This is a genomic window from Dactylosporangium sp. NPDC051484 (genome assembly GCF_040689395.1).
Classification (GTDB): domain Bacteria; phylum Actinomycetota; class Actinomycetes; order Mycobacteriales; family Micromonosporaceae; genus Dactylosporangium.
The window spans coordinates 425,109-479,757 of the sequence record NZ_JBFAZX010000001.1; the positions used below are offsets into that span (position 1 = coordinate 425,109).

At 69.5% G+C, this 54,649-nt stretch carries 56 protein-coding genes, 4 tRNA genes and 3 pseudogenes (2 of these 63 only partly in view); 48 read left to right on the top strand and 15 right to left on the bottom strand.

Annotation, left to right across the window (positions count from 1 at the left end):
• Nucleotides 1-421, top strand: the final stretch of a protein-coding gene (gene moeZ / locus AB0367_RS02065; protein WP_366224298.1) for an adenylyltransferase/sulfurtransferase MoeZ. 758 nt of this gene lie to the left of the window's left edge; the window shows 421 of its 1,179 coding nt (coding positions 759-1,179); its start codon lies beyond the left edge, outside the window; it ends in the stop codon at nucleotides 419-421.
• A 41-nt stretch (nucleotides 422-462) separates the two neighbouring features.
• A complete protein-coding gene (locus AB0367_RS02070) occupies nucleotides 463-1,260 on the top strand; it encodes a squalene--hopene cyclase (RefSeq protein WP_366224299.1) in 798 nt (265 codons plus the stop codon).
• Nucleotides 1,261-1,363: 103 nt separating this feature from the next.
• On the opposite strand, the gene AB0367_RS02075 is transcribed toward AB0367_RS02070, so the two are convergent.
• Nucleotides 1,364-1,663, bottom strand: coding sequence for an MGMT family protein (locus tag AB0367_RS02075; protein WP_366224300.1), 300 nt, complete (start codon nucleotides 1,661-1,663; stop codon nucleotides 1,364-1,366).
• A 52-nt stretch (nucleotides 1,664-1,715) separates the two neighbouring features.
• On the opposite strand from AB0367_RS02075, the gene proB reads away from it, so the two are divergent.
• From proB to nuoH, 4 genes are all read left to right on the top strand, one after another.
• Nucleotides 1,716-2,816: a glutamate 5-kinase gene (proB, locus tag AB0367_RS02080; RefSeq protein WP_366224301.1), complete on the top strand. Its 1,101-nt coding sequence runs from the start codon at nucleotides 1,716-1,718 to the stop codon at nucleotides 2,814-2,816.
• Nucleotides 2,817-2,878: 62 nt separating this feature from the next.
• Nucleotides 2,879-3,388 (top strand): NADH-quinone oxidoreductase subunit B family protein, encoded by a 510-nt coding sequence (locus AB0367_RS02085; protein ID WP_366224302.1) that lies wholly within the window; start codon nucleotides 2,879-2,881, stop codon nucleotides 3,386-3,388.
• Complete coding sequence (locus tag AB0367_RS02090) at nucleotides 3,385-3,957, top strand: NADH-quinone oxidoreductase subunit C (protein ID WP_366224303.1); 573 nt, start codon at nucleotides 3,385-3,387, stop codon at nucleotides 3,955-3,957. The genes AB0367_RS02085 and AB0367_RS02090 overlap by 4 nt, the downstream gene beginning before the upstream one ends.
• The gene (gene nuoH / locus AB0367_RS02095; RefSeq protein ID WP_366224304.1) at nucleotides 3,957-4,928 is read left to right on the top strand and encodes an NADH-quinone oxidoreductase subunit NuoH; all 972 of its coding nucleotides are present in this window, start codon (nucleotides 3,957-3,959) and stop codon (nucleotides 4,926-4,928) included. The genes AB0367_RS02090 and nuoH overlap by 1 nt, the downstream gene beginning before the upstream one ends.
• Here the strand turns inward: nuoH and AB0367_RS02100 are convergent.
• Both AB0367_RS02100 and AB0367_RS02105 read right to left on the bottom strand, forming a co-directional pair.
• Complete coding sequence (locus AB0367_RS02100) at nucleotides 4,894-6,312, bottom strand: aminotransferase class V-fold PLP-dependent enzyme (protein ID WP_366224305.1); 1,419 nt, start codon at nucleotides 6,310-6,312, stop codon at nucleotides 4,894-4,896. The two genes, nuoH and AB0367_RS02100, sit on opposite strands and share 35 nt — an antisense overlap.
• Nucleotides 6,312-7,658, bottom strand: coding sequence for an MFS transporter (locus AB0367_RS02105; protein WP_366224306.1), 1,347 nt, complete (start codon nucleotides 7,656-7,658; stop codon nucleotides 6,312-6,314). Before AB0367_RS02105 ends, AB0367_RS02100 begins: the two co-directional genes overlap by 1 nt.
• Here AB0367_RS02105 and AB0367_RS02110 point away from each other — a divergent pair.
• On the top strand, nucleotides 7,657-9,099 hold the full coding sequence (locus tag AB0367_RS02110; RefSeq protein WP_366224307.1) for a gamma-glutamyltransferase: 1,443 nt from the start codon (nucleotides 7,657-7,659) through the stop codon (nucleotides 9,097-9,099). The genes AB0367_RS02105 and AB0367_RS02110 overlap by 2 nt on opposite strands.
• A 31-nt stretch (nucleotides 9,100-9,130) precedes the next feature.
• Here the strand turns inward: AB0367_RS02110 and AB0367_RS02115 are convergent, their stop codons facing one another.
• Nucleotides 9,131-9,586, bottom strand: coding sequence for a hypothetical protein (locus AB0367_RS02115; protein WP_366224308.1), 456 nt, complete (start codon nucleotides 9,584-9,586; stop codon nucleotides 9,131-9,133).
• Between the two features lie 153 nt (nucleotides 9,587-9,739).
• Between AB0367_RS02115 and AB0367_RS02120 the strand changes: the two genes are divergently transcribed.
• Nucleotides 9,740-10,555 carry an MBL fold metallo-hydrolase gene (locus tag AB0367_RS02120; RefSeq protein WP_366224309.1) on the top strand — a complete coding sequence of 272 codons (816 nt, stop codon included), beginning with the start codon at nucleotides 9,740-9,742 and terminating at the stop codon, nucleotides 10,553-10,555.
• Between the two features lie 141 nt (nucleotides 10,556-10,696).
• Nucleotides 10,697-11,257 carry a hypothetical protein gene (locus AB0367_RS02125; protein WP_366224310.1) on the top strand — a complete coding sequence of 187 codons (561 nt, stop codon included), beginning with the start codon at nucleotides 10,697-10,699 and terminating at the stop codon, nucleotides 11,255-11,257.
• An 848-nt stretch (nucleotides 11,258-12,105) separates the two neighbouring features.
• Here the strand turns inward: AB0367_RS02125 and AB0367_RS02130 are convergent.
• The 3 genes from AB0367_RS02130 to AB0367_RS02140 form a co-directional block, all read right to left on the bottom strand.
• A complete protein-coding gene (locus tag AB0367_RS02130; RefSeq protein WP_366224311.1) occupies nucleotides 12,106-12,636 on the bottom strand; it encodes a GNAT family N-acetyltransferase in 531 nt (176 codons plus the stop codon).
• A gap of 710 nt (nucleotides 12,637-13,346) precedes the next feature.
• Nucleotides 13,347-13,901, bottom strand: a complete 555-nt coding sequence (locus AB0367_RS02135; RefSeq protein WP_366224312.1) for a Uma2 family endonuclease — start codon at nucleotides 13,899-13,901, stop codon at nucleotides 13,347-13,349.
• A 201-nt stretch (nucleotides 13,902-14,102) separates the two neighbouring features.
• Nucleotides 14,103-14,183, bottom strand: a tRNA-Tyr gene (locus AB0367_RS02140).
• A gap of 102 nt (nucleotides 14,184-14,285) precedes the next feature.
• Between AB0367_RS02140 and AB0367_RS02145 the strand changes: the two genes are divergently transcribed.
• The 3 genes from AB0367_RS02145 (at nucleotide 14,286) to AB0367_RS02155 (ending at nucleotide 16,107) form a co-directional block, all read left to right on the top strand.
• Nucleotides 14,286-14,780, top strand: a complete 495-nt coding sequence (locus AB0367_RS02145; RefSeq protein ID WP_366224313.1) for a YajQ family cyclic di-GMP-binding protein — start codon at nucleotides 14,286-14,288, stop codon at nucleotides 14,778-14,780.
• A 315-nt stretch (nucleotides 14,781-15,095) separates the two neighbouring features.
• Nucleotides 15,096-15,620: a DUF3592 domain-containing protein gene (locus AB0367_RS02150; RefSeq protein WP_366224646.1), complete on the top strand. Its 525-nt coding sequence runs from the start codon at nucleotides 15,096-15,098 to the stop codon at nucleotides 15,618-15,620.
• 121 nt (nucleotides 15,621-15,741) lie between these two features.
• The gene (locus AB0367_RS02155) at nucleotides 15,742-16,107 is read left to right on the top strand and encodes a hypothetical protein (protein WP_366224314.1); all 366 of its coding nucleotides are present in this window, start codon (nucleotides 15,742-15,744) and stop codon (nucleotides 16,105-16,107) included.
• A gap of 237 nt (nucleotides 16,108-16,344) precedes the next feature.
• Here the strand turns inward: AB0367_RS02155 and AB0367_RS02160 are convergent, their stop codons facing one another.
• The 8 genes and pseudogenes from AB0367_RS02160 to AB0367_RS02195 all read right to left on the bottom strand — a co-directional run.
• Complete coding sequence (locus AB0367_RS02160; protein ID WP_366224315.1) at nucleotides 16,345-17,550, bottom strand: MFS transporter; 1,206 nt, start codon at nucleotides 17,548-17,550, stop codon at nucleotides 16,345-16,347.
• 70 nt (nucleotides 17,551-17,620) lie between these two features.
• Nucleotides 17,621-18,496, bottom strand: a complete 876-nt coding sequence (htpX, locus tag AB0367_RS02165; RefSeq protein ID WP_366224316.1) for a zinc metalloprotease HtpX — start codon at nucleotides 18,494-18,496, stop codon at nucleotides 17,621-17,623.
• A 65-nt stretch (nucleotides 18,497-18,561) separates the two neighbouring features.
• Nucleotides 18,562-20,082 carry a proton-conducting transporter membrane subunit gene (locus AB0367_RS02170; RefSeq protein WP_366224317.1) on the bottom strand — a complete coding sequence of 507 codons (1,521 nt, stop codon included), beginning with the start codon at nucleotides 20,080-20,082 and terminating at the stop codon, nucleotides 18,562-18,564.
• Nucleotides 20,079-21,593, bottom strand: coding sequence for an NADH-quinone oxidoreductase subunit M (locus AB0367_RS02175; RefSeq protein WP_366224318.1), 1,515 nt, complete (start codon nucleotides 21,591-21,593; stop codon nucleotides 20,079-20,081). The genes AB0367_RS02170 and AB0367_RS02175 overlap by 4 nt, the downstream gene beginning before the upstream one ends.
• Nucleotides 21,590-23,437 carry an NADH-quinone oxidoreductase subunit L gene (locus AB0367_RS02180; RefSeq protein WP_366224319.1) on the bottom strand — a complete coding sequence of 616 codons (1,848 nt, stop codon included), beginning with the start codon at nucleotides 23,435-23,437 and terminating at the stop codon, nucleotides 21,590-21,592. The genes AB0367_RS02175 and AB0367_RS02180 overlap by 4 nt, the downstream gene beginning before the upstream one ends.
• The gene (gene nuoK, locus AB0367_RS02185; protein ID WP_366224320.1) at nucleotides 23,434-23,829 is read right to left on the bottom strand and encodes an NADH-quinone oxidoreductase subunit NuoK; all 396 of its coding nucleotides are present in this window, start codon (nucleotides 23,827-23,829) and stop codon (nucleotides 23,434-23,436) included. The genes AB0367_RS02180 and nuoK overlap by 4 nt, the downstream gene beginning before the upstream one ends.
• Nucleotides 23,829-24,350 carry an NADH-quinone oxidoreductase subunit J gene (locus tag AB0367_RS02190; RefSeq protein WP_366224321.1) on the bottom strand — a complete coding sequence of 174 codons (522 nt, stop codon included), beginning with the start codon at nucleotides 24,348-24,350 and terminating at the stop codon, nucleotides 23,829-23,831. The genes nuoK and AB0367_RS02190 overlap by 1 nt, the downstream gene beginning before the upstream one ends.
• Nucleotides 24,351-24,488: 138 nt before the next feature.
• Nucleotides 24,489-25,010 (bottom strand): annotated as a pseudogene (locus AB0367_RS02195) (NADH-quinone oxidoreductase subunit I); the annotation flags it as partial.
• Nucleotides 25,011-25,074: 64 nt separating this feature from the next.
• Between AB0367_RS02195 and AB0367_RS02200 the strand changes: the two are divergent.
• From AB0367_RS02200 to rpsQ, 36 genes and pseudogenes are all read left to right on the top strand, one after another.
• Nucleotides 25,075-25,350, top strand: a complete 276-nt coding sequence (locus tag AB0367_RS02200) for a hypothetical protein (RefSeq protein ID WP_366224322.1) — start codon at nucleotides 25,075-25,077, stop codon at nucleotides 25,348-25,350.
• A gap of 157 nt (nucleotides 25,351-25,507) precedes the next feature.
• Nucleotides 25,508-25,738 carry a hypothetical protein gene (locus tag AB0367_RS02205; protein WP_366224323.1) on the top strand — a complete coding sequence of 77 codons (231 nt, stop codon included), beginning with the start codon at nucleotides 25,508-25,510 and terminating at the stop codon, nucleotides 25,736-25,738.
• A 73-nt stretch (nucleotides 25,739-25,811) separates the two neighbouring features.
• Nucleotides 25,812-28,349, top strand: coding sequence for a bifunctional diguanylate cyclase/phosphodiesterase (locus AB0367_RS02210; RefSeq protein ID WP_366224324.1), 2,538 nt, complete (start codon nucleotides 25,812-25,814; stop codon nucleotides 28,347-28,349).
• Between the two features lie 136 nt (nucleotides 28,350-28,485).
• A tRNA-Thr gene (locus tag AB0367_RS02215) sits at nucleotides 28,486-28,558 on the top strand.
• Between the two features lie 32 nt (nucleotides 28,559-28,590).
• Nucleotides 28,591-28,663: transfer RNA gene (locus AB0367_RS02220), tRNA-Met, on the top strand.
• A gap of 111 nt (nucleotides 28,664-28,774) precedes the next feature.
• Nucleotides 28,775-28,942: a 50S ribosomal protein L33 gene (rpmG, locus tag AB0367_RS02225; RefSeq protein ID WP_033357682.1), complete on the top strand. Its 168-nt coding sequence runs from the start codon at nucleotides 28,775-28,777 to the stop codon at nucleotides 28,940-28,942.
• Nucleotides 28,943-29,013: 71 nt separating this feature from the next.
• A complete protein-coding gene (locus AB0367_RS02230) occupies nucleotides 29,014-29,460 on the top strand; it encodes a MaoC family dehydratase N-terminal domain-containing protein (protein WP_366224325.1) in 447 nt (148 codons plus the stop codon).
• Nucleotide 29,461: 1 nt separating this feature from the next.
• Nucleotides 29,462-29,863, top strand: a complete 402-nt coding sequence (locus tag AB0367_RS02235; RefSeq protein WP_366224326.1) for a MaoC family dehydratase — start codon at nucleotides 29,462-29,464, stop codon at nucleotides 29,861-29,863.
• A gap of 84 nt (nucleotides 29,864-29,947) precedes the next feature.
• Nucleotides 29,948-30,020: transfer RNA gene (locus AB0367_RS02240), tRNA-Trp, on the top strand.
• A gap of 212 nt (nucleotides 30,021-30,232) precedes the next feature.
• Nucleotides 30,233-30,694: a preprotein translocase subunit SecE gene (gene secE / locus AB0367_RS02245; RefSeq protein ID WP_366224327.1), complete on the top strand. Its 462-nt coding sequence runs from the start codon at nucleotides 30,233-30,235 to the stop codon at nucleotides 30,692-30,694.
• Nucleotides 30,695-30,921: 227 nt separating this feature from the next.
• A pseudogene (gene nusG / locus AB0367_RS02250) lies at nucleotides 30,922-31,512 on the top strand (transcription termination/antitermination protein NusG); the annotation flags it as partial.
• Nucleotides 31,513-31,614: 102 nt separating this feature from the next.
• A complete protein-coding gene (rplK, locus tag AB0367_RS02255) occupies nucleotides 31,615-32,046 on the top strand; it encodes a 50S ribosomal protein L11 (RefSeq protein WP_366224328.1) in 432 nt (143 codons plus the stop codon).
• A gap of 68 nt (nucleotides 32,047-32,114) precedes the next feature.
• On the top strand, nucleotides 32,115-32,843 hold the full coding sequence (gene rplA, locus AB0367_RS02260) for a 50S ribosomal protein L1 (RefSeq protein WP_366224329.1): 729 nt from the start codon (nucleotides 32,115-32,117) through the stop codon (nucleotides 32,841-32,843).
• A gap of 232 nt (nucleotides 32,844-33,075) precedes the next feature.
• A complete protein-coding gene (locus AB0367_RS02265) occupies nucleotides 33,076-33,633 on the top strand; it encodes an ATP-binding cassette domain-containing protein (protein WP_366224330.1) in 558 nt (185 codons plus the stop codon).
• Nucleotides 33,630-34,319 (top strand): hypothetical protein, encoded by a 690-nt coding sequence (locus tag AB0367_RS02270; RefSeq protein ID WP_366224331.1) that lies wholly within the window; start codon nucleotides 33,630-33,632, stop codon nucleotides 34,317-34,319. Before AB0367_RS02265 ends, AB0367_RS02270 begins: the two co-directional genes overlap by 4 nt.
• A 237-nt stretch (nucleotides 34,320-34,556) precedes the next feature.
• Complete coding sequence (gene rplJ, locus AB0367_RS02275; protein WP_366224332.1) at nucleotides 34,557-35,105, top strand: 50S ribosomal protein L10; 549 nt, start codon at nucleotides 34,557-34,559, stop codon at nucleotides 35,103-35,105.
• 45 nt (nucleotides 35,106-35,150) lie between these two features.
• Nucleotides 35,151-35,531, top strand: a complete 381-nt coding sequence (gene rplL, locus AB0367_RS02280) for a 50S ribosomal protein L7/L12 (RefSeq protein WP_366224333.1) — start codon at nucleotides 35,151-35,153, stop codon at nucleotides 35,529-35,531.
• Between the two features lie 529 nt (nucleotides 35,532-36,060).
• Entirely contained in the window at nucleotides 36,061-39,486 is a 3,426-nt protein-coding gene (locus tag AB0367_RS02285; protein ID WP_366224334.1) for a DNA-directed RNA polymerase subunit beta, read from the top strand.
• Between the two features lie 83 nt (nucleotides 39,487-39,569).
• Nucleotides 39,570-43,457 (top strand): DNA-directed RNA polymerase subunit beta', encoded by a 3,888-nt coding sequence (locus AB0367_RS02290; protein WP_366224335.1) that lies wholly within the window; start codon nucleotides 39,570-39,572, stop codon nucleotides 43,455-43,457.
• Between the two features lie 78 nt (nucleotides 43,458-43,535).
• A complete protein-coding gene (locus AB0367_RS02295; RefSeq protein WP_366224336.1) occupies nucleotides 43,536-43,871 on the top strand; it encodes a hypothetical protein in 336 nt (111 codons plus the stop codon).
• Nucleotides 43,871-44,383, top strand: a complete 513-nt coding sequence (locus AB0367_RS02300; protein ID WP_366224337.1) for a hypothetical protein — start codon at nucleotides 43,871-43,873, stop codon at nucleotides 44,381-44,383. The genes AB0367_RS02295 and AB0367_RS02300 overlap by 1 nt, the downstream gene beginning before the upstream one ends.
• Before the next feature lie 356 nt (nucleotides 44,384-44,739).
• Complete coding sequence (gene rpsL / locus AB0367_RS02305) at nucleotides 44,740-45,114, top strand: 30S ribosomal protein S12 (RefSeq protein ID WP_366224338.1); 375 nt, start codon at nucleotides 44,740-44,742, stop codon at nucleotides 45,112-45,114.
• Nucleotide 45,115: 1 nt separating this feature from the next.
• Entirely contained in the window at nucleotides 45,116-45,586 is a 471-nt protein-coding gene (rpsG, locus tag AB0367_RS02310; protein ID WP_366224339.1) for a 30S ribosomal protein S7, read from the top strand.
• A gap of 55 nt (nucleotides 45,587-45,641) precedes the next feature.
• Complete coding sequence (fusA, locus tag AB0367_RS02315) at nucleotides 45,642-47,741, top strand: elongation factor G (RefSeq protein WP_366224340.1); 2,100 nt, start codon at nucleotides 45,642-45,644, stop codon at nucleotides 47,739-47,741.
• 131 nt (nucleotides 47,742-47,872) lie between these two features.
• Nucleotides 47,873-49,066, top strand: a complete 1,194-nt coding sequence (tuf, locus tag AB0367_RS02320; RefSeq protein ID WP_366224341.1) for an elongation factor Tu — start codon at nucleotides 47,873-47,875, stop codon at nucleotides 49,064-49,066.
• A 329-nt stretch (nucleotides 49,067-49,395) separates the two neighbouring features.
• A complete protein-coding gene (gene rpsJ / locus AB0367_RS02325) occupies nucleotides 49,396-49,704 on the top strand; it encodes a 30S ribosomal protein S10 (RefSeq protein WP_018347762.1) in 309 nt (102 codons plus the stop codon).
• A 12-nt stretch (nucleotides 49,705-49,716) separates the two neighbouring features.
• Nucleotides 49,717-50,388 (top strand): 50S ribosomal protein L3, encoded by a 672-nt coding sequence (gene rplC / locus AB0367_RS02330; protein ID WP_366224342.1) that lies wholly within the window; start codon nucleotides 49,717-49,719, stop codon nucleotides 50,386-50,388.
• A complete protein-coding gene (gene rplD, locus AB0367_RS02335) occupies nucleotides 50,385-51,056 on the top strand; it encodes a 50S ribosomal protein L4 (RefSeq protein WP_366224343.1) in 672 nt (223 codons plus the stop codon). Before rplC ends, rplD begins: the two co-directional genes overlap by 4 nt.
• A 3-nt stretch (nucleotides 51,057-51,059) precedes the next feature.
• Nucleotides 51,060-51,362 (top strand): 50S ribosomal protein L23, encoded by a 303-nt coding sequence (gene rplW, locus AB0367_RS02340; protein ID WP_033357665.1) that lies wholly within the window; start codon nucleotides 51,060-51,062, stop codon nucleotides 51,360-51,362.
• 12 nt (nucleotides 51,363-51,374) lie between these two features.
• A complete protein-coding gene (rplB, locus tag AB0367_RS02345) occupies nucleotides 51,375-52,214 on the top strand; it encodes a 50S ribosomal protein L2 (RefSeq protein WP_366224344.1) in 840 nt (279 codons plus the stop codon).
• A 12-nt stretch (nucleotides 52,215-52,226) separates the two neighbouring features.
• Nucleotides 52,227-52,508 carry a 30S ribosomal protein S19 gene (rpsS, locus tag AB0367_RS02350; RefSeq protein ID WP_190249384.1) on the top strand — a complete coding sequence of 94 codons (282 nt, stop codon included), beginning with the start codon at nucleotides 52,227-52,229 and terminating at the stop codon, nucleotides 52,506-52,508.
• 31 nt (nucleotides 52,509-52,539) lie between these two features.
• Nucleotides 52,540-52,905, top strand: a pseudogene (gene rplV, locus AB0367_RS02355) (50S ribosomal protein L22); the annotation flags it as partial.
• A 188-nt stretch (nucleotides 52,906-53,093) separates the two neighbouring features.
• Nucleotides 53,094-53,945, top strand: coding sequence for a 30S ribosomal protein S3 (gene rpsC / locus AB0367_RS02360; RefSeq protein ID WP_366224345.1), 852 nt, complete (start codon nucleotides 53,094-53,096; stop codon nucleotides 53,943-53,945).
• Between the two features lie 3 nt (nucleotides 53,946-53,948).
• Nucleotides 53,949-54,374, top strand: coding sequence for a 50S ribosomal protein L16 (gene rplP, locus AB0367_RS02365; RefSeq protein WP_350543396.1), 426 nt, complete (start codon nucleotides 53,949-53,951; stop codon nucleotides 54,372-54,374).
• Entirely contained in the window at nucleotides 54,374-54,613 is a 240-nt protein-coding gene (gene rpmC, locus AB0367_RS02370) for a 50S ribosomal protein L29 (protein WP_366224346.1), read from the top strand. The genes rplP and rpmC overlap by 1 nt, the downstream gene beginning before the upstream one ends.
• A gap of 2 nt (nucleotides 54,614-54,615) precedes the next feature.
• Nucleotides 54,616-54,649, top strand: the 5' portion of a protein-coding gene (gene rpsQ / locus AB0367_RS02375; protein WP_366224347.1) for a 30S ribosomal protein S17. It continues 251 nt past the right edge of the window; the window shows 34 of its 285 coding nt (coding positions 1-34); it begins with the start codon at nucleotides 54,616-54,618; its stop codon lies off the right edge, out of view.

Sequence of the window (54,649 nt, forward strand, 5' to 3'; positions counted from 1 at the left end):
CTGCGCGATCTGCGGTGAGAACCCGACCGTCACCGGCCTCATCGACTACGACGACTTCTGCGGCGCCGTGTCAGACGAGGCCCAGGCCGCGACCATCGGCTCGACGATCACCGCGGCCGAGCTCAAGGAGTGGCAGGACTCGGGCAAGCCGATCGAGCTCATCGACGTGCGCGAGCCGGCCGAGTGGGAGATCGTCCGGGTGCCCGGCGCGCGGCTCGTGCCGAAGGGCGAGTTCCTCAACGGCAACGCGCTGGCCGAGCTGCCTCAGGACAAGCAGATCGTTCTGTACTGCAAGAGCGGCGTCCGCTCCGCGGAGGCCCTCGCCGCCGTCAAGGCGGCCGGCTTCAAGGATGCCGTACACGTGCAGGGTGGCGTGGTCTCCTGGGTGAAGACCGTCGATCCGTCGCTGCCGGTGTACTAACGGAGCACGAGGGGAGGCGGGCGCGCGGTAGCGTACGGCCCATGGTGGACCTTGATGCCGCGATCGGCTACGTCGTCGCTCACGGCGACGCCGTGGACCGCGCCCGCCTCGCCTGGCTGCGCACCGGTCAGGCACCCCCGGCCGACGTGCTGGAGAAGGCCGAGACGGGCCAGGCGTCCAGCGGCGGCTGGCCCGCCTACTGGGGCGCGCCCGTGGCCTCGGTCGACGCGACCTGCTTCCGCCTCGCCGAGCTCGACGACCTCGGCGCGATCGACCGCCCCGCGGCCCGCGAGGCCCTGCGCTGGCTGGGCCGCAGCCAGCGCCCTGACGGCATGTGGGAAGAGGACGAGTCGCTGGCCGGCATCGCCCCGCCGTGGGCCCAGCCCGGCGACGACGAGGCCCGCCTCTACCTGACCACGAGCGCGGCCTTCTGGCTGATCGTCGGCGGCTCGGCCCCCGGCGACGAGGAGGAGCACGCCGCCCGCATCGCCCGCGCAGCCGAGGCGTTCCGCGCCTCGCTGCGCCCCGACGGCAGCTGGCCGTCCTTTCTGGTCACCGGCTGGCTGGGCTGCGCCGTGCTCTACCACTTGGGCTGGTTCTACGAGTCGGCACGGATCCAGGTGGCGCTGGCCGACCGTGTCCCCAGCATGTCCGCCGCGGACACAGCCCTGCTGTTCGCCTCCCTGCGCCGCGTCGGCATGTCGACGGAGGACTGGCTGCTGACCGCGGCGCGCCGCCGCCTGTCCGAGACACAGCGCAGCGACGGCGGCTGGACCAGCGACGACGGCGACCGGTTCAACGTCCACACGACGCTGACCGCGATCCGCGCGCTGCGCTGAGCCACCCGTCGTCGCCTCGGGCATCCCCGTCTCGGACGAATCAGACCAGTCGTGATGAAGTCCGACAAGTCATGGCTCGTTCGCAGGCGGGGATCGGATCCCCCTACGACTCGTCCGGCCACCACGCGGCGCTGCGCATGTCGATCTTCTCACCGCGCAGCGGCGTCCCCTCGCTACGATGCCGGCGCAGCGCCTCCATCTCGTGCCCGGGAACCAGCCGCCCGTTGGAGGCCACCACACGGTGCCAAGGCACGCCCCCGCCGTAGTGGGCCATCACCGTCCCCACCTGCCGTGGTCCGCCGCGACCCAGGTATTCGGCGATCGCGCCATACGACATCACCCGGCCCGGCGGGATGCGCTCCACGAGGTCGAGGACCATCTCCGCGTACTCGTCGTCGGCCACGATATGGGAACCTACCGCGCCGCGCCACAGGGCACGCGGCAAGATAGGCGGCGTGCGCGAACAGGTCACCGAGGCTCGACGCATCGTCGTCAAGGTCGGGTCGTCGTCGCTGACCACCGCAACCGGGGGTCTCGACGAGGGCCGGGTCGAGGCATTGGTCGAGGCGTTGGTCAGCACGCCCGCCGAGGTGGTGCTGGTTTCGTCAGGCGCGATCGCCGCCGGGCTCGCCCCCCTTGGGCTACCGCGCCGGCCGCGCGACCTGGCGACCCAGCAGGCCGCCGCGAGCGTCGGCCAGGGGCTGCTGATGCGCGCGTACAACGACGCCTTCGCCCGGCACGGCCGCGTGGTCGGCCAGGTGCTGCTGACCGTGGACGACGTGACCCGCCGGGCGCACTACCGCAACGCGTATCGCACGCTGCGCCGCCTGCTGGACCTCAAGGCGATCCCGATCGTGAACGAGAACGACACGGTCGCGACCGAGGAGATCCGCTTCGGCGACAACGACCGGCTCGCCGCACTGGTCGCCGCGCTCGTGCACGCCGACCTGCTCGTTCTGCTGTCGGACGTCGCCGGCCTGTACACCGGCGACCCGTCCCTGCCGACCTCGCGCGCGATCAGCGACGTGCGCACGTTCGGCGATCTCGAGGGCGTCGACGTCCGCCGCCCCGGCAAGGCCGGCGTCGGCACCGGCGGCATGGTCACCAAGGTCGAGGCCGCGCGGATCGCCACCACCAACGGCATCCCGGTCGTGCTGGCCTCGGCCCCGCACGCCGCGGAGGTCCTCGGCGGCCAGCCGGTCGGCACGCTGTTCCACCGCCAGCGCGAGCGGCCTCAGGCCCGGCTGTTCTGGCTCGCGCACGCGACCACCGCCCGCGGCCGGCTCCACCTGGACGCGGGCGCGGTCCGCGCGGTCGTCGCCGGCCACGCGTCGCTGCTGCCCGCAGGGATCACCTCGGTCGACGGGCGGTTCGCCGCCGGCGACCCGGTCGACCTCGTCGACGTGGCCGGCGTGCCGATCGCCCGGGGCCTGGTCAACTACGACGCCGCCGAGCTCCCGCCGCTGCTGGGCCGCTCGACGGGCGACCTCGCCGCCGAGCTCGGCCCCGCATACGAGCGGGAGGTCGTACACCGCGACGACCTGGTCCTGCTGTAGGACCCACCGCACCGCCGTCGTCGCCCGGTACGGATGAAAGCTCAGGCGAGTAGGCTGACGACATGTCGGGAGTGCTGGGTGAGCCGATCAAGTTCGTGCTCAACTGGGGGCGGCGCTACTCGCTGTGGGTGTTCAACTTCGGGCTCGCCTGCTGCGCGATCGAGTTCATCGCCACCTCCATGGGGCGCCACGACTTCATGCGCCTCGGCGTCATCCCGTTCGCCCACGGGCCGCGGCAGGCCGACCTCATGGTCGTGTCCGGGACGGTCACCGACAAGATGGCGCCCGCGATCAAGCGGCTCTACGACCAGATGCCCGAGCCGAAGTACGTCATCAGCTTCGGGGCCTGCAGCAACTGCGGCGGGCCCTACTGGGACTCGTATTCGGTGACGAAGGGCGTCGACCAGATCATCCCCGTGGACGTGTACGTCCCGGGTTGCCCGCCGCGGCCGGAGGCGCTGCTGCACGGCATCATGCGGCTGCAGGAGAAGATCGCCGGGGAGCAGGCCGGGCTCGGCGGCACGCCCCGGCCCGACGTGCGGGCGCTGACCGCACCGCTGGTGAAGCCGTGAACCCGGCCGAGGTCGGCGAACGGCTGGTCGGGGCGCTCGGAGCCGGTGAGGCGTCGCTGAGTGGCGGCGGGCGGTTCGCCCGGGCGACCGTCGACGTGCCGGCGGAGCGCTGGGCCGAGGCGATCCGCACCGCCCGCGACGAGCTGGGCTGCGACTTCTTCGACTGGCTGTCCGCCGTCGACGAGCTGCCCGGCGGGTTCACGATCGTGGCGCACCTGTGGTCGACCGGTCAGCGGCACGGCCTGCTCGTGCGCACGGCGCTGCCGCGGGACGAGCCCGCGCTCGCGTCCGTCGTCGCGTTGTTCCCGGGCGCGGCCTGGCACGAGCGCGAGACCCACGAGATGTTCGGCATCGCGTTCGAAGGGCATCCCGGCCTCGCGGCGCTGCTGCTGCCCCCGGAGTTCGAGGGGCACCCGCTGCGCAAGGAGTTCGTGCTCGCCTCGCGCGTGGCCAAGCCCTGGCCGGGTGCCAAGGAGCCGGGCGAGAGCGAGCACACAGCGGGCAAGCGCGCGCCCATGCGCCCGCCCGGCGTGCCGGACCCCGACGAGTGGCCAGGAGGGCGCGGCTGATGCCGGTCTGGCTGGAGCTGGTGATCCGCGTCCTGGCGGTCGTCGTCGCGTTCCTCACCCTGCCGCTCATCGTCGGCCAGGCCGAACACAAGGTGATGGCGCACATGCAGGGGCGCCTCGGGCCGATGTACGCCGGCGCGTTCCACGGCTGGGCGCAGCTCGTCGCAGATGGCGTGAAGTTCTTGCAGAAGGAGGACATCACCCCGCGGGCGGCCGACCGGCCGGTGTTCCGGCTCGCCCCGGTGATCTCCCTCCTGCCGTACCTGGTCGTCCTGCTGGTCATCCCGCTCGGCCCGCACGGGCTGGTGGCCCAGTCGCTGGACATCGGGCTGTTCTTCGTGCTCGCCGTGGTCGGCGTCGGCGTGGTCGCGGTGCTCATGGCCGCGTGGGCCAGCGCGAACAAGTACGCGCTGCTCGGCGGCCTGCGCGCCGCGGCACAGCTGCTCGGCTACGAGCTGCCGTTCATCCTCGCCGCGCTCTCGGTCGCGATGGCGGCGGGCACGCTGTCGCTGTCCGGGATCGTCGAGGCGTGGCGGCCATGGTGGCTGATCTGGCAGCTGCCGGCGATGCTCGTGTTCTTCATCGCCGGGCTGGCCGAGATCCGCCGGCCGCCGTTCGACATGCCGATCGCCGACTCCGAGCTCGTGTTCGGCTACATGACCGAGTACACCGGCCTGCGCTTCGCGTTCTTCCTGCTCGCCGAGTATGTCGGCATCGTCGTCATCGCGGCGCTGACCACCGTGCTCTTCCTGGGCGGCTGGAAGGGGCCGTTCGGCCTCGACGAGCAGCTCGGCTGGGCCTGGACCCTGATCAAGGTCTTCGCCGTGTCGTTCGTGGTGATCTGGGTGCGGGTCTCCTACCCGCGGCTGCGCGAGGACCAGCTGCAGCGGCTGTGCTGGCTGGTCCTGGTGCCCGTCGCGCTGGGCCAGCTCGTGCTCACGGCCGCGGTGAAGGTCGCTGCAGGAGACTGAGAAAAGCCACAAGCAACTTTTCTCGTACCGCGGGATCCGCCGCGTCCAGCAGCGAGTTCACGACGGCCATGCGCTCCGGCAGCCCCCCGCCCGAGCCGAACCCCAGCGCGCCGGCCAGCTGCTCGACCGGGGCCGTCCCCAGCAGGTCGAGGATGCCCGGCGGCAGCTCGACCGGGCCGTGCTCGCGCGCCGCGGCCACCGACGCGGACAGGTCGGCCTCGAACTCCGCGACGCGGGGCGCCACGGCGGCGGTGACGGTCAGGTGCACGGAGGCCGGGATGTCGCCGTGCCGGAACTGGGGCTGGGTGTGCCAGCCGCGGGCGGCCAGCTCGTCGGCGAGCACGAAGAGGTTGATCGCCGAGGACATGAAGGCGACGACCGTCGACTCCCGCGGTACGACATGAAGGTCTTGGATCTTGGAAACGGCGTCGGCGATCGCCGCGGTGGCGTCGCGCGTCTTCGCCGCCAGCGCCAGGTAGCCGTCGTCGCCGATGTGGCGCAGCGTCGCCCACGCCGCCGCGATCGGGCCGCCCGAGCGGGTCGAGGAGATGACCGGGTTGACCATGGTGTACCCGGGCCAGTCGGCGTAGCCGAAGTACTGCGACGCGCGCAGCCGCTCGTCCCGGTGCAGCAGGACCGAGACGCCCTTGGGCGCGTACGCGTACTTGTGCAGGTCGACCGAGATGCTCGTGACCCCGGGGACGGACAGGTCGAACGGCGGGACGGGCTCGCCGAGGCGGCGCAGGTAGGGCAGCGTCCAGCCGCCGAAGCACGCGTCAACGTGGCAGCGCACGCCCGCGGCCGCGGCCGCCGCCGCGATCGGCTCGACCGGGTCGAGCAGCCCGTGGGCGTACGACGGCGCGGAGCAGGCGACGAGGACCGTATCCGGGGTGATCGCCGCGGCCACCGCAGCCGGGTCGACACGCAGCGTGACCGGGTCCACCGGGACGGTGTCGAGCGCCACACGCAGATACGCGGCGGCCTTGGCCAGCGCGGCGTGCGCGGTGACCGGCATGACCAGGCGCGGGGCGGCGACGTCCGGGCGGCCGTCGCGGGCCGCCTTCACCGCGAGGATGAGCGACTCGGTGCCCCCGCTCGTCACGCTGCCGACCGTGCGCTCGTCCCCGCCCAGGACCTGCGCGGCCGCGCCGACGAGATCGTTCTCCATCGCCAGCAGCGACGGGAATGCGGTCGGGTCGAGCCCGTTGACGTGCGCCGACATGGCGTGCGCCGCGGCGGCGAGCTCGTCGAGGCCGGCCAGGCCCGGGTCGTAGACGTAGGCGAACAGCCGGCCGCCGTGCGTCGGCAGGTCGCCGCCGCGCATGGCCCGCAGCTCCGCCAGGACCTCCTCGGCCGGCACACCGTGCTCCGGTAGCGCACCCATCAGACCTCCGTCGGCAGTCGCTCTTCGTCGCGGCGCAGTCGCGCCTCGTCCAGGTCGTAGCCCCGCAGCGTGAACAGCGCCAATGCCATGACGACGGCGGGCACGACGGTGAAGCCGAGCAGCACGCCGAGCCGCGCCGTGTCGGTCTGCGCGGCGGCGGTGCCCGAGTCGCTGGAGACGTATCCGAACGCGGCCAGGATCAGCGCGAAGATGCCCGGGCCGAGCGCGAGTCCGAACGTCTCGCCGGCCGTCCACAGCCCGGTGAACACGCCCGCCTGGCGCCGGCCCGTGCGCGCGGCGTCGTAGGCGATGCAGTCGGGCAGCATGGACAGGCCGAAGACCTGCTGGCCGGCGTAGCCGCAGCCGACCAGGCCGGTGATCACGTACGTCGCGACCGCGGGCAGGAACGGCGCCAGCGCGATGAGCGCGGCGGCCGCGGCGAAGAGGAGCGAGGCCAGGACATACGCGCGCAGCTTGCCGATCCGGGCGCCGACCCGCGACCACACCGGCATCACCAGCAGCGCCGGCCCGACGAAGCAGGCGAACAGCGCAGTGGCACCGGTGTCCGGGTCCCGCAGGATCTGGGTGGCGAAGTAGCTCACCCCGGCCAGCATCGTGGCGATGCCGGCCGCCTGGACGATGAAGCAGATCAGCAGCCGGGTGAACGCGCGGTTGTCCCGCGCCGTGCGCAGCTGCCGCCCGAGGCTGGACTCGCTCTCCAGGACCCGGCCCGTCGGGGCGCCGCGGGTGCCGAAGAAGGATCCGGCGGTACCGACGAGGATCAGGATCGCGACGAAGACACCCATCGCCCGGTAGCCGGGGACCCCGCCGCCGAACTGCTTGGTCACCATCGGGGCCAGGGCGCCGGAGACCAGGATCGCGACCGCGAGCAGCGCGACCCGCCAGGTCATGAGCCGGGTCCGCTCGGCGTAGTCGTCGGTCATCTCGGCCGGCATCGCCACATACGGAACCTGGTAGAACGCGAATGCGGTGGCGGTGGCGAGGAAGACCACGGCCACGTAGACGCCGCTGCGCACCGGCGCGGCGAAGATCGCGGCGAACAGCACGGCGACCGCGAGACCCCCGCCGAGCAGGAAAGGCCGCCGGGCGCCCCACCTGCTGCGAGTACGATCGGAAATCCGCCCGGCAACCGGGTTGATCAGCACATCCCACGCCTTCGGCGCCAGCACCAGCAGCCCGGCGATCCCGGCCGCGACGCCCAGGGTGTCGGTGAGATAGGGCAGGAGCAGCAGACCGGGCACGGTGCCGAAGGCTCCCGTGACCAGCGAGCCGAGCGCGTATCCGGCCCGAACGCGACCGGGCAGTGACTCCGACGGGTGATCCATGGTTCACGGATGCTACCGCGAGTTTTCTTCATGGAAAGGCCCTGATCCGAAGATCCCGGCGGGCGTCGCCGCGGGCCATCCCGCCACCGCCGAGGTAGGCCTGCGCACCCTCGAGGCCGGCGGCTCCGCCGCGGACGCTGGTGTGGCCGCCATGCTGGCCGCGTGCGTCGCCGAGAGCGTGCTGTCCGGCATCGCCGGCGGCGGTTTCGCGACGTACCACGAAGCCGCGACCGGCACCACGACGTGCCTGGACTTCTTCTGCGCGGTGCCGGGCCTGGACGCCACCCGCCCCGCCGCCCCCATGGAGCCCATCGCGGTCACCTTCGGCAGCGTGCCGCAGCGGTTCGAGATCGGCGCCTCAAGCGTCGGCGTCCCCGGCGTCCCCGCGGGCTGCGGCGCCCTGCACCGCCGCTGGGGCCGCCTGCCGTGGCGGCACGTCGTGGACCCGGCCCGGTCGCTGGCCCGCAGCGGCACCCTGCTGCCGCACGCGCACGCCGCGACCCTGGCCGCCTTGCGCGCGGCGATGCTGCCCGGCTTCGGAGCGCGGGTGTACGCCCCGACCGGCCGCCTCCTGGCCGGCGGCGACCTGCTGTACCACCCGGGCCTGTCCACGGCCCTGAGCATCCTGTCCGACGAGGGCCCGAGCGCTTTCTACACAGGCGCCATCGCCGAGCAGACGGTGGCCACGGTGCAGTCCGGCGGCGGCATCCTGACCCTTACCGATCTCGCGTCGTACCGCGTCGTGTCCCAACCCGTGGCGGCAGCCTCCCTGGCCGGCCGGACGGTGCTGGCACGGCGCGATTTGAACGGGTTTATCGCGACATTAGGTGTTCTTAGCGATTTGGCGGACCTGCCACGACCGGCACGGGCGGTCGCTCTGGCGAACGCCCTGCGCTCGGATGCCCCTCAACGCCTGGGCGACACCACGAACATCACGGTGGTGGACCCCGAGGGCAACGCCTGCGTGATCACCCTGACCCTCGGCATAGGTTCCGGGGTCTGGCTGGACGACCTGGGCATCCACCTGAACTCCATGCTTGGCGAGGGCGAGCTGATCCGACCCGGCACGAACCCAGGCGACCGCATGGCCTCGTGCATGTGCCCCACGGTGGTGACCGCCCCGGACGGCCGACTGTTCCTGGCCATAGGATCGGCCGGCGCCACCAGAATCCGCACGGCCCTGCTCCACACGTTGATCAACACTCTGATCGACGGCACCGCCACGGCGACCGCGATCCACCGCCCGAGATTCCACGTGGTGTCGGATGTGGTGCACGCTGAGCCCGGCTATCCGGACGACGAGCTGGAGGCCTTGTCGGAGGCCGGCTACGAACTCCAGCAGTGGGACCACCTGGACCACTACTTCGGCGGCGTGAGCGCGGTAGGCACGTCCGGCGCCGCCGGCGACCCAAGAAGAGGCGGCACCGGCCGCCACCTGTGACCCCCTGTCCGGACTGTCTGCTTCGCAAGGTTCAGTCCAAGCAGTGGGCGTGTACGGCGATGTGTTGCAGTTGCGGGCCGCCTGTGGAGCGGTGCAGCACATCCAGCTCGACACGGTGATGATCGTTCGAGACCGGGTCGTTGGCTCCACCGGCGAGACAGCTCGGGTAGGTCGAACCGGCGTGGAACGTCCCAGTGGCATCTTGCCATTCATCCGCGACGATCGAGTAGATGACGTCACCCTCGAGCGGGTCGCGCCGTTCCCCATCGGCTTGGAAGGCAATGAGTCTGGTCTGTGCGTTCGACCATGTCACGGTCCCGACGAGCCGTTCAGTCCGTGCCACGTGTGGATCGTCCGCCAGCCACACACCGCCTGCGCCGAGGACAACTCCGGCGGCGAGTAGTCCGATCACCGCCACGACTCGCCGTCTACGCGGCGAGCCCGGCGTTTGCACGGGGGGAATCGAATCGCCGACCGTCGTTTCCATGCGAGCAGGTTACGCACCTGATGGGCACCGCAGCAGCGCGGCGTAGCTCTCCCTGGGCGCGTCAGTCCGCACGGTCGACCGGGGCCTACCCGGCAAGCGCGTGCTCGTGCCTGCCGCAGGTGCGAAGACCGGCCGCGAGGGTATGGGGAAATCGTGCCGGACATCCTCACAGCGCTGCCGCCGGACGCGTGCGCCGCCACCGTCCTTGGCGGCCCGACCGTCCTCCTCGCCCTCGGCGGCCTGCGCATCGTCAGCGACCCCACGTTCGACCCGATCGGCCAGCACGGGTACCTCACCAAGACCATCGCACCCGTCGCGACCGAGGAGCAGGTCGGCGCGGTCGACGTCGTCCTGGTCAGCCACCAGGAGCACCCGGACAACCTCGACGATCGCGGCCGAGCCTTCGCGCTGGCCGCACCGCTGGTGCTGGCCGGTCCCCGGTCGGCGGAGAAGCTCGGCTCCCCGGCCGTCGGGCTGGCCCCCTGGACCGAGCGCTCGCTGCCCCGCCCGGACGGCGGCGGCGAGCTGACAGTGCTCGCGGTCCCGGCCGTCCACGGCCCCGAGGACGGCGAACGCGACCCCTTCGGCAACGTCAACTGCGAGGTCATCGGGTTCGTCCTGTCGGGGCAGGACCTGCCCACCGTCTACATCAGCGGCGACAACGCCTCGATCCGCACCGTGGCCGAGATCGCCCGCCGCGCGCCGGCCGTCGACGTCGCTGTGCTGCACGCCGGGGCGGCCCGGGTGCCGGCGAAGTTCGGCGGACGCCCCCTCACCATGGACAGCCGCCGCGCCGCAGCCGCAGCCGCCGTGCTCGGCGCCGACGTTGTCGTCCCGGCCCACTACGACGGATGGGCCCACTTCTCCGAGGGCCGCGACGACCTCGAGGTGGCCTTCCAAGAGGCCGGCCTCTCGTCGCTGCTGTTCGCCACCGAGCACGGCTCCTGGACGCCGCTGCGCCGCGGCTGAGCCGAGGGCATTCGCTCGACGGAAGCCCCTGCTCGGCGACGTCCCCTGTCCACCCGCGCCAGCGCAGCATCAAGCCGGTGCCTCCGGCGGGCCGACCGGAAACCGAAAACCCGGCGTATGCGTCATACCTTCATGACTCGAGTGCGCGACGCCGTTGTCACTCTGATCTGCCTGATGATCCTGGTCCCGCTGCTGGTGCTATCGACAGCGGTTGCCGGGCTCAATCCCCGGCACCGGTCCGGCATCCCACTGTCCGCAGTGGAGCTTCCCTTCCTCGACAGACCGCATTCGGCCGGTACCCGCCAACCGGCTTTGGACGAAGTAACCGACGCGCTAATCACGATGAAGGACACCGGTTGGGTCGAGGATTTCGGTGGCCAAGATGGTCGGATCTACATCGTGACCAGCCGGTTGAGCTCCTCCCCGCTATCCGATCTCGGTCACCGATTCGGTGGCGAAACGGTCGGTGTGATCTACAGTCCATTTGCGAGCCGGCCCAGTCTGGATAAGCAGGGCGACGACTCCACCACCGAGACATGGTGGCAGCGCGCGGATCCTCTGGGCACCTGGGTCACGCTGATGTTCGGCTTTCCCTGGCAGCTCGGCGCCGCACTGCTGCTGACCGTGATCGTGTGGGGGTTCGTCCTGCGCCGGCGCCGCAGAAGGCCGGTACCAGAACCGCAGCCAGCCGCTGCCTCTTAACCAAGAGCTCGCCTCCGGGTCGTAGGGCCTCCGGCCCTACGACCCGGATCCGGCCTCCGCCACCGAAGCCGGGGGAGTGGGGCTGGCTACACCTCACGGGTGCGACGGTGGCTGCCGGCCAAGGCTGGAGCAACGACGACCAGGTGACCGAGCACCGTGGCCTGAAGCACCGGCCAAGACGCAACCTGGGGCTCCAGCCACCACCCGATCCCAGTGATCATGGCGCCAAACTTTTGTCGCGCATTCGTCGCGTCGGGCGAGATCCAGCCGTTCCGGCTGAGAGGCAGTGAGACCTAAGCGTGACCGTGTCACGGGCCTCTTTTGCAAGGCCACGCTGCTTCCGCAGGTCGGCGACCCGCGCTCCGAACGCGCGTTACTTCTCGGCGATCACAGATGCATCGGCCCCTTTCCGGATTCGGCCTGCATGAACGTGACGTCAATGCCGCTCAGGTACTGCTGCCGCTCGGCCAGGAAGTGCTTGGTGTGTGGCTGCTGCTCGTGGAAGTCGAACGCCGCGGTCGGCGTACAGCTCGTAGAACACGCGCGTCAGTGGCTCGTCCGGCACGGAGTGCACCACGTACGCCAACGTGTCCGGTTCGTGCCGCTCAATTTCGGGCGTCGTTCGCGACACCAGGTCATCGAACCCCTTTGCGGCCTTTTCGTCGTGGAGGCGGAAGTGGACGATGAGTGCGAATCCCCTGCTCATTGCCTTCCTCTCTGTAGCTTTCGCGACGGATTTGCAGAGCGTGCAACGATAATGGCCTGCGCAAAGCCTCTAACCTGCCGTTTCGTTCCGGCGATCCGCCGTTGGTCGCAGAGCCGCCCACGATCCGCCGACTGCCCACGAATCATTCGGGCGCTTCGCTGACCTGGTCGACGAAGCCGAGGCGGCGGTTCATCGCGATCGCGGACGCGTTGAGCGGGTGGTGCAACGTGATGACCCGCCGGTATCCCGACGAGCGTACGAAGCGGATGCCGAGGAGCTTCAGCGCCAGCGACAGACCCTGGCTGCGGTAGGGCGCGAGCACGCCAGTCATCTCGTTGAACGCATATCCCTCGGTCGGGTTCAATGATGTCGCGGACATGCCGATCCACTCGCCATCGCGAACCGCGAGCACGACTGCGCTCGGGTGGAAGCTTGGCACCTCGATGCGCTTCGCCACGTACTCGTCGTACGTGTGGAATGCTCCCCGCTGCGGGATATCGGCCGAGCACGTCTTGTTGAGCTCGTACAACGCCCTGCGGTGGTCGGCCGTGTCGCCGAGCTCGGCGAACGTCGTGAACTCGATACCCGACTCGCGTGCCCTCCGCAGATAAGGCTCGAACTCCCCTTCGTCGAACTCGTCCACGTCCAATTGAAGGCGCACCCAATCCGCCATGATCGAAGCGTATCCCGCCCTCTCGATCACCCCAGCGCTCCTTGAGCAGGACTGCAACGCCGAAACCGAGGCGCCGAGCGACCTCGGTCGGCGGCACACCGGCGTTGAGCCAGAGTGATGCCGCCGCATGGCGTAGGTCGTACGGCCGACGAGCCAGCGGCGAGGCGACCTGTTCGGGAGCCAGCGCCTTGATCCGTGCCATCTGTCACCATCGGTTGGAGATCGAGGATGGCAGCGCCCGCCGTGGATGCCCCGGAAGAGCCGACCATCCTCGGCCACGCCGAACGCCTCGACGGGTGGCGCAACATCGCGACGAGCTGTGGCGGCAGCGGGAAGACCACGCCGCTCGTGGGCTGCGCCGTCATCGGTCCAGTGCGACCGACGTGTGGCGCTGTCTCGGCGAGCACCGCCCTTCCCCAGCCGGTCGCCGGGAGCGTGCCGTCGGAGTGCCGCAGGTCCGCCGCCTCCGAAGGGTGCATGCCCGCGTAGTACAGGCACCCGAAAGGGCGACCACCCGCTCGGCGCGCTTGCCGAAACTTCGGACGGTGTCGAGCAGCGCGGTCCGCTTCCGCTGGAACGTCGTCGCCGCAGCCGACTTGCCTCCGAGCTGGACGCAGGGTCGGCGGCGTTCGGCGTCTGATTGGGTCGGTCTTGCTTCTTTGAGCTGCCGCGATGTCCGTCGTCGCCCGAGCCGTCTGCCGTATCCGGCGCTACCGGCCCAACAGCGAACCGGTGTCGAGCTGGAACGCGAACGGCCGGTCCGAGGCGAGCACGGCACCGCTCGTAGCTGTCGCGTGCTCGACGTAGTGCGCGCCTTCCAGGCGGTACAGCCGCAACAGCACTGCATCCGAATCCTGCTCGACCAGCAGGTACCACGCGATCTGCGCGGCCGCGTACAGCTGCATGTTCAGGAGACGGTCTGCCGACGCGTTGCCCGGCGAGACGACCTCGCCGACCAGGACGACCTCGGACGCCTCGGTCATCGCGCCGTCATCATCGGTGTCCGCTATGACCAGATCGGGGATGACGATGCGACCGGTTTGCAGCCGGACGTTGATCGCCTCCCAGGCTTCCAGGCCGGCCTCCGACGCGGGCTCGTCGAGAGCGTTGGCGATCCGCCGGGACAGACGCTGGTGGCGCTTGGTCGGGGCGGGGCTCACCAGCAGGCTCCCATCGAGCAGTTCGATCCGGTCCACCGTCTCGCCCAGCGCGAGGTAATCCGCCTCACTCCACGGACCGACGTGCTCCAGCACGGCGACGCTCATCGCGGACCACCTCCCGGCCGACACCTGGCTAAAGCTTCTCATGACCGAAGCCGCAGCTCCACGCAGCGCGGACAAGATCGACCTGCCCGCGATCCGCCCACAACCAGCCGTGGCCGGCTGGATTCACCCGGACCGAGCCGGACACACGAAGAAGGCCCCCGTCCAGAGTTTCCCCTGGTCGAGGGCCTTACTGTCTGCCTGTGGCGGGTAGAGGATTCGAACCTCTGTAGCTTTCGCGACGGATTTACAGTCCGCTCCCATTGGCCGCTCGGGCAACCCGCCTGGCGGAAGCCAGAATAGCGGTACGACCCGGGGGCAATGCAAACGGGTACCCTCGGCACGCCCACAACCGTCCAACGCATGCAGCATCAGGGAGCGTCTGTCATGGCTTCGGCACCTTCGTTCGACATCGTCAGCAAGGTCGACCGGCAGGAGGTCGACAACGCGCTCAACCAGGCCGAGAAGGAGCTGGCGCAGCGGTTCGACTTCCGCGGCACCGGGGCTGAGATCAAGTGGGCCGGGGAGGAGACGGTCGCTCTCCAGGCGGAGACCGAGGAGCGGGTGGTCGCCGCGCTCGAGGTCTTCAAGGAGAAGCTGGTCAAGCGGAACATCTCGCTGAAGTCGCTCGACGCGGGCGAGCCGCGGGGGTCCGGCAAGACGTACAAGATCGACGCGCGGATCGTGCAGGGCATCGAGTCGGACAAGGCCAAGGCGATCTCGAAGAAGATCCGCGACGAGGGTCCGAAGGGCGTCCAGGCGCAGATCCAGGGCGATCAGCTGCGGGTGACCGGCAAGAAGAAGGATGACCTGCAGGTGGTCATCGCCCTGCTCAAGCAGGAGGACTTCGGCATCGCCCTGCAGTTCACCAACTACAGGTAGCCACTCGGGCTCGCTGCAGGTAGCCAGGTTTCTCACCGTCAGTGAGCTGGGCAGACGTGTCTGGCGGCCTGGCGACGGTCCGTTGAGTGCCTCGATGGGTTCGGGAATGGGGACTGCGCGGCGAAGCAGTCCCCGCCCGCGCTTTTCGCGTCAACTTTCGGTTGACGATCCCAGCGGCTCAGGTCCGGCCGGCCGTGCGTCGGAAGGCGGGCGGCGCGAGCAGCTCAGATTCCCACACGGAGACCAGTGGTGCTGTGGCCGGCTCGCGAGTGCGTGCAACGTCTGCAACGCACGGACGGCGCGCATGATGATCTCATGTCAGGCAGGGGAGAAAGGCAACGACGATTGCGGGCGGGCGATCAGGCAAAGGGTCCGGCCCAGCCGTCAGTGCGTCGTCCTACGCGGCCCAGCCGAAGGCGCCCACGGCATGGCGCGTCATACGCCAACACGAAAGGGTGGGCTGGCGTCGCCGGTGCCACCGTCGCCGGGCTGGCGTTCGTGTTCATCGCGCTCCGGATGTACTACGACCATTGGATCCTGCAGGAACGTGGACTGGTCACAACGGGCGACGTCGTGGCGGTGTCGTATAGCAGGAGCGGTCTGAACGCAGTGGTCCGGTTCACCACCGCCGACGGAAAGACCGTCCAGGCCGACGTGTCCGACACGGGCGATGAAACCGAGGTCGAGGTGGGCGCGCGGATGCAAATTCGGTACGACCCGATGGACCCGACCGGCCGGGTGGAAGACGCGAACGGCGGCGCGGGTGCCTTTTGGCTGGTGGGTCTCGGCGGAGTCGTACTCCTCGCCGCCGCCGCCTACGGTGCCACCCGCGTCGCGTAATAAGTCCAGGTCGCAGCGCGGCGTCTGTCAGTATGATCACTACAGGAAGCAAGACCGTTTCCCAGCTTTCTTCCAAACGGTCCGGCGGCAGAGGCGTGTACACCTGTCATACGCTGGGACGGTGCCCGACGAGCTGCACGTGTTCGCCGAACGGACGTCCGAGCGGCTGGATGATGCTGGCGTGAACCCGCTGTCGGGAACGGCCATGAGCAAGCCGGATGACGCCTTCGCGGCGTTGGAGAGCCGGAATTGGTCCGACGCGCAGCACGACCGGCCGCGTTCGCCGTCGGTGGTGCAGTCGGTCCGCTTCTCGCTGGAACTGACGGAGCGTCTGGTGGCTGAATCCCAGCGACGCGGGGTGACACCGAGCGAGGTCATTCGCGACCTGGTCGAGGCTGGCCTTACGGCGGCTGAGGAGTCTGCGACCGTTCGTCTCGCTGACGTGCAGTGGGCTATCAACATGCTGGCTCGCTCAGCGGTGTCCTGAAGGCGCGATACGGAGTAGCTGGCGATGGCGAAGTCAGGGATCTCCTGGTGGAGATCTGCGGTTCTGGGGCTCATGGTCGCTTTTACGGCCATCCGAGTGCCAGACGTATTGGCGGAGGGTACTTGGCGATCCTGGGCAGTTGTCCCGGTATTCGCCATAACGGTGTGGCTCTTCGGTAGAAGCCTGTTGAGGGCGATTCGTCGACGCCGCGACGTACACCGGCAATCGCCATGATTTCTACACGGGTGCCCCGTCCGGATCGCTCGTGTAAGTGAACGGCTCGGGCGCGACCAGGGCGCCCGCCGCCACCGCGGCGGCGGCCAGCATGAACGCCCAGGGCGCGCCGCCGGGGCGGTCGACGACCAGGCCGGTCGCCGCGACCCCGGCCGCGCTCGCGCCGACCGAGACGGTCACCAGCCAGGTGTACGCCTCGTTCAGCATCGACTGCGGCACGATCGCGCCGACCATCGAGTTCTGGACCGTCAGCGCCGGGGCGATGGTCGCACCGCCGACCACGAGGGCGACGCCGAGCGCGACCGCGTTGGGCATCGCCGCCAGGATCGCCAGGCTGGCGGCGACCCCGGCCAGCAGCCACCGTAACCGCGCCCGGGCGCGCGGGCGGGTGCCGAACCAGACGCCTGCCGCCGCGCTGCCGATGCCCCACACGCCGAGCAGGATGCCGCCGGCGCTCTGCGGGTCGCGGGCAACGTACTCGGTCGCGTAGGCCGGCACGGCCACGCCGATGGCGCCGAACGCGAAGCCCAGGCCGAGCGCCGTGGCCAGCAGGGCGGGGAAGCCGGGCACCCGCAGCGGCCCCAGCCCCCGCGCCGGCGCGTGCCCGTCGTGGCGCCGCCAGGAGCGCATCGCCCGGCCGCGCGCCACCGCCAGCGTGCCGATCAGCGTGATCCCCGCCGCGGCACCGAGCGCCACCGCGGGTTGCCACAGCGCCACGCAGAGCGCGACGAGGATCGGGCCCACGACGAAGACGAGTTCGAACAGCGCCGTCTCGGCGGCCAGGGCGGTGACCCGCACCTCGGGCTTGTCGACGGTCAGCGCGTTCCAGGTGCCGCGCACCGCGGCCGTCATCGGTGGAAACGTCACGCCGGCCAGGACCGCGGCGCCGAGCACGATCGGCAGCGGCAGGTCCCGCAGGCCCGCGAAGATCAGAAAGACCAGGCAGCAGGGGTACGCCAGGCCCGTGCTCACCAGGACCGGCGCCGGCCCGATCCGATCCGCCAGCCGGCCCACCACCGGGCTGGCCGCGGCGCTCGCGATCGCGTAGACGGAGCAGGCGAGCGCTGCCTGGGTGTACCGGCCGTGCGCCTGCTGTAGCAGCAGGAGCAGCGACAGCGAGACCATTCCGATGCCGAGGCGTGCCAGCACGCTCACGATCAATAGGACGGGCGCGCCGGGAAGCCGCCACACGGACATGTACTGCCGCACGGCGGCCTCACCCCTTACACACGACAGAGCCCGCCGATTCTACGGCGGGCCCTGGTTCGTTCCGAGAGGGTTACCGGTAGCTGCTCACGCCGGCCATCTGCTCCAGCCGTGCGACACGCTGCTCCATCGGGGGGTGCGTGGAGAACAGCGACGCGAGGCCGCCGCCCTTGAACGGGTTGTCGATCATCAGGTGCGCCTGGCTGGCCAGCTGGCCGTCGGGCGGCAGTGGCAGCGCCTGGGTACCGCGGTGGATCTTGCGCAGCGCGCTCGCCAGCGCCAGCGGGTCGCCGGTCAGCTTCGCGCCGGACTCGTCCGCCTCGTACTCCCGGCTCCGGCTGATCGCGAGCTGGATCACCGTGGCCGCGAGCGGGCCCAGGATCATCATCAGCAGGAGGCCGAGGATGCCCGGCCCGTCCTCGTCGTCGCTCGACCGGCCGATCGGCAGGAAGATCGCGAGGTTGGCGAGCATGGTGATCATGCCGCCGAGCGCGCCGGCGACGCTGGAGATCAGGATGTCCCGGTTGTACACGTGCGACAGCTCGTGCCCGATGACCCCCCGAAGCTCGCGGGGCGTGAGGATGTCGAGGATGCCCGAGGTCACCGCCACGGCCGCGTTCTGGGGGTTGCGCCCGGTGGCGAAGGCGTTGGGCTGCCGGGTCGGGCTGATGTACAGCCGCGGCATGGGCTGCCCCGCCGACGTCGCGAGCTCCCGCACCATGGCGTACAGCTCCGGCGCCTGCGCCTCGGTCACCGGCTGCGCGTTCATGGCGCGCAGGGCGATCTTGTCGGAGTAGAAGTAGCTGAACGCGTTCATCGCCAGCGACAGGAACACGGCGATGACCAGACCGGTGCTACCGCCGAGCCAGTAGCCGACAAGGAGAATCAAGGAGGTCAGCAGCCCGAGAAGGGCCGCCGTCTTCAAGCCGTTGAAATGCCTGTGCTGCATGTCTTCAATAACAGCGCGACTCCCGGTATAACTTCCGGGTGCTAGCTGTGAGCTAGCTGAAAGCTTCAGCCGAACGTCGCCGCCGCGCGCATGACCAATTCAGGTCCAAACCCGACAATCACTGCGATAGTCGCCGCAACCGCCACGGCGGTGACCACCGGCCATGGTGCCCGCCCGCCGCCCGGCACGGCGAATTCCCCCGCCTTCTCACCGTCGTAGGCCTGGTCAAGGGCCTCGCCGGGGGTCGTGGCGGGGGCCTCGGCGGGGACGAAGAGGGTCGCGCCGACGCGCACGTAGTAGGCGAGCCCGATCACCGCGTTGATCGCCACGATCACGGCCAGCCAGGTGGCGTTGCCGCCCAGCAGCGCCTGGACCACCGCCATCTTCGCGAACAGCCCGGCGAGCCCCGGCGGCAGCCCGGCGAGGCCCGCGAGCGCGAGCACCAGCACCCCTGCCGGCCAGGGGGAGCGCCGCGCGAGGCCGCGATAGTCGGCGATCGCCCCGCCGTCTCTCGCGCCGCGCACCGCTACCAGCGCGCCGAACGCGGAGAACTCCAGCAGCACGTAGAAGAAGGCGTATCCGATCGTGGCCGCGACCAGCAGCGGCGTCACGTCGCCGGCGGCGATCAGCGCGCCGAGCGGCGCCAGCAGATATCCGGCCTGCGCCACCGACGACCAGGCCAGCAGCCGCACCATCCGCCGCTGCCGCAGCGCCACCAGGTTGCCGACGGTCATGCTCAGCACCGCCAGTGCCGCGAGCGTCAGCCCCGAGGACGACAGCACCGGCCGCGCCGCCGACACCCCGACGAGCACCAGCGCGACGACGCCGCCCAGCTTCGAGGAGGTCGACAGGTATGCGGCGACCGGCAGCGGCGCCCCGTCGTAGGTCGCCGGCGCCCAGGCATGCGCCGGCACCGCCGCCACCTTGAACGCCAGCCCGGTCAGCAACAGCACCACGCCGACCTCGAGCAGCGGCTTGGCGCCTGGCGCCACCGGCCGGCCGGCGATGTCGGCGAAGTGCACGCCTCCGGTCGCGGTGAACACCAGCGCCGCGCCGAGCAGCGCGACCGCGGTCGACGCCACGCTCACGACGAAGAACGTCACCGCCGCCGCCGCGCCCTCGCGTGCCCCGCGCCGCAGCCCGACGAGCAGATACAGCGGCAGCGTCAGCGTCTCCAGCGCCACGATCAGCGTGATCAGGTCGCGCGCGCCGCCCAGCACCACGGCCCCGGTGAGTGAGGCGGCCAGCAGGAAGCAATACTCGCCGACCGGGACCTCGCCCGTGCGCAGCAGCGGCACCGACAGCGCCAGGGTCCCGAGCGCCAGCCCGGCGAACACCCCGGCGACGATCGCCGAGGCCGGGTTGAGCACCAGTGAGCACTGGTCCGGCCCGAGGCACAGGGAGGTGCGGCGCCCGCCGCCGACGCCGACCGCGATCGCGGCCGCCGCGGTCCCGGCCATGCCGAGCGCGGTCGTGACCACCACCGGTCCGCGCCGGCCGGGCGCGATCAGGTCCACCAGCAGCGCCAGCAGTGCCGTGCCCGCCGCGACATACACGGGGATCAGCGCCACTTGATCGATCCTCATCGCCCGAACACCCCCGCGAGCGCCAAGATCGCCGAATTGGACCAGTGCAGCGCCAGGGCCGGCGCGACGCCGAGGGCCAGCGCGAGCGCGATCAGCGGCGACCAGGCGACCAGCTCACCGGGGCCAAGCCGCGCAGCCGGTCCCAGCCCGGTGACAGTAGGCGCGGCCGGCCCGTGGGTGACCCGACGCAGTAGCCGGAGGAAGTAGGCGGCGGCGATCGCCGCGCCGACCGCGGCCAGCGCCCCGAGTGTCGTCCACAGCGGGCCGCCCCGCTCGAACGCGGCCAGCACAGCGAACGCCTCGCCCCAGAAGCCGGCCAGGCCGGGCAGGCCCAGCGAAGCGATCGCCGCGTAGGCCAGCACGCCGCTGAGCACCGGCGCGGTCTCCCGCAGCCCACCGAGCCGGGCGAGGTCCCCGGTGTGCGCGCGGTCCTTGATGCCGCCGGCGACGAAGAACAGCAGCCCGGTGACGACCCCGTGGGCGATGTTCCCGATCAGCGCGGCCTGCATGCCCGTGGCGGTGAGCGTCGCGATGCCGAGCAGGACGAAGCCCATGTGCCCGACCGACGAGTACGCGATCAGCCGCTTGAGCTCGGTCTGCGCCAGGCAGATCAGGCCGCCGGCGATGATCGCCGCGGTGGCCAGCGTCCCGAGCACGGGCGCGCTGCGCTGGGCGCCGTCGGGTGCCACGCCCACCGCGACCCGCAGCAGACCATACGTGCCCATCTTCAGCAGCACGCCGGCCAGGATCACCGAGCCGACCGTCGGCGCCTCGGTGTGCGCGGCCGGCAGCCAGGTGTGCAGCGGCCAGAGCGGGCTCTTGACCGCGAAGGCGAGCGCCAGCAGTGCGAAGGCCAGCAGCTGCACGCCTGCGGACATCGGCCGGACGGCAGGGTCGCTCAGTGCCACGAGGTCGCCCGTGCCCGACGACGCCACCACCACGAACACGCCGACGAGCAGCAGCACGGAGCCGAAGAGCGTGTAGAGCACGAACTTGCGCGCGGCCCGCCGCCGGTCGGCGCCGCCCCACACGGCGATCACCGCATACATCGGCAGGAGCACGACCTCGAAGAACACGAAGAACAGCACGAGGTCGAGGGCGAGGAACACCCCGGTGATGCCGGCCTGGAGCACCAGCAGCAGGGACACGAGCAGGCGCCCCCGCCCCGGCTCGGGCACCCGCCACAGGCAATAGGCGCAGCACAGCAGGGTGAGCAGCGCGGTCAGCGCGACCAGCGGATAGGAGATGCCGTCGACGCCGATGTGGAAGCGCAGGCTCAGCGCCGGCGCCCAGGGCACGTCGATCTCGGCGAACGGCTCGATCCGCCGCTGCCCCGGCCCCGTGGTGCGGGACAGCCCGAGCGCGACCACGACGCCGGCCGTGGCCGCGGCGAACGCGGTGCCGCCGATCCGCCCCGCCCGGTCCAGCCGCGCCGGCAGCCCGGCGGCCAGCAGGGCGCCGATCGCCGGCAGTAGCAGGGTCGCCAGCAGCAAGGTCTGCCCGGAGGTCATCGCGCCACCCCCAGGACGACCGCGATCACGACGGCGAGGACGACCGCCCCGCCGAGCAACGCCGTCGCGGCTCGTGGCAGCGCGGCGGCGTGCGCCCGGGCCAGCAGCCCGCCGAGAGCACCGGCGCCCGCGCCGACCCCCTCGACCGCCGCGTCGACCAGCCGCTCGTCAGCCCGCCGGGCGAGCCTGGCCAGCGCCACCACCGGCCGCGTGACGAGCGCGTCCTGCACTGCGTCGAGATAGAAGGCATTGGCCAGCAGCCGGCCCGGGCCGGTGTCCGGCGCCACCAGGTCGCCCCGCGACGTGCGCTGCCAGGCCACCCAGCCGCCGGCCACCAGCAGCACCAGGGCCGCCGCGCTCGTCCAGCCAACCGCCGCGAGTCGTTCGGTGCTGCCGAGCCGAGTGCCGAAGCCCGGCATGAGCCCGGCCAGGCCGAGCAGAGCGGACGGCACCGCGAGGACCAGCAGCGGCCCCCGCATCGCCCAGGCCGGCTCGTGACCGGTCCGGGCAGCCTCGCTGCGCGGCTCGCCGAGGAACGTGCGTCGCCAGAGCCGCACGACGTAGGCCGCGGTCACCGCCACCGTCGCCCCGGCCGAGCACAAGACGATCAGAGCGACGCCCCGCGGCACCGGCCCCGACCCGGCGGCGGCCTCGAGGACCGCGTCCTTGCTCCAGAAGCCGGCCAGCGGTGGTACCCCGGCCAGCGCGCCAAGACCGACGGTCATGGTCCAGAACGTCACCGGCATGCGCTCCCGCAGCCCGCCCATGGCCGACATCCGGTTGCTCCCGACGGCGTGGATCACCGATCCCGCCGCGAGGAACAGCAACGCCTTGAACGCGGCATGCGTGAGCAGGTGGAACAGCGCCGCGGCGGGCGCGCCCACCGCCAGGGCACCCGTCATGTATCCGAGCTGGCTCACCGTCGACCAGGCCAGCACCCGCTTGATGTCGTCCTGCCCGAGCGCGCTGAGGGCGCCGAGCAGCATCGTCACCGAGGCCATCACGGCGAGCACGACCAGCGCCGCGGGCGAGCGCTCGAACAGCGGATACAGCCGCGCCACCACGTAGACGCCGGCCGCCACCATCGTAGCGGCGTGGATCAGGGCGGAGATCGGTGTCGGGCCGGCCATCGCGTCGGGTAGCCAGGTGTGCAGCGGGAACTGCGCGCTCTTGCCCGCCACCCCGGCCAGTAGTAGCACGCACGCCGCGGTCACCGTGCCGGCGGACAGCGCCCCGGAGCCGGCCGCCGCGAACACGTCGGCGATGCGGAAGCTGTGCGCGTGCAGGCCGAGCAGCAGGATGCCGAGCAGGAAGCCGACGTCGCCCACCCGGGTGACCAGGAACGCCTTCACCGCCGCGCCAGGTGCCTCCGGCAGCCGCCGGTCGTGGCCGATCAACAGGTATGAGCAGATGCCCATGACCTCCCAGCCCACCAGCAGCGCGATCAGGTCCCCGGACACGACCACCAGCAGCATCGCCCCGGTGAACAGGCTCACCTGCGCGGCATAGGGCGCATATCGCTCGTCGTCGTGCAGATAGGCCACCGAGTAGACCTGGACGCAGAGCGCGACCACGCCGACCGCGACGGCCACCAGCCCGGCCGGGCCGTCGAGCCAGGTGCCGAACGTGACCGGGAACCGGCCGAACTCCGCGACGGTGACCCCGGCGTCCGCCCCGCGCGCCCCGCGCAGCACGACGGCGATCGCGCACGCGAGCGCGACGGCCGCTCCGCCGATCCCGAGCAGGGCAGCGAGGCCCCGCATCCGGTTTGGCACCAGCAGCCCCACCAACCCGAGCCCCAGCGGCACGGCCGGCAGCGCCACGCCCAGCGGATCGACGCTCATCCGGCCACCTCCGCCTCGTCCGACCCGCCCGACACGCCGGACTCACCCGGAATGTTGGGCTCATCGGGTCCGGCCGGGCCGTTGGGTCCGTCGGCCAGCGGCAGGTCGTCGACGCCGACGGTGCGGCGCAGCCGATACAGCTGCAGGATCAACGCCAGTCCGACCCCGATCTCGGCCGCGGCCAGCACGATCACGAACAGGGCGAACGACTGTCCGGCCCGCGGCACCGCGGCCCGGATCGAGGCATCGGCGGTCACGAAGATCAGGTTGACCGCGTTGAGCATCAGCTCGACGGCCATGAGCAGCAGCACGGCGTTGCGCCGCACGAGGACGCCGTAGACCCCGATGCCGAACAGCAGGGCCGCGATGGTGAAGGGCAGCGTCGGATGCATCAGCCCCGCCTCCGCTGCGTCGTCCGGGCGCCGATGTCGGGCCGGGACACCACGATCGCGCCGACCAGCGCCGCCAGTAATAGCACCGAGACCAGCTCGAACGGCAGCACCCAGGTGCGGAACAGCGCCTCGCCGAGCCGCTCCGCGGTGCCCGGCTCGGGCATCTCGACCCGCGTCCAGCGGAAGGCGTCGATGAGCAGCGCCGCCAGCCCGGCCCCGGCCCCGGCGCCGACCAGGGCACCCGGCCAGCGGACTCGGTCCAGATCGGCGCTGGCGCCGATCGGCGCGCGGGTCAGCATGACGGCGAAGAGCAGGAGCACCACGACGGCGCCGACGTAGACGAGCACCTGAACCCAGGCGACGAGCTCGGCGGTGAGCACCAGATAGAGTCCGGCGATCGCGCCCAGGGCGACGACGAGCCACAGCCCGGCTCGCACGACGTGCTGAGTGGTCACGACCAGCAGGCCGGCCCCCAGCGCTACCGCGCCAAGCGCCACCGTGAGCACATCGGCCACGGTCATCGCTGCGCCACCCTCATGGCGGACATCCTGCCACCCAGGTATGACACGAATCGACCATCAGGCCGTAGAGCGCCCGGGAAAGTTGCCTACGGTCCGCCGACCGCTACGCGGCGTGCGTGAGTGTCAGCCGGTGTTTCGCGCGGCCCGCTTCGCCGCGGCCGTCTGCTCCTTCGCCGGCTCGCCACGCGGATCGTGGGCGGGCGGTGGGGGCACGGTCGGCACCCACTCCTCGAGCCTCTCCTTCTCATGGAGCAGGTCGCGGATGTCGTGCTCGGCGTACTCGAACTCGGGCGACCAGTGCAGCGCGTCGAACGGGCAGACCTCGACGCAGATCCCGCAGTACATGCAGAGGGAGAAGTCGATCGCGAACCGGTCTAGGACGTTGCGCTGGCGCGCCCGGGCCGCGCCGGGGACCAGCACCTCCTCCTTGTGGGAGTCGATGTAGATGCACCAGTCGGGGCACTCCCGCGCGCACAGCATGCACACGGTGCAGTTCTCCTCGAGCAGCGCGATCACGCCGCGCGAGCGCGGCGGCAGGTCCGGCTCGACGTCCGGGTATTGCTGGGTGTGGGCCCGCTTGGTCATCGTGCCCAGCGTGACGGCCAGCCCCTTGGCGAGACCCTTGCCCGGAAACTCCACCTTCGGAACGTAGCACCGCACCCCGCGCCGCCGCGGATCCCGGCAAGGCCAAAAAAATGTCGTACACCAGTTCTAAGATGTACCCATGAACGAACGACGGTGGTGGAACGGGTGCTGGTCGCGACTGACGCGTCGTGACGTCTACGTGCGCAACGCGGCCGACGGCCGCTGGCAGGTCGAGCTCCGCCGGGGCGGCCCGGACGGGCGCGTGCGGAGCCGGACGTTCGGGTCCGAGCGCGAGGCGGTCGAGTGGATCGAGTCGGCGGTGATCGCGTCCGAGCCCGACTGGCGTGAGGTGCCGGGCCGGATCGACTCACGACAGCGCCGAAACGTTGCACGGAAGCTTCGGCGGGTGGGCTGATTTAGCCGGACCGCCAAGCCAAATCGGCCGAAAGGTCGATTCTTCCATGCCGCTGAGTCATCTTGGTCTGCGCTCTGTTGGTTCCCACATGGGTTGTGGCACGATCGTGGGTAATGTAACCGGACCAGCCGTCTCGACGACCGCATGGGAGTGAAGGATGCGCGATTTGACGCTCGGCCGGTGGATCGTTCGATTGGCAGTGATCATCGGCGCAGGCTCCGCTGCGCTGGGCCTGTCGACGGCCGCGGCACACGCAGGTGTGATCTCCAAAGACCGTGTCATCGCCCAGCGCATCCTGTCGGTGCCGGAACCGTTCAACGCCGGCGTCTCGCAGGTGACTAGCCCGCCGTCGGGCGTCTACGTCACCGAGGATTACGGCTGGTCCTGAGCCTGATCCTGCTCGGTCCGCGAGCGGGGCGGCGGCTCACCAAGGCCCACGGCTTCGTGTGATTGGGGAGTAAGTGCCCGCACCGAGGGCGCCCATCGTTCGCGCCGACAAGTCTGCCTGGCTGATCACCGGCCCTCTGTTCGCGGTCGGCATCCTGCTGTCACTGCCCGTGCTGCTCTCCGGGCACGCCCGGCCGATCTCCTACAACATCGAATACGCCCCAGCGCTGCTGCTGTTCGCGGCCCTCGCGTCGCACATGGAGTTGCGCCTCGACATCCGCCGCCAGGGCCTGAGCATCTGGATGAACGACGTCCCGGTGCTGCTGTCGCTGTTCTACCTCTCGCCGGTGCTCACGATCACGATCCGGGTCGTGGCCGGGCTCATCTGGAACGTGTTCAGCGTGCGGCTGGGGCGTCACAAGGCGGCCTTCAACGCGGCGAGCCAGATGGCGTCGATCGCGGCGGCCAACGTCGTCATCTTCGTGGCGGGGCTAGGTCCGGCGACCGACCCGCGCACCTGGGTTGTGCTCGGCCTGGCGATCGTCGCCAGCAACTTCGTGAGTCTCGCCTCGCTGTCCGGGGTCATGGCCCTGATGCACGGTGCGGCGCAGGTGCCCCAGTTCCTGCGCATCGCTGTGCCGGGCCATGCCGTGATGGGCGTCAACATCGTCCTCGGCCTGGTCATGCTGCTGACGCTGCACGCCGGCCCGTGGTCGATCCTGCTGCTCGTCATGCTCGCCGTGGTACTCGGCATCGGCAACCGCGCCTACGCGAGGTTTCTGCGCCAGCACAAGACCCTCACCGAGATGTATGCGCTGACCCGCGACATCGCCAGCACCAATCACGACGGCACGCTGCCAGACGTGCTGCTCGGCCGTGTCCGCGCACTGCTGGTGGCCGACTCGGCGACGCTCTGGCTGGCGCCGCAGAGCCGGCACGAGGAGATCCTGCTCTCGGCCCGGTTCGACTATCCCGGGCTGCTGGACGCCGCGCCGACGCCCGACCGCTTCCGCGAGCTGGCGATGCGGATCGGCCGCACGGTCACCGCCGGGCCGAAGACCGGGGCGCCCGAGCTGCGCGCGCTGCTGCAGCAGGCCCACGTCAAGGACATCATCGTGGTCCCGCTGCGCTCCGGCGGCGTCACCGTCGGCACGCTGGAGGTGGCCGGCCGGCTCGGTGACCGCACCGCCTTCGGCCCCGACGACGTCCAGCTGATCGAGACCCTCGCCGCCCACACCGGCGTCGCCGTGGAGAACAGCCGGCTCGTCGACCGGCTTCAGTATGACGCCAACCACGACGCCCTCACCGGGCTGGCCAACCGCCGGCGGATGCTCGAGGCGCTGGGCGAGGCGATGAGCGGCCGCGGGCCGCGTGAGGTCGTGGCCGTGCTGCTCTTCGACGTCGTGGCGCTGCGCCAGGTCAACGACTCACTCGGGCACACGGCCGGCGACAGGGTCCTGGTCGAAGTGGCCCGGCGGCTGCAGAATCTGGCCCCGCAGGGTGCCTTGGTGGCGCGGGTCGGCGACGACGAGTTCGCGATCGAGCTGCGCACCGCCGGCGTCGAGGCGGCCGTCGCCGTCGCCGGGACGCTGCGCAGCGGGCTCAGCGATCCGATGGTGATCGAGTCGCTCACGGTCGACGTCGACGCCAACGTCGGGGTGTCGATCTACCCGGAGCACGGCGACGACGCCGAGGTGCTGCTGCAGCGCGCGCACGTGGCCACACACGTGGCCAAGTCGCGGGGTGTCGTGCAGGTGTTCAACGCCGGGCTGCAGTCGCGGGCGGTGCGGCGCGTCGGGCTCGCGACCGACCTGCGGACCGCGCTCACCAACGGCGAGCTCGAGGTGTATTTCCAGCCCAAGGTCGCGCTCACCGACCGGCGGCTGGTCGGGGTCGAGTGCCTCGCACGGTGGGAGCACCCCGTGCACGGCCAGGTCGCCCCGCCCGACTTCGTCGCCGTGGCGGAGCACACCGGCCAGCTGGCCCGGCTCAACAGCGTGGTCCTGTGCGAGGGCATCCGGCGGGCCCGGGAATGGGCCGACGCCGGGCGGCCGCTCGCCGTCGCAATCAACCTGTCCGCCCGGACCCTCGGCGACGCGGATCTGCCGCTGCAGATCTCCGAGCTGCTCGACGGGCACGGCGTCCCGGCCGACCGGCTGATCCTGGAGATCTGCGAGGACGACCGGCTGCTGGCCGGCGGGCGTGCGCTGCCGACGCTGAACCGGCTCCGCGATCTCGGCGTCCGGCTCTCGGTCGACGACTTCGGCATCGGACGCTCGGCGTTCGCCGACCTCAGCCGGCTGCCGGTGCAGGAGGTCAAGATCGACCGGACGTTCGTGCAGGGCATGGCAACGTCGCCGAGCGATCTGGCGATCGTGCGCACGATCGTGGACATGGCGCGCCACTTCGGGCTCGACGTCGTTGCCGAGGGCGTGGAGAGCGAGCTGACCCTCGGGCTGCTCGAGGACATGCGCTGCGACATGGGGCAGGGCTTCCTGTTCAGCCGGCCGCTGCCGTATGAGCGCTTCGAGTCCTGGTTGCAGGTCCAGACGGCCGCCGACCCGGCCGAAGCGCCGGCGGGCGAGGTCCGCTGGCTGCGTGCAGTCCCGTAGCCCCCGCGAGCGCCGGCGCGCGGGCCAAGAAACCAGCCGTGAGCTGGGAGAAGACCGAAAGTGGGTAAGTCGATTTCGTGCCCGGCCGGGTGCCGTGTACGCTTAGCGAGCGCGTTTGCGGGAACGCACGCGATGCGCCCCCTTAGCTCAGTCGGCAGAGCGTCTCCATGGTAAGGAGAAGGTCTACGGTTCGATTCCGTAAGGGGGCTCGAGACCGGGCTTGAGACATCGAGTCCGCCGCGGCGGTGTAGCTCAGATGGCAGAGCAAGCGGCTCATAATCGCTGTGTCGCCGGTTCAAGTCCGGCCACCGCTACAGAATGCACCACAGGGCGCCCAATTGGGCGTCCGTCTGTGTGAGCCGCTATGCTGGTTCGCTGGATCTGCATCCGCCCCACAAGAACGCTCTGAAGGAAGGCACTTCGCCATGGCCAAGGCGACCGACGTTCGTCCGAAGATTACGCTGGCGTGCACGGAGTGCAAAGAGCGGAACTACATCACGAAGAAGAACCGGCGCAACGACCCGGACCGCATCGAGCTGAAGAAGTTCTGCCCGCGTGACGGCAAGCACACCGTCCACCGCGAGACCCGGTAGTCGTCCCAAAAACAACCCGATGCCCCGGCCTCAGGCCGGGGCATCGGTGCGTTACGGGTAAGTTCCATCCCATGCCGCTGGATCAGTCGTACATGGGCCGGGTGTACCCGCCGACCCCGCCCTACGAGGTGGGCAGGGAGAAGATCCGCGAGTTCGCCGACGCGGTCTGCGCCACCGACCCCGTGCACCGCGATCTCGCCGAGGCCCGGGCCAAGGGCTACAGCGACGTGATCGCGCCGCCCACGTTCGCGATCATCCTGAGCCAGAACGCCGGCCAGCAACTCGTCGACGACCCCACGTTCGGCATGGACTACAGCCGGGTGGTGCACGGCGGCCAGACGTTCCGTTACGAGCGCCCGATCGTCGCCGGCGACCACCTGGTCACGGTCATGGCGGTCGAGGAGATCAGCAGCCGGGCCGGCCACGCCTTCCTGACCACCCGGCACGAGGTGTCCACGGTCGAGGGCGAGCTCGTCGTGACGATCTGGACCCGGCTCGTGATCCGTGGGGAGGGCTGAGATGCAGCCAGGCACCGAGTTCCCGGCCCAGACGTTCCGGGTCACCCGCGCCGATCTGGTGCGCTACGCGGGCGCATCCGGCGACTTCAACCCGATCCACTGGAGCGACCGGCAGGCCACCACCGTCGGTCTGCCCGGCGTCATCGCGCACGGCATGCTCACCATGGGCTTGGCCGCTCAGGCCGTCGCCCGCTGGGTGGGCGGCACCGGTTCGATCGCGGAATTCTCCACCCGATTCGCCAATCCGGTGGTGGTGCCCGACGACGACAAGGGCACCGAGATCGTGGTGATCGGCGTAGTGAAGAAGATCTTTGACGACGGCCTCGTGCAGATCGACGTGACGGCGACCTGCCAGGGCGAGAAGGTCCTGGGGGCCGCGAAGGCGCTGGTCCGCAACCAGTAGGAGGGGGGTGGTTGGGATATCCCGCCCTCAACCCGTACACTGGTCCGCCGTGGGGTGAGCAACTCTCAGTTGCCCTCTTCACAAAGGGGTGTGGCGCAATTGGTAGCGCAGCGGTCTCCAAAACCGCAGGTTGCAGGTTCGAGTCCTGTCGCCCCTGCGCCGAAGGCCTGACCTGGGTCTAGTGGTCCCGACCGATAAGGTCGGGACGGCGACCGCAGCGGTCACGGTTGGTCCGATCGCGTGCCACCGGCTCCCGCCGGTGGCCCGATGACCGGGCACGAGCCGGTGGTCGACGGGTCGCGAAGGCCCGGGGTCTTGCTGCCGGCCGACACGGACCGAGCACTCGCGAGATCACGGAAGAGGGCGAAAGTGGCCGAACGCAGGCGACGCGGGAACAACCCCGCCGACGATCGCCGTGAAGAGGAGCTCAGCGCCGAGGACGCCGCCATCGAGGAAGAGTTCGCGGACGAGCTGGACAGCCTCGCCACCGCGGACGAGGACGCCCTCGACGACGCTGGCGAGACCGCGAGCCGTGCGAAGGACACCAAGGTCAAGGACGCCAAGTCCAAGGACCTGAAGACCAAGGACGACAAGAAGACCAAGGTCAAAGAGGGCGGCTCGAACAACATCTTCGTGCGGCTCGTCAACTTCATCCGCGAGGTCGTCGCCGAGCTGCGTAAAGTTATCTGGCCGACCCGCAAGGAGCTGAGCACCTACACGGTCGTCGTGGTGGTGTTCGTGATCGTCATGCTGGCGATCGTCGGTGGCCTCGACTTCGGCTTCGCGAAGCTCGTCCTCTGGACCTTCGGTAACGGCAACGTCGACCAGTAAGGGCCGGCCGATGCCCGCCGGTGAGGCGGGCGGCGACGCCGACCAGTGAGGCGACGGTGGGCTGGTAGGGCGACCGCCGGTCCGAACGGGGTGCCGGCGAAGACAGACAGACGGAAGTGAGCAGCGTGCAGGAATTCGACGAGACGCCCGGTACCGACGACGAGGAGCAAGAGGAAGCGTCGACGGTGATGACGGCCGCCACCCCGACGGTGGCGTCCGACGCCGAGGACCCCGTCGCCGAGCTGCGTGCCGCACTGCGCTTCGCGCCCGGTGACTGGTTCGTGGTGCACTCGTATGCCGGCTACGAGAACAAGGTCAAGACCAATCTCGAGACCCGGATCACGAGCCTCGACATGGAAGAGTTCATCTACCAGGTCGAGGTCCCGACTCGTGACGAGGTCGAGATCAAGAACGGCAAGCGCACCCAGGTGCAGAACAAGGTCTTCCCCGGCTACATCCTGGTCCGGATGGAGCTCACCCCGGAGTCGTATTCCTGCGTGCGCAACACGCCGGGCGTCACCGGGTTCGTCGGGGCGACCGACCGTGCCGACCGCCCGGCGCCGCTCTCCCTTGACGAGGTGCTCAAGTGGCTGGCGCCCGCCGTGCAGCAGGAGGGCAAGAAGCCCGGCAAGCTCGAGGTCAAGGTCCTTGACTTCGAGGTCGGCGACTCGGTCACCGTCACCGACGGCGCCTTCGCCTCGCTGCAGGCGACCATCAGCGAGATCAACGCTGACCAGCAGAAGCTCAAGGTGCTGGTCTCGATCTTCGGTCGCGAGACCCCGGTTGAGCTCAACTTCAACCAGGTCACGAAGATCTAATTCCACTGCGGTACGCTAGAGCGTCCGGCACGAGGTGCCGGGCGCTCATGCGTGCGTGGAAACAGCACGAACCGATTCCAGCCCAGGAAGACGAAAGCAGCCATGCCTCCGAAGAAGAAGCTCGTCAAGACCTTCACGCTTCAGTTGCCGGGCGGCCAGGCCACGCCGGCTCCGCCGGTCGGTCCCGCCCTCGGTCAGCACGGTGTGAACATCATGGAGTTCGTCAAGGCGTACAACGCCCAGACGGAGTCCATGCGCGGTGACATCATCCCGGCGCAGATCAGCGTCTACGAGGACCGCACCTTCACGTTCATCCTCAAGACCCCGCCCGCCGCCCGTCTGCTGCTCAAGGCCGCCGGCGTGCCCAAGGGCTCCGGTGTCCCGCAGCGGGACAAGGTCGGCTCGATCACCAAGGCCCAGCTGCGTGAGGTCGCCGAGAAGAAGATGTCTGACCTCAACGCGAACGACGTCGAGCAGGCCGAGAAGATCATCGCCGGCACCGCCCGCTCCATGGGCATCGTCGTCAAGGACTGAAACACCGCCATCGAGTGGGAGGACGCCCGGACGGCGTCCGCACTGAGACCACAGGAGAACCGAGCGACATGTCGCAGCACGGCAAGAACTACCGCAAGGTCGTCGACCTCGTCGACCGCAACGCGCTGTACAGCCCCAAGGCAGCCGTCCGCCTCGCGAAGCAGACGTCGACCGTGAAGTTCGACCCCACCGTCGAGGTGGCCATGCGCCTGGGCGTCGACCCGCGCAAGGCCGACCAGATGGTCCGGGGCACGGTCAACCTGCCGCACGGCACCGGCAAGACGGCCCGCGTCATCGTCTTCGCGCAGGGCGCGAAGGCCGCCGAGGCCGAGGCCGCCGGCGCGGACGCGGTCGGCACCGACGAACTCGTCGCCCGGATCCAGGAAGGCTGGCTGGACTTCGACGCGGCGATCGCCACGCCCGACCAGATGGCCAAGATCGGCCGGATCGCGCGGATCCTGGGCCCGCGCGGCCTGATGCCGAACCCGAAGACGGGCACGGTGACCATGGACGTCACCAAGGCGGTCAACGAGATCAAGGGTGGCAAGATCACCTACCGCGTCGACAAGCACTCGAACCTGCACCTGATCATCGGCAAGGCGAGCTTCTCCGAAGAGCAGCTGGTCGAGAACTACGCCGCGGTGCTCGACGAGATCAACCGGGCCAAGCCCTCGGCGGCCAAGGGCAAGTACCTCAAGAAGGTCTTCATCACCACCACCATGGGCCCGGGCATCCCGGTCGACCCGAACAAGACGCGCAACCTCCTTGAGGACGACAGCGTCAGCGCCGCGGAGTAACACCGAACTCCCAGCAAAGCGGGACCACCCGGGACAGCGTGTCTGTGGCACGCTGTCCCGGTGCGTTTGACGGACGTGTGGTTCCGCTACAGCCATCGTGCACCCTGGACGCTTCGCGGCATCGACCTGACCCTCGAACCGGGCGAGACGGCCGTCGTGGCCGGGCCGAACGGAGCCGGCAAGTCCACGCTGCTGCAGCTCGCGGCCGGCGTCCTGCGCCCCCGGGCGGGGCATGATCAGCGACCGGCCCGCCGTGGTCGGCTGGGTCCCCGAGCGCTTTCCCTCGGATCAGCCCTTCACCGCTCGTACCCACCTGAAACACATGGCGGCCATCCGCGGCCGCGACGGCACCGCAGACATCGAGCGGTGGGCGCGCCGGCTGCACTTCGAAAACTTCCTCGACGTCCGGCTCAACCGGCTGTCGAAGGGCTCGGCCCAGAAGGTGGGGCTCGTCCAGGCCCTGCTCGAGCCGCCGGGCCTGCTGGTCCTCGACGAGCCGTGGGAGGGCCTCGACGCGCAGACCCGCGAGCAGGTGCCGGCCATCGTCGCCGAGGTCGTCGGGCGCGGCGGATCGGTGCTGGTCAGCGACCACCTCGGCGAGGTCGCCCGGCTGCCCAGCGCGCGCCGCTGGCACGTCCGCGACGGTGAGGTGCAGGTGGGGGACCGGCCGGCCGGCAAGAAGGTGATCGAGCTCGCGGTCGACGCGGCCGATGTCCCGGACGCGGTCAGCCGGCTGCGCTCTGAGGGCTTCGAGATCCTGACGGTACGCGACGAGGTGCCCCTGCCATGATCGCGTTGATCCGCATGCGGCTGGCGGGTTTCGTCCACACCGGCCGGGCCGCGGCCCCGCTGCTGGCCGCGCTGGTCGTGCTCTCGGTCCTCTACGGCGGCGGCCAGGCGCAGGCCGGCGAGGCCTACGGGGTCTCCGCCGCGATCCTCTTCGTGGTGCTCGCCTGGCAGACCAAGGTCCTGCTCGACGTCGAGCCGGACGTGCAGCGGCGCCTCGGCCTGGTCGCGGTCGGCGGCGCCGGGCGGGAGATCGCCGCCGGCCTGGTCTCCGCGGTGCTCGCCGGCCTGCCCGTGGTGCTCGTCGCGCTGGTCCTGCCGTGGGTGGTCGGCGGCGTGACCAGCCCGCGGGCGGGCGATCCGCCGCTGTCGACCGGCATCGCGCTGGGCGTGTGGGCCCACCTGCTGCTCCTGCTGCCGGCAGTGGCACTCGGGGCGCTGTCCAGCCGGGCGGTGACCACCCAGGCGGCCCGCGGCCTGACCGTGCTGGTCTCCGGCGCGCTCTGTGCGATCGTGTTCGGCCTCAAGAGCTTCCCGGTGCCATGGCTGGCCCCGCCGGTGATGACCACGGCTCGCGTCACCGTCGGCGCCGTCCACCTGCCGGCGCTCGCCGGGGCGACCGCCTGGGGACTGGCCTGGACCGCGGCGGCCGTCGCGGCCTACGCCGCGCTGCGTCGCACCCGGGCGTGATTTGTTGGCCACATGCCGGCCGTGCATAATGAATCGGAAACCCGAAGACCGCTGGTCATGTCCGCGTGAGCGGACATCGAAGGTCCCGCCGCAATGCGGGCGACCCGCGCAGGGCCGGACAGTAGTGTGAACGTCGGCGCCGTAGTGCGCCGCCTCTCCCGCTCCGTGCGCCCCTGCGCCGGAGCGTTTTTCATTGCCGGGGCGACCAGCACCCCGAAGCAACGAGAAGGGAGGGACATGGCGGACAAGCCGGTTCGAGACGACAAGGCCACCGCTGTCGCGGAGCTCACCGAGCAGTTCCGTGGCTCGACGGCCACCGTGCTGACCGAGTACCGCGGCCTCACCGTGGCGCAGCTCAAGACCCTGCGCCGCAGCCTGGGCCGTGAGACCACGTACGCCGTCGCGAAGAACACGCTCGCGAAGCGTGCCGCGACGGACGCGGGCATCAACGGGCTCGACGATTTGTTCACCGGTCCTACCGCGCTCGCCTTCGTCGGCGGCGACCCGGTCGAGGCGGCCAAGGGCCTGCGCGATTTCGCGAAGGCGCACCCGCTGCTGATCATCAAGGGCGGCGTGTTCGAGGGCAAGGCCATCAACGCGGACGAGGTCCGCCGCCTGGCCGACCTGGAGTCCCGCGAGGTGCTGCTGGCGAAGCTGGCCGGCGCCATGAAGGGCAACCTGAGCAAGGCCGCGGCGCTGTTCCAGGCCCCGCTGTCGAAGGCGGCCCGGACCGTCCAGGCTCTGGCAGACAAGCGCGAGCAGGAAGCAGGCGGCGCGGCCGAGTAGTTACGGCCCGCCTCCCCAACCAAACTTTCGAGAGGAAACGCCACCATGGCGAAGCTGAGCAACGACGAACTCCTCGACGCGTTCAAGGAGATGACGCTGATCGAGCTCTCCGAGTTCGTGAAGCAGTTCGAAGACGTCTTCCAGGTCACCGCCGCCGCCCCGGTCGCGGTCGCCGCGGCCGGCGCCGCCGCGCCGGTCGAGGAGAAGGAAGAGCAGAGCGAGTTCGACGTCATCCTCGAGGGTGACGGCGGCAAGAAGATCCAGGTCATCAAGGTCGTGCGCGAGCTGACCGGCCTGGGCCTCAAGGAGGCCAAGGACCTGGTCGAGGCCGCTCCGAAGGCCGTCCTGGAGAAGGCCAACAAGGAGAGCGCCGACAAGGCCAAGGCGAAGCTCGAGGCCGAGGGCGCCAAGGTCACCCTCAAGTAAGTTCGCGTCCCGCGACGTGGGCGGCCGCCGGGTGTCCGGCGGTCGCCTTTTCGTTTGCAACCTGTAAGGACCCAAGATCTAGGGGGGCCGACCACAACACTTAGTGGTCGGGGTGGGAGATATCTGTCACGGTGCCTCGACGCGCGTGGGAACCCTTGACGCGATGACCGGCGGCCAGGCACGCTAATCAGGCACTGCCTTCCGCGGACGCGGCGGCCGAGCGGACGACCGATGTGCCCCGACCCCTTCTTGGGTCCGGTTCTGAGCGCATCAACCGGAGAGCCGCAGGCCACGACCGACGCGATCGGCTCGGCCGGTGGAGAAACGATCTTCGTGAAAAGGTCGTTGGAAACATCGTGCACGAGTCCGCTGGACAGCGGTTAGCCCTTCGGCTACACTGCTAGTTTGCGCTGTCTTCTGACTTCACCTCTGGCGTGAGAGGTCCCATCGTGGGCTCCTCCACATCGGAGGTCGTCAGGCTGCACGCGAAACGGCCTGTCTGCAACACCGGTCCTCGGAAGGACGCATCTTGGCAGCTTCCCGCCCTGCGAAGACCAGTTCGAGCGCTTACGCTCCCCGCCGGGTCTCCTTCGGCAGGATCACCGAACACCTTGAGGTTCCCAACCTCCTTGCCATCCAAACCGACTCGTTCGACTGGCTGGTTGGCAACGAGAATTGGCAGAGCCGCACGGCCGGTGATCAGCACGCCCGTTCAGGGCTCGCGGAGATCCTCGATGAGATCAGTCCTATTGAGGACTTCTCCGGCACGATGTCACTGTCGTTCTCCGCGCCGCGCTTCGACGAGGTCAAGGCCCCGATCGAGGAGTGCAAGGAGAAGGACCTCACCTACTGCGCCCCGCTGTTCGTGACCGCGGAGTTCACCAACCACACCACCGGCGAGATCAAGAGCCAGACGGTGTTCATGGGTGACTTCCCGATGATGACGCCCAAGGGCACGTTCATCATCAACGGCACCGAGCGCGTCGTGGTGAGCCAGCTCGTCCGCTCCCCGGGCGTGTATTTCGACAAGCAGCCGGACAAGACCTCCGACCGCGACCTCACCAGCGTCAAGGTCATCCCGAGCCGGGGTGCCTGGCTGGAGTTCGACATCGACAAGCGCGACACCGTCGGTGTGCGCATCGACCGCAAGCGCCGGCAGGCCGTCTCCGTCCTGCTCAAGGCCATCGGCTGGTCCGCCGAGCGCATCCGTGAGAAGTTCGGCTGGTCCGAGCTCATGATGACCACGCTCGAGAAGGACCACATCGCCGGCCAGGACGAGGCGCTGCTGGACATCTACCGCAAGCTGCGGCCGGGTGAGCCGCCGACGCGGGAGAACGCGCAGAACCTGCTGGACAACCTGTTCTTCAACCCGAAGCGGTATGACGTCGCCAAGGTCGGTCGATACAAGTTCAACAAGAAGCTCGAGTTGGGCGTGCCGATCAACCAGGGCGTGCTGACCGAGGACGACGTCGTCGCCACGGTTGAGTACCTCTGCCGCCTGCACACGGGTGAGGAGGGCTACGAGGCCGACGACATCGACCACTTCGGCAACCGGCGCCTGCGCACGGTCGGCGAGCTCATCCAGAACCAGGTCCGCGTCGGCCTGTCCCGGATGGAGCGTGTCGTGCGCGAGCGCATGACCACGCAGGACGTCGAGGCGATCACGCCGCAGACCCTGATCAACATCCGCCCGGTCGTGGCGGCGATCAAGGAGTTCTTCGGCACGTCGCAGCTGTCGCAGTTCATGGACCAGACCAACCCGCTGGCGGGGCTGACCCACCGGCGCCGGCTGAGCGCGCTCGGCCCCGGTGGTCTGTCGCGTGAGCGGGCCGGCTTCGAGGTCCGCGACGTGCACCCATCGCACTACGGCCGCATGTGCCCGATCGAGACCCCTGAGGGCCCCAACATCGGTCTCATCGGCGCGCTGTCGACGTTCGCGCGGGTCAACCCGTTCGGCTTCGTGGAGACCCCCTACCGCAAGGTCGTCGACGGCCGGGTGACCGACCAGATCGACTACCTGACCGCGGACGAGGAGGACCGGTTCGTCAAGGCGCAGGCCAACGCTCCGCTGAAGAGCGACGGCAACTTCGCCGAGGACCGGATCCTGGTCCGCCGGAAGGGCGGTGAGGTCGACAACGTCCCCGCCGACCAGGTCGACTACATGGACGTGTCGCCGCGGCAGATGACCTCGGTCGCCACCGCGATGATCCCGTTCCTCGAGCACGACGACGCCAACCGGGCACTGATGGGCGCCAACATGCAGCGCCAGGCCGTGCCGCTGGTCAAGGCCGAGTCGCCGCTCGTCGGCACCGGCATGGAGTATCGTGCCGCGGTCGACGCCGGTGACGTGGTCGTGGCCGAGGTCGGCGGTGTCGTCGAGGACATGTGCGCCGACTACATCACCATCCACCAGGACGACGGCCACCGCCGGACCTACCTGCTGCACAAGTTCCGCCGCTCCAACTCCGGCTCCTGCGTCAACCAGAAGCCGGTGATCTTCGAGGGCGACCGGGTCGAGGCGGGGCAGGTCATCGCCGACGGTCCGTGCACCGACGAGGGTGAGATGGCGCTCGGGCGCAACCTGCTCGTGGCGTTCATGCCCTGGGAGGGGCACAACTACGAAGACGCGATCATCCTGTCCCAGAAGCTGGTGCAGAACGACGTCCTCACCTCGATCCACATCGAGGAGCACGAGGTCGACGCCCGCGACACCAAGCTGGGGCCGGAGGAGATCACCCGCGACATCCCGAACGTCAGCGAGGAGATGCTCGCCGACCTCGACGAGCGGGGGATCATCCGGATCGGCGCCGAAGTCGTCACCGGCGACATCCTGGTCGGCAAGGTCACGCCCAAGGGTGAGACCGAGCTGACCCCCGAGGAGCGGCTGCTGCGCGCGATCTTCGGCGAGAAGGCTCGCGAGGTGCGCGACACCAGCCTCAAGGTGCCGCACGGCGAGACCGGCACGGTCATCGGCGTGCGGACGTTCAGCCGCGAGGACGGCGACGAGCTGTCCCCGGGCGTGAACGAGCTGGTGCGCGTCTACGTGGCCCAGAAGCGGAAGATCCAGGACGGCGACAAGCTCGCCGGCCGTCACGGCAACAAGGGTGTCATCTCCAAGATCCTTCCGGTCGAGGACATGCCGTTCCTCGAGGACGGCACGCCCGTCGACATCGTGCTCAACCCGCTCGGTGTGCCCAGCCGTATGAACATCGGCCAGGTGCTGGAGACCCACCTCGGGTGGGTCGCCAAGACGGGCTGGAAGATCGACGGCGATGACGTCGAGTGGAAGAGGGCGCTGAAGGCCATCAACGCGGGGGAGTCCGAGCCGGACACCAACGTGGCGACCCCGGTCTTCGACGGCGCCAAGGAGGAGGAGATCGCCGGCCTGCTGAGCAGCACGCTGCCCAACCGGGACGGTAACCAGCTGATCGGGGCGAGCGGCAAGGCGCGGCTGTTCGACGGCCGCTCCGGCGAGCCGCTGCCGGACCCGATCGCGGTTGGCTACATCTACATCCTGAAGCTCAACCACCTGGTCGACGACAAGATCCACGCTCGCTCCACCGGCCCCTACTCCATGATCACGCAGCAGCCGCTGGGTGGTAAGGCGCAGTTCGGTGGCCAGCGCTTCGGTGAGATGGAGTGCTGGGCGATGCAGGCCTACGGCGCGGCCTACGCGCTGCAGGAGCTGCTGACGATCAAGTCCGACGACGTCCTCGGACGCGTCAAGGTCTACGAGGCGATCGTCAAGGGCGAGAACATCCCGGAGCCGGGCATCCCGGAGTCCTTCAAGGTGCTCCTCAAGGAGCTGCAGTCGCTGTGCCTGAATGTCGAGGTGCTCTCCAGCGACGGCGTGGCCCTTGAGATGCGCGAGACGGACGACGAGGTGTTCCGCGCGGCCGAGGAGTTGGGCATCGACCTCTCGCGGCGTGAGCCGAGCAGCGTCGAGGAAGTCTGATTCGCTGGCGGCGTCCCTGCGGGGGCGCCGCCGCAGCGACCTAGCAATTACCCGAGCAACTGAATCGTGAGGACATAGACGAAGTGCTCGACGTCAACTACTTCGACGAGCTCCGCATCGGCCTGGCCACGGCCGACGACATCCGGCAGTGGTCGCACGGCGAGGTCAAGAAGCCCGAGACGATCAACTACCGCACCCTGAAGCCGGAAAAGGACGGCCTCTTCTGCGAGAAGATCTTCGGCCCGACCCGCGACTGGGAATGCTACTGCGGTAAGTACAAGCGTGTCCGCTTCAAGGGCATCATCTGCGAGCGCTGCGGCGTCGAGGTGACCCGGGCGAAGGTCCGCCGCGAGCGTATGGGCCACATCGAGCTCGCCGCGCCGGTCACGCACATCTGGTACTTCAAGGGCGTGCCCAGCCGGCTCGGATATCTGCTCGACCTGGCCCCGAAGGACCTCGAGAAGATCATCTACTTCGCGTCGTACGTGATCACAAGCGTCGACAAGGAGGCCCGCCACCGCGACCTCGCCACCCTCGAGAACGAGGTGTCGGCGGAGAAGCGGCAGGCGGAGAACGCCCGCGACTCCGAGATCGAGAAGCGCGCCGCCAAGCTGGAGCAGGACCTGGCCGAGCTCGAGGCCGAGGGCGCCAAGGCTGACGTGCGCCGCAAGGTCAAAGAGGCCGGCGAGCGCGAGATGCGCCAGATCCGCGACCGCGCGCAGCGGGAGATCGACCGCCTCGACGAGGTCATGGACACGTTCCGCAAGCTGGAGCGCAAGAACCTCATCACCGACGAACTGCTCTACCGCGAGCTGCGCGACCGGTTCGGTGAGTACTTCTCCGGCGCCATGGGTGCCGAGGCGATCAAGGCCCTGCTGGAGAACCTCGACCTGGACGACGAGGCCGAGCTGCTGCGCGAGACGATCCGCAGCGGCAAGGGCCAGCGCAAGATCCGGGCGCTGAAGCGGCTCAAGGTCGTCGCGGCGTTCCTGAACACCGGCAACTCGCCGCTGGGCATGGTGCTGGACTGCGTCCCGGTCATCCCGCCGGACCTGCGCCCGATGGTGCAGCTCGACGGTGGCCGGTTCGCCACCAGCGACCTCAACGACCTGTACCGGCGGGTGATCAACCGGAACAACCGGCTCAAGCGCCTGATTGACCTGGGTGCCCCGGAGATCATCGTCAACAACGAGAAGCGGATGCTGCAGGAGGCCGTCGACGCGCTGTTCGACAATGGCCGCCGCGGCCGTCCGGTCACCGGCCCGGGCAACCGGCCGCTGAAGTCGCTGTCCGACATGCTCAAGGGCAAGCAGGGCCGGTTCCGTCAGAACCTGCTCGGCAAGCGCGTCGACTACTCCGGCCGTTCGGTCATCGTCGTCGGCCCGCAGCTCAAGCTGCACCAGTGCGGCCTGCCCAAGCAGATGGCCCTTGAGCTGTTCAAGCCGTTCGTGATGAAGCGCCTGGTGGACCTCAACCACGCGCAGAACATCAAGTCGGCCAAGCGCATGGTGGAACGGCAGCGGCCGGTCGTGTGGGATGTGCTGGAGGAGGTCATCGCGGAGCACCCGGTGCTGCTCAACCGCGCGCCGACCCTGCACCGCCTGGGCATCCAGGCCTTCGAGCCGCAGCTGGTCGAGGGCAAGGCCATCCAGATCCACCCGCTGGTCTGCACCGCCTTCAACGCCGACTTCGACGGCGACCAGATGGCCGTGCACGTGCCGCTGTCCTCGGAGGCGCAGGCCGAGGCCCGCATCCTCATGCTGTCCAGCAACAACATCCTCAAGCCGGCCGACGGCAAGCCGGTCACCATGCCGACCCAGGACATGGTCATCGGCCTGTACCACCTCACGCACATCCAGAAGAACCTGATCGGCGAGGGGCGGACCTTCAGCTCCGACGCCGAGGCGCGGATGGCGTTCGACAACGGCGAGCTGCACCTGCAGGCGCCGGTGCGGATCCGCCTGAAGGGCGTCGTCGGGGTCGACAACGGCGCGGGTGCCGCGCCGTGGGAGGCGCCGGAGGACTGGCAGCCGGGCGAGACGGTGACCGTCGAGACGACGCTCGGACGCGTGCTGTTCAACGAGACGCTGCCCGTGGGGTACCGCTTCGTGAACTACGAGATCCGCAAGGGCCAGCTCTCGGCGATCGTCAACGACCTCGCCGAGCGCTTCCCGAAGGTCTCCCTCGCGGCGACCCTGGACGCGCTCAAGCTGGCCGGCTTCCACTGGGCCACCTGGTCCGGCGTCACCATCGGTATGGAGGACGTCATCCAGCCGCCTCGTAAGCGCGAGATCCTCGAGCGCTACGAGAAGGAGGCCGAGCGGATCGACAAGCAGTACCAGCGTGGTCTCATGACCGCCGAGGAGCGCCGCGGCGAGCTCATCGAGATCTGGACCAAGGCGACCGGCGAGGTGGCCAAGGAGATGGAGAGCGCGCTGCCGCGCGAAAACCCGCTGTGGAAGATGATCAACTCGGGTGCCCGCGGTAACCTCCTCCAGCTCCGCCAGATCGCCGCGATCCGTGGCCTGGTGGCCAACCCGAAGGGCGAGATCATCCCGCGGCCGATCAAGGCCAGCTACCGGGAGGGTCTGTCCGTGCTGGAGTACTTCATCTCCACCCACGGTGCCCGCAAGGGTCTGGCCGACACCGCGCTGCGGACCGCCGACTCGGGTTACCTGACCCGTCGTCTGGTCGACGTGTCGCAGGACGTCATCATCCGCGAGGAGGACTGCGGCACCGACCGCGCCATCCCGATGGCGGTCGGTGAGCTGCTCGACGGCGTGCTGCGCATCCACCAGCACGCGGAGACGGGCGTGCACGCCCGCACCCTCGCCGACGACGTGCGGGACAAGGACGGCCGGGTCGTCGCCGAGCGCGGCACGGACATCAACTCGATCGTGGTCGACCTGCTGGTCGCCGCGGGCGCGGAGACCGTCCGGGTCCGCAGCGTGCTCACCTGCGAGTCGAAGCTGGGCGTCTGTGGCGCCTGCTACGGCCGGTCGCTGCCCACGGGCAAGACCGTCGACGTCGGCGAGGCGGTCGGCATCATCGCCGCCCAATCGATCGGTGAGCCGGGCACGCAGCTGACGATGCGTACCTTCCACACCGGTGGCGTCGCGGGTGAGGACATCACCCAGGGTCTGCCCCGTGTGCAGGAGATCTTCGAGGCCCGCGTGCCGAAGGGTAAGGCGCCCATCGCCGACACCCCCGGCCGCGTGCGCATCGAGGACGGCGAGCGGATGCGGAAGATCATCATCGTGCCGGACGACGGCAGCGAGGAGATCGTCCACGACAAGCTCAGCCGGCGCGTCAAGCTGCGGGTGCAGGACGGCGAGCATGTCGAGGTCGGCGAGAAGCTCACCGAGGGCACGATCGACCCGCACGAGCTGCTGCGCATCATGGGTCCCCGGGCGGTCCAGGTCCACCTGACCTCCGAGGTCCAGGAGGTGTACCGCTCGCAGGGTGTGCTCATCCACGACAAGCACATCGAGATCATCATCCGTCAGATGCTCAAGCGGGTGACGGTCATCGACTCCGGCTCGACCGAGTTCCTGCCGGGCGTGCTCGTGGACCGCGCGCTGTTCGAGGCGGAGAACCGCCGCGTCGTCGCCGAGGGCGGCGAGCCGGCGGCCGGTCGCCCGGTCCTGATGGGTATCACCAAGGCGTCGCTGGCGACGGAGTCGTGGCTGTCCGCGGCCTCGTTCCAGGAGACGACCCGGGTGCTGACCGACGCGGCGATCCACGCGCGCAGCGACTCGCTGATCGGTCTGAAGGAGAACGTCATCATCGGTAAGCTCATCCCGGCCGGTACGGGCATCAGCAAGTACCGCAGCATCCGGGTCGAGCCGACCGAGGAGGCGAAGGCCAAGGTCTACTCGATGACGGGCTACCCGGAGGCCGACTACGGCTTCGGGCCCGCGAGCGGCCAGGCCGTCCCGCTGGACGACTTCGACCTGGGCTCGTTCCGCTAGGCCTGAAGGCAAAGCACGAAGAGGGGGCGGAGACCACGTGTCTCCGCCCCCTCTTCGTGCACCGGATACAGTCGTGACGTGACGTCCTCGACCCGGCATCCGCTGGACCCTGATCCGGTCCGCGCGACGAAGGCCTCGGCCGTGTTCGGGCTGGGCCTGCTCTCCGTGGTCACCGGGCCGTTTCTCGGCGGGGTTATCCCGGCGACGCTAGCGCTCCTCATGGCGAGGGAGTCGCAGCGGGAACTGGTCGCCGCCGAAGGCTTCCTGCTCGGCTCCCGGCGGTTGCGCAGCGGCGTGCGGCTGGCCTGGACCGGCATCGTGCTCGCCATCGCCGGCCTCGTCGTGCTGGCGATCATCGGGCTGCTCCACTACGCGCGGCAGCGCGGCACCGACTTCGACCCGACGGTGAACTGATGTCCTACCCGGGCGCGCCGCAGTATCCGCAGCCGCAGTATCCGCAGCAGCCGCCGCACCCTCAGCCGCAGTACGCGCCGCCGGGCTATCCGGTCGCGCCCCCGCCGCCCTACGGTGCCCCCGCGCCTCCGCCGCCGGCGATCGCGCCGGCCATGCGGGTCGACCTCGTGCAGGGCACGCCGTTCGGGGTCGCCTACCCGGTGGTCCAGTCGGTCCCCAGCGGCCAGGCCATCGGCGCCCTGGTCGCCGGCATCGGGTCGATGCTGGTCGCGCTGTTCGCCATCTGCCTCGCGGGATTCTGGGGCCTGGTGGCGGGCGGCGCGTTCACCGTGCTGGGCGTCTTTCTCGGTGGCGGCGCGATCGGTTTGGGTCTGTATGGCGCCCGCCGGATCCGCCGCGCCGCCGGGGAGGCCATCACCGGCAAGGGGATGGCGGTCACCGGGATAGTGCTCGGCGCGGTCGGCGCCGGACTGGCCCTCCTCGCGCTGCTCGTGTCGTTCCTGGCGGCGTGAGCCGATGGCGAGCCGCCCCCGGCAGCCGAATTGGAGCCCCCCGGACACTTCGATCGGCGACCAGGTACTCTAGGTATGAAGAGTGTTCCGTCAGCAGGCGCCCCGGGCGATTTTGACCAGCGTCCTCACGGTGGGTACTCTTTCCCCTCGTGCCCGGCTTTGCCGGGCAACTCGTGCGTGCGCCCACATCGGCCCCGCTCCGCGGGAGTGAGGGTGGGTGCGGACCACAACCCCGGGCTGGGATCAAACGGGCCGGGTCGCGGACCGGGCGACACGCCCGACCGCGGGTGCCGGTCACGCCGGGCATACAGAGAAGAAGACGTGCGGCCGGAAGGCCGAAGGGAGAGGCAGGCCCAGTGCCTACGATCCAGCAGCTGGTCCGCAAGGGCCGCCAGGCGAAGCTGAGCAAGACCAAGACGCCGGCGCTCAAGGGAAGCCCGCAGCGGCGGGGCGTCTGCACGCGTGTGTACACCACCACGCCGAAGAAGCCCAACTCGGCGCTGCGCAAGGTGGCCCGTGTGCGGCTGAGCAACGGTATCGAGGTGACGGCCTACATCCCCGGTGTCGGTCACAACCTTCAGGAGCACTCGATGGTGCTGGTCCGTGGCGGCCGTGTGAAGGACCTTCCTGGCGTCCGCTACAAGATCATCCGCGGCTCGCTGGACACCCAGGGTGTCCGCAACCGCAAGCAGGCTCGCAGCCGTTACGGCGCGAAGAAGGAGAAGAGCTGACATGCCGCGTAAAGGCCCCGCGCCGCGCCGGCCGCTCGTGGCGGACCCGGTCTACAACTCCTTGCTCGTGACCCAGTTGATCAACAAGATCCTGGTCGAGGGCAAGCGCCAGCTCGCCGAGCGCATCGTCTACAGCGCTCTTGAGGGCGCCCGCGAGAAGACCGGCACCGACCCCGTGGTGACGCTCAAGCGCGCCATGGACAACGTCAAGCCGACCCTCGAGGTCCGCAGCCGCCGCGTCGGTGGCGCGACCTATCAGGTGCCGGTCGAGGTGCGCCCTCCGCGGGCGACGACGCTGGGCCTGCGCTGGCTCGTCACCTACTCCCGCGCCCGCCGCGAGAAGACCATTGTCGAGCGGCTCATGAACGAGCTGCTCGACGCCAGCAACGGTCTCGGTGCTTCGGTCAAGCGTCGTGAAGACACCCACAAGATGGCGGAGTCCAACAAGGCCTTCGCGCACTACCGCTGGTAAAGCGGACGCTTCCCCAGCGATCAGACTCCGACGAGAGACGAAGTAGGGATTTGTAGTGGCTGCCGCAGACGCCGCCCTCGCCAAGGTCCGCAACATCGGCATCATGGCGCACATCGACGCCGGTAAGACGACGACGACCGAGCGCATCCTCTTCTACACCGGCATCACGTACAAGATCGGCGAGGTCCACGAGGGCGCGGCGGTCATGGACTGGATGGAGCAGGAGCAGGAGCGCGGCATCACCATCACCTCCGCCGCCACCAAGTGCGAGTGGAAGGGCCACACGATCCAGATCATCGACACGCCCGGCCACGTCGACTTCACGGTCGAGGTCGAGCGGTCGCTGCGCGTCCTCGACGGCGCGGTGGCGGTCTACGACGGTGTCGCTGGTGTGGAGCCGCAGACCGAGAACGTCTGGCGGCAGGCGGACAAGTACAACGTCCCGCGCATGTGCTTTGTCAACAAGCTGGACCGCACGGGTGCAGACTTCTTCCGCTGCGTCCAGATGATGATCGACCGGCTCAACGCCACCCCGCTGGTGTTGCAGATCCCGATCGGGCTCGAGGGCGACCACGTCGGCGTCGTCGACCTGCTGGGCATGCGCGCGCTGACCTGGCGTGGCGAGACCCAGAAGGGTGACGACTACGCGGTCGAGGAGGTGCCCGCCGACCTGGTCGACCAGGCCAACGAGTGGCGGGAGAAGCTCCTCGAGACGCTGTCCGAGGCCGATGACGACATCATGGTCCGCTACCTCGACGGCGACGAGATCAGCGTCGAGGATCTCAAGGACGCGATCCGCCGGGCGACCATCGCCGGCAAGATCAACCCGGTCGTGTGCGGCTCGGCGTTCAAGAACAAGGGCGTCCAGCCCATGCTCGACGCCGTCGTCGACTTCCTGCCCTCCCCGCTGGACATCCCGGCGATCGAGGGCATCGCGACGGACGGCGAGACGCCGCTGCTGCGCAAGCCGTCGGTCGGCGAGCCGTTCTCCGGCCTGGCGTTCAAGATCCAGACCGACAAGCACCTCGGCAAACTCACCTACGTGCGCATCTACTCCGGTTCGCTCGAATCCGGCTCCCAGGTGGTCAACTCCACCAAGGACCGCAAGGAGCGGATCGGCAAGATCTACCAGATGCACGCGAACAAGCGTGAGGAGCGCAGCAGCGCCGCCGCCGGCGACATCATCGCCGTGCAGGGTCTCAAGCAGACGACCACCGGCGACACGCTGTGCGACCCGGCCAACCCGGTCATCCTTGAGTCGATGACCTTCCCGGAGCCGGTCATCGAGGTGGCGATCGAGCCCAAGACGAAGGCCGACCAGGAGAAGCTGGGCACCGCCATCCAGCGCTTGGCCGAGGAGGACCCGACCTTCCGCGTCAAGAACGACGAGGAGACCGGGCAGACGGTCATCGCCGGCATGGGCGAGCTACACCTCGACATCCTCGTCGACCGCATGCGGCGCGAGTTCAACGTCGAGGCCAACATCGGCAAGCCGCAGGTGGCCTACCGCGAGACGGTGCGGTCCGCCGCGGAGAAGGTGGAGTACACCCACAAGAAGCAGACGGGTGGCTCCGGTCAGTACGCACGGGTGATCATCAAGCTCGAGCCGCTTGAGCAGAGCGCCGATGGCCCGACCTACGAGTTCGTCAACGCGGTCACCGGTGGTCGCATCCCGAAGGAGTTCATCCCCTCGGTCGACGCCGGTGTCCAGGACGCCATGCAGTACGGCGTTCTTGCTGGCTTCCCGCTGGTCGGCGTCAAGGTGACGCTGCTGGACGGTCAGTACCACGAGGTCGACTCCTCGGAAATGGCCTTCAAGATCGCTGGTTCGATGGTGCTGAAGGACGCGGCCCGCAAGGCCAACCCGGCGCTCCTCGAGCCGTTGATGGCCGTCGAGGTGACCACCCCGGAGGAGAACATGGGTGACGTCATCGGCGACCTCAACTCCCGGCGTGGCACCATCCAGGCGATGGAGGAGCGCGGCGGTGCCCGCGTCGTCCGCGCAACGGTGCCGTTGTCGGAAATGTTCGGCTACGTCGGCGACCTGCGGTCGAAGACCCAGGGCCGGGCGAGCTACTCGATGCAGTTCGACTCTTACGCCGAGGTTCCCGCGAACGTGGCGAAGGAGATCATCGCGAAGGCGACCGGGGAGTAGTTCCCGGTAGTTGGCCGTGAGGCTGTGTCAGCGGGCCTGAAGGCTTCAGCCGCCAGACCCAAGTCGACAGGGTGCGTCGGCGCTTCCAGCGTCGGCGCACCGCGAACCAAGAAGTCCACAGGAGGACACCAGTGGCGAAGGCGAAGTTCGAGCGGACTAAGCCGCACGTCAACATCGGCACCATCGGTCACATCGACCACGGTAAGACGACGCTGACGGCGGCCATTACCAAGGTGCTGCACGACCGGTACCCGGACGTGAACCCGTACACGCCGTTCGACGAGATCGACAAGGCGCCGGAGGAGAAGGCCCGCGGCATCACGATCTCGATCGCGCACGTCGAGTACCAGACCGAGAACCGGCACTACGCCCACGTGGACTGCCCGGGTCACGCCGACTACATCAAGAACATGATCACCGGTGCCGCGCAGATGGATGGCGCGATCCTGGTGGTGGCGGCGACCGACGGCCCGATGCCGCAGACCCGTGAGCACGTGCTGCTGGCCCGCCAGGTCGGTGTGCCGTACATCGTCGTGGCGCTCAACAAGAGCGACATGGTCGATGACGAGGAGCTGCTTGAGCTCGTCGAGCTCGAGGTTCGCGAGCTGCTGTCGAGCCAGGAGTTCCCGGGCGACGACGCTCCGGTGGTGCGCGTCTCGGCGCTCAAGGCACTCGAGGGTGACGCGAAGTGGTCCGACGCGCTCATGGAGCTGATGACCGCGGTCGACACCGCGATCCCGCAGCCCGAGCGTGAGACCGAGAAGCCGTTCCTCATGCCCGTCGAGGACGTCTTCACCATCACCGGTCGTGGCACGGTCGTCACCGGCCGCGTCGAGCGTGGCATCCTCAAGCCGAACGAGGAGGTCGAGATCGTTGGCATCAAGGCCAAGTCGATGAAGACCACCTGCACGGCGATCGAGATGTTCCGCAAGATCCTCGACGAGGCGCGCGCCGGCGAGAACGTCGGTCTGCTCCTGCGTGGTATCAAGCGCGAGGACGTCGAGCGCGGCATGGTCGTGGTGAAGCCGGGCAGCAACACCCCGCACACCGAGTTCGAGGCGACCGTCTACATCCTCTCCAAGGAGGAGGGTGGTCGGCACACCCCGTTCTTCCAGAACTACCGTCCGCAGTTCTACTTCCGCACCACGGACGTCACCGGCGTCGTCACGCTGCCCGAGGGCACCGAGATGGTCATGCCGGGCGACAACACCAGCATGACCGTGCAGCTCATCCAGCCCATCGCGATGGAGGAGAACCTCCGCTTCGCGATTCGCGAGGGTGGCCGCACCGTCGGCGCCGGCCGCGTTACCAAGATCCTCAAGTAACGCACCACCTGAGGTACCCCGATTTCACTTTGCCGCAGCACATGCGGCATAATGGACGGGTTGCGTCGCGGGGCGGTCGAGACTGCTCAATGAGGAGTCTCGACCGCTTCTGCGCGGCGTCAGTCCTGTGACTGGCGCCCTTCCCCACGATTTGGGCGTGGCGCGCCCTGGGGTAGGTATCCACAGCGGGAAGTGTGCTGCGGCGGAGCCTGACCCTTGGCCGCGACACGCCCGACCGCGGGGGTCGGACACACACCATTAGGCGGCACCGGACCCCTCGGGGTTCGCAGGGCTGCGAGGCCCTGCACGAGAGAAGGAACTAAGCCACCATGGCGGGACAGAAGATCCGCATCCGGCTCAAGGCCTACGACCACGAGGTCGTCGACTCCTCGGCGCGGAAGATCGTCGAGACGGTCACGCGCACCGGGGCTCAGGTCGCTGGGCCGGTGCCGCTGCCCACTGAGATCAACCGCTACTGCGTGATCCGCTCGCCGCACAAGTACAAGGACTCGCGCGAGCACTTCGAGATGCGCACGCACAAGCGACTGATCGACATCATCGACCCCACCCCGAAGACGGTCGACTCGCTCATGCGGCTCGACCTGCCGGCCGGCGTCGACATCGAGATCAAGCTGTAGGGACTCGGACTTATGGACAGGCAAGTCAAGGGCATCCTGGGTGAGAAGCTCGGCATGACCCAGGTCTGGGACAACGGCAAGGTTGTCCCCGTGACCGTGGTGCAGGCCGGCCCGTGCGTCGTGACCCAGGTGCGCACGCCGGACAACGACGGATACTCGGCGATCCAGCTGGCGTGGGGCCAGATCGACCCGCGCAAGGTCAACAAGCCGCGCGCCGGCCACTTCGCCAAGGCGGACGTCGCGCCGCGCCGGCACATCGTCGAGCTGCGCACCAGCGACGCGGGCGAGTATTCGCTCGGCCAGGAGATCACGGCCGACGCCTTCGCCGTCGGCCAGCGCATCGACGTGACCGGCCGCAGCAAGGGCAAGGGCTACGCCGGTGTCATGAAGCGGCACGGCTTCCACGGCCTCCGGGCCAGCCACGGTGTCGAGCGCAAGCACCGCTCGCCCGGCTCGATCGGCGCCTGCGCGACCCCCGGTCGCGTCTTCAAGGGCGTCCGGATGGCCGGTCGCATGGGTGGCGTGCGCTTCACCGTGCAGAACCTCACGATCCAGAAGGTCGCGGCCGAGGACGGCCTGATCCTGGTCAAGGGCGCGATCCCGGGCCCGAAGGGCAGCCTCGTCCTGGTGCGTAGCGCGGCCAAGACCGAGGCGAAGGCGCAGAAGGGTGGGATCACCAAATGACCACCGTTGACGTTCGCACGGTCGATGGCGCGACCAACGGCACCGTCGAGCTCCCGGACGACATCTTCAACGCCCAGGCCAGCATCCCGCTGTTGCACCAGGTGGTCGTGGCCCAGCTCAACGCGGCCCGCCAGGGCACGCACAAGGCCAAGTCGCGCGGCGAGGTCGCCGGCGGCGGCAAGAAGCCCTACAAGCAGAAGGGCACCGGTCGTGCCCGCCAGGGCTCGATCCGCGCGCCGCAGTTCACCGGCGGTGGCGTCGTCCACGGCCCCGTGCCGCGGGACTACAGCCAGCGGGTGAACAAGAAGATGAAGGCGGCCGCCCTGCGTGGTGCGCTGTCGGACCGCGCCCGCGACGGTCGCATCCACGTCGTCGAGACGTTCATCGCGGGTGACACGCCGAAGACCAAGGAAGCGCTGAAGGTGCTGCGCGGCATCACCGAGGCGCGCCGGGTCCTGGTGGTCCTCGCGCGTGACGACGAGGCCAACTGGCTGAGCCTGCGCAACGAGCAGTCGGTGCACCTGCTGGTCGCCGACCAGCTCAACACCCACGACGTGCTCGTGTCCGACCAGGTGGTCTTCACCGCCGCGGCGCTGGGCGAGTTCCTCGGGGTGCCGGCCGAGCTCGGCGCGAGCGCCGCCGACGCCGACAGCAACGAGGAGGGCTGAGCCATGGCGACGATCGCCGATCCGCGTGACGTGATCATCCAGCCGGTGGTCTCGGAGAAGAGCTACAGCGAGCTCAACCGCAACTGGTACACGTTCCTGGTGCACCCGGACGCCAACAAGACCGAGATCAAGATCGCGATCCAGCAGATCTTCAACGTCCGCGTCCTGTCGGTCAACACCATCAACCGCGAAGGCAAGCGCAAGCGGACCCGCACGGGTTGGGGCAAGCGCAAGGACACGAAGCGGGCGATGGTGAAGCTCGCCGAGGGTGACCGGATCGAAGCCTTCGGCGGACCGGTCAGCTGAGGGGTATAGACGATGGCTATTCGTAAGTACAAGCCGACGACGCCTGGTCGTCGTGGTTCGAGCGTCGCGGACTTCGCGGAGATCACCCGGTCCACGCCGGAGAAGTCGCTGGTCGTCCCGCTGCCGAACAAGGGCGGCCGCAACGTCCACGGGCGGATCACCGCGCGTCACCAGGGCGGCGGTCACAAGCGCCAGTATCGGTTGATCGACTTCCGGCGTGCGGACAAGGACGGGATCCCCGCCAAGGTCGCGCACATCGAGTACGACCCCAACCGCACCGCGCGCATCGCCCTGCTGCACTACGCCGACGGCGAGAAGCGCTACATCATCGCGCCGAAGGACCTCAAGCAGGGCGACCGGGTCGAGGCGGGCGCCGGCGCGGACATCAAGCCGGGCAACAACCTGCCGCTGCGCAACATCCCGGTCGGCACCACCGTCCACGCGGTGGAGCTGCGCCCGGGCGGCGGTGCCAAGCTGGCCCGCTCGGCCGGCGTCGGTATCCAGCTGCTGGGCCGCGAGGAGCAGTACGCCACGCTGCGCATGCCCTCCGGTGAGATCCGGCGCGTCGAAGTGAACTGCCGTGCCACCGTTGGTGAGATCGGCAACGCCGACCAGTCGAACATCAACTGGGGCAAGGCCGGCCGCATGCGGTGGAAGGGCAAGCGCCCGACCGTCCGCGGTGTCGCGATGAACCCGATCGACCACCCGCACGGTGGTGGTGAGGGTAAGACCTCGGGTGGTCGCCACCCGGTCAACCCGAAGGGCAAGCCGGAGGGCCGCACGCGGCGCAAGGGCCAGCCGAGCGACCGCCTCATCGTCCGCCGGCGTTACGCCACCCGGAAGCGCGGCTAAGGAGCCTGAGCAATGCCTCGCAGCCTGAAGAAGGGCCCGTTCGTTGACGACCACCTGATCAAGAAGGTGGAAGTCCAGAACGCCAAGAACTCCAAGAACGTCATCAAGACCTGGTCGCGCCGGTCGACGATCGTGCCCGAGATGCTCGGCCACACGATCGCCGTCCACGACGGACGCAAGCACGTGCCCGTTTTCGTGACCGAGGCGATGGTCGGGCACAAGCTCGGCGAGTTCGCGCTGACCCGCACGTTCAAGGGTCACGAGAAGGACGACCGGAAGAGCCGCCGCCGCTAAGGCAGCCGATAGGAATCAAGAGGATTTCCCGATGCCAACGAAGAGCGAGGCGGCGCTGCCCGGTGCGCGGGCGATCGCGCGGCACGTGCGCGTGTCGCCGATGAAGGCGCGCCGTGTGGTGAACCTCGTCCGCGGGCTGCCCGCGCGCGAGGCGCTCACGGTGCTGCAGTTCGCGCCGCAGTCGGCGAGCGAGCCGGTGTACAAGGTGCTCGCGAGCGCCATCGCCAACGCAGAGAACAACGAGCGTCTCGACCCCGATTCGCTCCTGGTCGCCGAGGCCTACGTCGACGAGGGCCCGACGCTGAAGCGGTTCCGGCCGCGGGCGCAGGGCCGCGCGTACCGGATCCGCAAGCGGACCAGCCACATCACGATCGTGGTCGAGAGCGTCCCGGCCGCACAGGCTCGCGCGGCGAAGGCCGGCGTGGCGAAGGCGGCCAAGGCCGCCAAGGCCGTGACGCCGGAGCCGGACGAGGAGTCCTCGACGCCAGCGAAGAAGACCGCGGCGAAGAAGGCCCCGGCCAAGAAGGCTCCGGCGGCCAAGCAGGCGCCGGCCGCGCAGGCTGACGCCGAGGAAGGGACCGAGTAATGGGTCAGAAGGTTCACCCGCACGGGTTCCGGCTCGGCATCAGCACCGACTGGAAGTCCCGCTGGTACGCCGACAAGCTCTACAAGGACTACATCGCCGAGGACGTCAAGATCCGTCGGATGATGGCCAAGGGCCTGGAGCGCGCCGGCATCGCCAAGGTCGACATCGAGCGCACCCGCGACCGGGTCCGCGTGGACATCCACACGGCCCGGCCGGGCATCGTGATCGGCCGCAAGGGCGCCGAGGCGGACCGCATCCGCGCGGAGCTGGAGAAGCTCACCGGCAAGCAGGTGCAGCTCAACATCCTCGAGGTGAAGAGCCCCGAGTCGGACGCGCAGCTCGTCGCGCAGGGCGTGGCCGAGCAGCTGTCCAGCCGGGTCAGCTTCCGCCGGGCGATGCGCAAGGCCATGCAGTCGGCGATGAAGAACACGCTGGTGCGCGGCATCCGGGTGCAGGTCTCGGGCCGCCTCGGCGGCGCCGAGATGAGCCGGACCGAGTTCTACCGTGAGGGTCGCGTTCCGCTGCACTCGCTGCGCGCGAACATCGAGTACGGCTTCTTCGAGGCGCGTACCACCTTCGGCCGCATCGGTGTGAAGGTGTGGATCTACAAGGGCGACGCCGTTCCGGGTCGCGAGGCGCCGGCCGAGGCCGCTGCCCCGCGTGGCCGTCGTGAGCGCGCCGACCGGCCCGAGCGGCCGCGTCGCGGGCGTTCCGGCTCCTCCGGCACGACCGCCGGTGGCACCGAGGCCGGTCGGGCCGCGGCCGCCGCGCAGGCCGCCGAGGCCTCCGGCGACAGCGCACCCGCCGCCGAGGCGGCCGCCGCTCCGGCAGAGAAGCAGCAGGAGGGCTGACGAATGCTGATCCCTCGTAAGCCCCCGAAGGGCTTCCGCAAGCCGCACCACCCGGACCGGCACGGTCCGGCCAAGGGTGGCACGCGCGTGGTCTTCGGCGAGTTCGGTATCCAGGCCCTCGAGCCCGCGTACATCACGAACCGCCAGATCGAGGCGGCGCGTATTGCGATGACCCGGCACATCCGCCGTGGTGGCAAGGTCTGGATCACGATCTTCCCGGACCGCTCCATCACCAAGAAGCCGGCCGAGACCCGGATGGGTTCCGGCAAGGGCTCGCCGGAGTGGTGGGTGGCCAACGTTAAGCCGGGCCGGATCCTCTTCGAGATGTCGTTCCCGAACGAGCAGATCGCCCGGGAAGCTATGCGTCGTGCGATCCACAAGCTTCCGCTGAAGTGCCGGATCGTCACGCGCGAAGGGGCTGATGTGTGATGGCCGCCGGTATCAAGGCGACCGAGCTGCGTGAGCTGTCCGACGAGAGCCTGGTCGAGAAGCTGCGGGAAGCCAAGGCGGAGCTGTTCAACCTCCGCGTCCAGTCGGCCACCGGGCAGCTGGACAACCACGGGCGCCTGCAGATCGTCCGCAGGGACATCGCCCGGATCTACACGATCATGCGCGAGCGCGAGCTGGGTCTTTCGGCTGCGCCCGACGCTGTGGCTGAGGTGGCATGAGCATGAGCGAGCAGACGACCGAGTCGGGCACCGAGG

What these genes read in the sequence shown, in the direction of transcription:
- rpsC (WP_366224345.1), top strand. Translation starts at nt 53,094, where the DNA reads ATGGGTCAGAAGGTTCACCCGCACGGGTTCCGGCTCGGCATCAGCACC.
- AB0367_RS02170 (WP_366224317.1), bottom strand. Translation starts at nt 20,082, where the DNA reads ATGAGGATCGATCAAGTGGCGCTGATCCCCGTGTATGTCGCGGCGGGC.
- rplP (WP_350543396.1), top strand. Translation starts at nt 53,949, where the DNA reads ATGCTGATCCCTCGTAAGCCCCCGAAGGGCTTCCGCAAGCCGCACCAC.
- rplD (WP_366224343.1), top strand. Translation starts at nt 50,385, where the DNA reads ATGACCACCGTTGACGTTCGCACGGTCGATGGCGCGACCAACGGCACC.
- rpsG (WP_366224339.1), top strand. Translation starts at nt 45,116, where the DNA reads ATGCCGCGTAAAGGCCCCGCGCCGCGCCGGCCGCTCGTGGCGGACCCG.
- AB0367_RS02180 (WP_366224319.1), bottom strand. Translation starts at nt 23,437, where the DNA reads ATGAGCGTCGATCCGCTGGGCGTGGCGCTGCCGGCCGTGCCGCTGGGG.
- AB0367_RS02205 (WP_366224323.1), top strand. Translation starts at nt 25,508, where the DNA reads ATGCGCGATTTGACGCTCGGCCGGTGGATCGTTCGATTGGCAGTGATC.
- rpmG (WP_033357682.1), top strand. Translation starts at nt 28,775, where the DNA reads ATGGCCAAGGCGACCGACGTTCGTCCGAAGATTACGCTGGCGTGCACG.
- rpsJ (WP_018347762.1), top strand. Translation starts at nt 49,396, where the DNA reads ATGGCGGGACAGAAGATCCGCATCCGGCTCAAGGCCTACGACCACGAG.
- AB0367_RS02235 (WP_366224326.1), top strand. Translation starts at nt 29,462, where the DNA reads ATGCAGCCAGGCACCGAGTTCCCGGCCCAGACGTTCCGGGTCACCCGC.
- AB0367_RS02265 (WP_366224330.1), top strand. Translation starts at nt 33,076, where the DNA reads ATGATCAGCGACCGGCCCGCCGTGGTCGGCTGGGTCCCCGAGCGCTTT.
- AB0367_RS02270 (WP_366224331.1), top strand. Translation starts at nt 33,630, where the DNA reads ATGATCGCGTTGATCCGCATGCGGCTGGCGGGTTTCGTCCACACCGGC.
- AB0367_RS02190 (WP_366224321.1), bottom strand. Translation starts at nt 24,350, where the DNA reads ATGACCGTGGCCGATGTGCTCACGGTGGCGCTTGGCGCGGTAGCGCTG.
- AB0367_RS02115 (WP_366224308.1), bottom strand. Translation starts at nt 9,586, where the DNA reads ATGGAAACGACGGTCGGCGATTCGATTCCCCCCGTGCAAACGCCGGGC.
- rpmC (WP_366224346.1), top strand. Translation starts at nt 54,374, where the DNA reads ATGGCCGCCGGTATCAAGGCGACCGAGCTGCGTGAGCTGTCCGACGAG.
- nuoK (WP_366224320.1), bottom strand. Translation starts at nt 23,829, where the DNA reads ATGCATCCGACGCTGCCCTTCACCATCGCGGCCCTGCTGTTCGGCATC.
- AB0367_RS02105 (WP_366224306.1), bottom strand. Translation starts at nt 7,658, where the DNA reads ATGGATCACCCGTCGGAGTCACTGCCCGGTCGCGTTCGGGCCGGATAC.
- AB0367_RS02085 (WP_366224302.1), top strand. Translation starts at nt 2,879, where the DNA reads ATGTCGGGAGTGCTGGGTGAGCCGATCAAGTTCGTGCTCAACTGGGGG.
- rplA (WP_366224329.1), top strand. Translation starts at nt 32,115, where the DNA reads ATGTCGCAGCACGGCAAGAACTACCGCAAGGTCGTCGACCTCGTCGAC.
- AB0367_RS02100 (WP_366224305.1), bottom strand. Translation starts at nt 6,312, where the DNA reads ATGGGTGCGCTACCGGAGCACGGTGTGCCGGCCGAGGAGGTCCTGGCG.
- AB0367_RS02070 (WP_366224299.1), top strand. Translation starts at nt 463, where the DNA reads ATGGTGGACCTTGATGCCGCGATCGGCTACGTCGTCGCTCACGGCGAC.
- AB0367_RS02110 (WP_366224307.1), top strand. Translation starts at nt 7,657, where the DNA reads ATGGTTCACGGATGCTACCGCGAGTTTTCTTCATGGAAAGGCCCTGAT.
- AB0367_RS02150 (WP_366224646.1), top strand. Translation starts at nt 15,096, where the DNA reads ATGTCAGGCAGGGGAGAAAGGCAACGACGATTGCGGGCGGGCGATCAG.
- rplJ (WP_366224332.1), top strand. Translation starts at nt 34,557, where the DNA reads ATGGCGGACAAGCCGGTTCGAGACGACAAGGCCACCGCTGTCGCGGAG.
- AB0367_RS02300 (WP_366224337.1), top strand. Translation starts at nt 43,871, where the DNA reads ATGTCCTACCCGGGCGCGCCGCAGTATCCGCAGCCGCAGTATCCGCAG.
- rpsS (WP_190249384.1), top strand. Translation starts at nt 52,227, where the DNA reads ATGCCTCGCAGCCTGAAGAAGGGCCCGTTCGTTGACGACCACCTGATC.
- AB0367_RS02145 (WP_366224313.1), top strand. Translation starts at nt 14,286, where the DNA reads ATGGCTTCGGCACCTTCGTTCGACATCGTCAGCAAGGTCGACCGGCAG.
- rplB (WP_366224344.1), top strand. Translation starts at nt 51,375, where the DNA reads ATGGCTATTCGTAAGTACAAGCCGACGACGCCTGGTCGTCGTGGTTCG.
- rplL (WP_366224333.1), top strand. Translation starts at nt 35,151, where the DNA reads ATGGCGAAGCTGAGCAACGACGAACTCCTCGACGCGTTCAAGGAGATG.
- AB0367_RS02230 (WP_366224325.1), top strand. Translation starts at nt 29,014, where the DNA reads ATGCCGCTGGATCAGTCGTACATGGGCCGGGTGTACCCGCCGACCCCG.
- AB0367_RS02130 (WP_366224311.1), bottom strand. Translation starts at nt 12,636, where the DNA reads ATGGCGGATTGGGTGCGCCTTCAATTGGACGTGGACGAGTTCGACGAA.
- AB0367_RS02135 (WP_366224312.1), bottom strand. Translation starts at nt 13,901, where the DNA reads ATGAGCGTCGCCGTGCTGGAGCACGTCGGTCCGTGGAGTGAGGCGGAT.
- htpX (WP_366224316.1), bottom strand. Translation starts at nt 18,496, where the DNA reads ATGCAGCACAGGCATTTCAACGGCTTGAAGACGGCGGCCCTTCTCGGG.
- rplW (WP_033357665.1), top strand. Translation starts at nt 51,060, where the DNA reads ATGGCGACGATCGCCGATCCGCGTGACGTGATCATCCAGCCGGTGGTC.
- rplC (WP_366224342.1), top strand. Translation starts at nt 49,717, where the DNA reads ATGGACAGGCAAGTCAAGGGCATCCTGGGTGAGAAGCTCGGCATGACC.
- AB0367_RS02175 (WP_366224318.1), bottom strand. Translation starts at nt 21,593, where the DNA reads ATGACCTCCGGGCAGACCTTGCTGCTGGCGACCCTGCTACTGCCGGCG.
- AB0367_RS02200 (WP_366224322.1), top strand. Translation starts at nt 25,075, where the DNA reads ATGAACGAACGACGGTGGTGGAACGGGTGCTGGTCGCGACTGACGCGT.
- rplK (WP_366224328.1), top strand. Translation starts at nt 31,615, where the DNA reads ATGCCTCCGAAGAAGAAGCTCGTCAAGACCTTCACGCTTCAGTTGCCG.
- nuoH (WP_366224304.1), top strand. Translation starts at nt 3,957, where the DNA reads ATGCCGGTCTGGCTGGAGCTGGTGATCCGCGTCCTGGCGGTCGTCGTC.